Genomic DNA, 52,565 nt, shown 5'->3' with positions numbered 1-52,565 from the left:
CGCAAGAACCCGGCCTGGTGGGCGCTGGCGCAGGATGAGCGCCGCGCGATCCTGGAGGAGCAGTCGCACCACATCGCCATCGGACTGGAGTACCTGCCACCGATTGCGCGCCGTCTCTACCATGCGCGCGAACTGGGCCAGCCTTTTGATTTCCTGACCTGGTTCGAGTACGCGCCGGAACACGCTGAAGCATTCGAAGAGTTGGTCGCGCGATTGCGCCGGAGTGCCGAATGGCAGTTCGTTGATCGCGAGGTCGATATCCGCCTGGTCTACGATGAGCCTGCCCGACAAGGAGCTGCCGGATGAATCTGCTTTCCCTGTGGCAGCGCGCCACCCGCAACAAAGCTGCGCGCCAGGCGGCACATGACGAGCAACTGCTGATGAGCCTGTTCCTGCTGGCCTGGGCGGTGGAGGCGCGCGATCCCTATACCGGCGGGCATCTGTGGCGGGTGGCGCGCTTGTCGCGTCTGCTGGCGCATTCCGCCGGACTGCCCGCGGAGCAGGTGGCCCGCATCACCATCGGTGCCTTCCTGCATGACCTCGGCAAGATCGGCATCCCCGATGCCGTACTGGGCAAGAAATCGCGGCTGGATGAGGCGGAATATGCGGTCATCAGGACGCATCCCGAGATCGGCCACCGCATGCTGGCGGGCCACCCGCTGGCAGCCCTGGCCGAAGAGGCGGTGCTGCTGCATCACGAAACACCGGACGGGCGCGGCTATCCCTTCGGACGGCGCGGTGAGGACATCCCGCTGGCTGCGCGCATCGTCGGCATCTGCGACGCCTTCGACGCCATGACCAGCACGCGTCCCTATCGCAGCGGGATGCCGATTGCACGGGCCATGGAAATCATCGAGGGTGAGCTCGGCAAGCAGTTCGATGCCGAGTTGGGACGCCGCTTCATTGGCCTGCAGGCCGATGCGGAACTGGCCCACATCGTGGGCCACAGCGATGAGGGCATTCCTCTGCAGCGCTGCCTCTCATGCGGCCCGATCATCGTACGGCCCCGGGAAGCCGTGGCCGGCGATACGCTGTACTGCCCGGCCTGCCATAGCGAATACACCATTGCTCCCAATGAGCAGGGCCTGCTGGCCAGCGGCAAGCAGGATACGGCGCGCGCACTGGCGGTGGCGCCCGACTCCGGGCTGATCAGCCGGCTGGTGGGGGAAAGCCGCGCCGCCCTGGCCTGAATGGCGTCTCCATGAAAAAAGCCCGCATGAAGCGGGCTGGTGTTGCGCAAGGCAAGGGGGGCTCAGAAGGTTTCCCAATCCCCTTCATCGTCGCCCGCAGGCAGGCGCGACGGTTTGCCAGCGGGCTTGGCTGCGGGTGCCTCCGCCTTGGGCGCGGCGGCTGCAGCGGGTTTGGCCGGGGCGGCCTTGGGTGCTGGAATGGTCGCACGTGCCGCCGGAGCCGCCGCCGGCTTGCGCGGCGCAGCGCTCGCCGATGCGGCAGGTGCCGGGCGTGCGGCCGGCTTGACCGCCGCCGGTGCAGATGGAACGGCGCGCGCCTGGCTGCCATCAGTCTGGAAACGTCCGACCAGACCGGCCAGGGTGGCCGCCTGATCCTGCAGCGATTGCGCCGCAGCGGCGGCTTGCTCCACCAGCGCGGCGTTCTGCTGCGTCCCCTCATCCATCTGCGTGATCGCACGGCCGACTTCGGCGATGCCGGCGCTCTGCTCCTGGCTGGCCGAGCTGATTTCGCCGACGATGTCGGTCACGCGGCGCACGCTGGCCACCACTTCGGTCATGGTGGCACCGGCCTGTTCGACCAGCTTGCTGCCGGTGTCGACCTTGGCCACCGAGTCATCGATGAGCGACTTGATCTCCTTGGCGGCCGAGGCCGAACGCTGGGCCAGAGAGCGCACTTCCGAGGCCACCACCGCAAAGCCGCGCCCCTGCTCGCCGGCGCGCGCCGCTTCTACTGCCGCGTTCAGCGCCAGGATGTTGGTCTGGAAGGCGATGCCGTCGATCACGCCGATGATGTCGGCAATCTTGCGCGAGCTGTCGGTGATGCCTTCCATGGTCTGCACCACCTGGCCGACCACGCTGCCACCCTGGATCGCCACTTCCGATGCCGATTCGGCCAACTGGTTGGCCTGGCGCGCGTTGTCGGCATTCTGCTTGACCGTGGCGGTCAGTTCTTCCATGGCCGAGGCGGTTTCCTCGATGGAGCCGGCCTGTTGCTCGGTGCGGCTTGACAGGTCGAGGTTGCCGCTGGCGATTTCCTGGCTGGCAGTGGCGATGGTGTCGGCCGAGGTCTTGATGTTGGCGATGGTACTCAGCAGCGAATCGCGCATGCTGCGCACTGCGTAGAGCAGGCTGCTCCGATCGCCCGGTGCGGTGTCGATGTTGGGGGTGAGGTCGCCTTGGGCGATGCGGTTGGCGACCTCGGCCGCCTTGGCCGGATCGCCGCCAATGGTGCGCAGGATGCCGCGGTTGATCACGATCACCAGCGCTATCAGGGCCGCCGCCACCACGGCAAAGAGGATCGCCATCTGTGTCAGCGTACGCATGAAGGCGGCGTTGATGTCATCCATGTAGGCCCCGGTGGTCAGGTTCCAGTCCCAGGGCTGATAGGCGATCACGAAGGAGGTCTTGGGCACCGGTTCGGCCGCCCCGACTTTGGGCCACAGGTAATTGACGAAGCTGCCGCCGGGCTGGCTGCCGGCCTTGGTGATCTCGACGAACAGGTTCTTGCCGGCCGGATCCTTGAAGTTGGTCAGGTCCTTGCCGTCCAGTTCGGTCTTGATCGGATGCATGACGATGATCTGCGCCGAGGTGGAAATCGAGAAGTAACCGTCGGTGCCGTAGCGCAGACTCTTCATGGCGGCTTTGGCGCGTTTTTGCGCTTCTTCCTTGGTCAGCGCGCCGGATTCGGCCAGCGCGCCATAACCCTTGACCATGGACAGCGCGGTCTGGCCGATGTTGGTGAGGTCGTTCTTGCGCTCTTCCATGCGCACATCGCGCACCATGACAGCGCTGAAGATGGATATCGCCAGCAGTGCGATGAGGCTCAAACCGAGTGGCAGCCACAGTTTCTTACTGAAGGACAACTGGCCCATGATGATATCTCCCATTGTGTAGAGGCGCTCGCTGGCATCGTTGTGCCGGGACGGTGGCACCTGGCCTGGCGGGCCGGGTGCATCGGCTTGCGTGAGCGTGTTGTTGCTAGGTCAAGGTAGTGTGCACGGGCGTTTACTGACGAAATGCGCGCGACTTTGTCACTCTACCGCGCCGTCGCCGTGCTGAATGGCGGAACAGGAGGCGCAAGGGCATTCATTTTATGAGTTGGCTTGTGCTGCAACCCTTGTTTTCACTGCCCCACGGCGCGCCTGAGGCTGTACCACAGCTGACCGACCCACTCGCGCAGGGCGTAGCTGGCCAGCTCCAGGTTGCCGGCGCGCGGCAGGTAGTCGGTCAGGCGCGGGCGCGACCGGCCGGCGAACACGGTCGGCGCGGCCTGCACCTGCAAGCCGGTGTGCGCAAAGACGCGCATGGCGCGCGGCATGTGGATGCTGTCGGTCACCAGCAGGATGCGTTCGATGCCGTCAGCCTTGAGCATGGCGGCGGAATAGCTGGCGTTCTGGGCGGTGGTATCGGCGCGCGTTTCCTGCCAACGCACCGGCACCCCGAAGTCGCGCTGCAGGTTGCGCGCCATCAGCGCGGCTTCGCTTTCGGGCGAGCCGTCGGGGCTGCCGCCCGTGACCAGGAGCGGCAAGCCGGTGTGGCGCGCCAGATAGGCCGCGTATTGCAGGCGCTTCATGCCGATGGCGGTGGAGTCATCGCTGCCGCCGTATTCCGGTGCCTGGTCGATCCGGCCCGATCCCAGGACGACGATGGCTTGCGCATTGCCGGCGCTGGCCAGTGGAGCGTATTGCGCTTCCAGTGGCCGGATCACCCACAGGGCCCCGATGCGCGTGCTGAGTACCAGCAGGATCAGGGCGCCCAGCAGCATCAGGGCCAGGCCGGGGCGGGGCGCGCGACGGCGTAGCCAGAACCCGGCCAGGCACATCAGGAAGGGCGAGACGGGCGGCAGCAGCAGGCTGCTGGCAAGGGCGGAGATCAGGACCGGCAAGGACATGGACATGGACATGGGCGGCAGCAAGGGAAGACAGCCCGGCATTGTGCGCGATTGCGACCGCGTCGGCCAGCCTTGCCGGCAGGGCGATTTGCCTCGCCGCAGGGAATCCCCCAGAATGCGGGATCGCAAAGGGAAGGGCGCATGCCCCGGAGAATGCCGTGATACGACTTGTCTTGTTATTGCTGGGTGCCGATTTTATCCGCCGCAACTGGCATGCGCTGGCCGTGGCCGGCCTGGCCTGGGGCGCCGTTGGCGTCTCGCTGATGATCGATGCGCTTGATGGCGTGCTCAATTTCCCGCTGACCCTGTTCGGTTATCTGCTGCTGGTGGAAAGCCTGGTAACGCTGTGGATGGCCAATAGCGGCGTGGGAGCACAGAAGACGCTGCGCTATGCCAAGGGCGGACTGTTCCTGCTCATTGCGGTGCTGGTCATCACCCAGCACCAGGCCAGCAACATGGCGCTGGCCATGCTTTTTGGCATTGCCTTCACCATCGGCGGCTCGCTGCAGATCACTTCGGCGCTGGTGGTGCGCTTTCCGCGCTGGCGCACGGCCATGTTCGGGGGGATCGTGCAGATCCTGCTGGCGATCTTCTTCTTCCAGCCTTACCCGACGCATTACAAGGGCACGGTACCGTATTGCCTGGCGCTGGGCCTGATCTTCGGCGGCTGGAACATGATCTGGCTGGCGCTGCGCAGCCGCATGCTGCCGCAGCAGGCCTCGGCCGATGTGCTGGTTGCGCGCAACAGCGGCGATGACCGCCCGTTCGATGCCGGCTTGCATGACGGTGCGCCTGACCTGCAGGCGCAACTGGGTGCCGGGGCGCCGGCCCCGGCAAAGCCGCCTTCCGGGGCACAGCCCCCGCTGACCGTGCACGTGTGGACGCCCGCCGGCAGCGCCAAGGGCCCTGCCCGACGGCAGCCGCTGATCGACCGCTACATCGCCGCCGTCGACAACCAGGGGGTCATCTCGACCGGCCATGCGGCGCTGGAAATCCTGCCCGAGCTCTACATCAGCCTTTATCCGGCCGAAGAAATCGACCGCTCGCCGGACCAGTTTGCCCGCCTGCTGCGCGCCACGGCCGACAATGACGTCAAGGGCCGCTACCTGACCGACTACCGCAGCGAAGCCGCCGCCTGGTGTGAATCGACCGAGAAGATCGTTTTCCGTGATTACCGCCGCGCCTCGCTGGACCGCTTCTGGCAGCACTACCGCCAGACCGAGATTTACAACCTGACCTATCGCAACTGCTCCAGCACCGTGGCGCATGCGCTGGAGGCCGCGCTGGAAGGCGTCATCGGCGGACGCGACCGGCACTGGTTCAATGCGGTCAGGATGATGTTCACGCCGGAGATCTGGGTCGCCAGCCAGATCCGCAAACGCGCCGTGACCATGGCCTGGACCCCCGGCATGGTGCTGGACTATGCCCGCGCGCTGCGCGCCGTGGTGCATCCGCGTCCGCTGTCCTGGGCCGCATCGCTGCACCTCGCCCTGCGCCAGAGCCGCCGCCTGCGCAAGGCCTGGCGCACCGCGCGCCGCCAGGCCGACGTCAATTCCACTCTTCTCGACAAACCATGACGCTTCCCCTCCCGGTACAGGAACACTGGATCGACGCCGCCGACGGCACCCGGCTGTTTTGCCGCGACTGGCTGCTGCCCGGGGCCACTTCGGCCGTGCAGATGGTACATGGACTGGGCGAGCACGGCGGGCGCTATGGCGCGCTGGCGCAATTGTTCAATGCAGCGGGCTGTTCGGTGCGCATCTGCGACCATCGCGGCCATGGCAATTCAGGAGGGCGGCAGGGCAGCCTGATCCAGCCGGATGACCTGCTGCGGGACCTGAAGCAGACCTTCGATGACTTCAGCCGCCGCACCCAGTGTACGCCGCTGCTGTTCGGCCACAGCATGGGCGGGCTGGTCGCGGCGCGGTTTGCCACTGGCGGTTTCAGTCCGGTGCGGGCACTGGCGTTGTCCTCGCCGGCCCTGGCGCTGGATTTGTCGGGCTGGCAGCGGTTGCTGCTGAAGGTGTCGTCGGCCATCGCGCCGGGGCTGGCCCTGCCGACCGCCTTGCCGGCCGAGCGCATCTCGCACGATCCGCATGAGGTCCGGGCCTACCGGCAGGACCCGCTCAACCACGGCAAGATTGCGCCGCGCATGCTCAATTTCATGCTCGATGCCATGCACCATGTGGCGCGTGATGCCGCCCAATTCACGCGGCCGGTGCTGCTGCAGGTGGCGGGAGACGATGCCTTCGTCGCCCCGCGCGGCAGCCGGGCCTTCTTCGAGGCGTTGCCGGGCGAGCGCAAGACGCTGCACTGGTATGCCTCTGCCTATCACGAGATCTTCAACGAGGAAGCCGGGCTGCGCGAGCAGGCCATGCACGATTTGCGGGAGTGGCTGGGGCAACTGCCGCCTGCGGAGTAAAAACCGGACAAAGCAGGCGGGATGGAAAGATGAACGCTGAAATCAGCGTGAAGAAGGGTTCAGGATTTAACCTGAAATTACGCATGTAAAGCGCCGTGACGGGCTCCGCCAGGAGCCGATCCGGCGCTTTTGTTCATTCAGTGTTGCCCGCTGGGAACGTTGATGAACTGGCAGCGGCTGTCAAAGCCGACGAAGCCGGGCGCGCAGGCGCAGCCTTGCACGGCCAGCAGCAGGGCGGAGGCGGCGAGGAGAGAGGCAAGTCGCTTCATGCTTCACTTTCGTTGCGTTGGCAAAGCTTGCGAGTGTAATGCGCTGCAGCAGCTTTGCAAGTGAGGCCGCGACCTGACATTTACCTGCAGGCGGCTACCAACATTGCACCAAGGAACATCACTCAGATATCAATAATGATGATAATGGTGCAATTTTGCGCCAGAATGGTGCGGATCATGCCGCCGATCCGGGCCAAAAGAAAAAGCGGCTTGTCAGCGTTGCAACGCGACAATGACCGCTTTTCAGAACTGCTCCGGGATGCCAGCGGGTCTCCTTGCGGAGACCGGCGATCACCCGGCCAGGAGGCTGCTTACTTGACCGAAATCAGGTAGCGCGCGACCATGGCGCCGATGAGCAGGGTGTACGGGAGGATGTCGGCGACGATGTTCATGGTGAGCTCCGTGAGGAAGAAATTGATCTGTTGCATTGCAATATATTCGCTTCACGGGCGTGCTTCCACTTTTGAATCCCAATACCAGTTATCTGATTTGTGAATAATGTCGCCTTGCGTCGTCAGGGGCGTCCGGATTTAAAAAATATTTCCTTTTAAATCAATGGCTTGATAATTCCGTCTGGCCAGAAGCGACCAGCCCCTGTGATACGGTGTGTCGTCCGTACCACAGGGGCTGAAGTGTAAAACTGCGCAATCCGTCGCAATTTGTTGCGTCGGAGGATCAGGCTTACTTGGCCAGTTGCAGGTTCAGGCCGCGCAATTCGGTACTGATCTGTATCTGGTAGCTGCCGCCCTGGGCGACTTGCAGGGTCAGCTTGTCGGTGGTCGGCCCGGCATTGCTGCCCAGGCTGTTGACGCGTTTGACGCTGAAATCGTAGCTGCCGGGCTTGAGCCAGATCGACAAGCGCTCGCCACCGGCGATCTGGGCCAGCACGACATCGTTGATGGCCAGTTCCAGCATGTCATTGTTGAGCAGGCCGGCGGCGCGCGTGAAGCTGATCTGCGACAGGCCGGCGGCCTGTTCGGTCATGCTCTTGATGTAGACGCGGGCGGCGGGGATATCGCCGCTGGCGGTGCGCTCCACCGGTGTGGTGCAGGCGGTCAGCGCCATGAGGAGGGTGAGGCTGGCAGCGAGGGACTTGATCATGTTCTTCTTCCTTGTGGGCGTGTTCAATGCGGTGCTCAGGGGCGAGGGGCAGACGATAGCACGGCTGGCTGCCCGGTCAGTTGCAGCAGATGTTGTTCGATGGCGAACACGTGGCGGTCTTCGGCGCCCAGGTCACGCAGGGCCTGGGCCAGCTTGAGCAGGTATTCGCTGTTGCGGCCGCTGGGACCGACCGCACCGGCGATCTGGCGCGCGATCTCCAGTTCGCTGGCCGGGCCGGCGAAGGCTTCATTGTCTTCGGCGGCGATGTAGATCAGGCCTTCTGCTGCCTGGCCGTCCTCGAAGCGCATGGTGGTGGCCAGGCGCAGATAGCCGTTCTTTTCGCGATGATCCAGATGGGCAAAGACTTCTGGCGTGATCAGGTAAGCCATGCCGGCACAGTCGGCGCCTTCTTCTGGCACCAGGGTCACGACCCGGCCCGGTGCCTCGGCGGTGCCGCGGTGATCGTGCGAGCCTTGCCAGAAGCGCCGCGCCCAGCCGGTGATGTGGGCCGGACGGCGTTCCAGATAGGGGAAATCGGCCTTGAAAATGATGGAGCCGTAACCGAACAGCCAGACGCTGGCCTGGTCATCGAAACGGCGCATCTGGCGGTTGATGGCGATGGTGTTGACGGACATGGAGACTGAGCAGGGCGACGGCCGGGCGTCGGAAACTTGCCATTATAGAGGGGAACGGGCAGGCGTTTTTGAGCGAAAACTTTCAGGGATAGTCATCGAATCCTGAACTTTTGCGCATAAAATGCAGCCTGCCGGCCCCCTCTGCTGGCCGCAACGGTCCATGCGGCGGCGCTGTCCGCCTGCCCTTGGGAGGGGAGTGCGGCCATCCGGGGCCTCTTCCGAATCTTCAGGGGAATATCATGCGTGTCGTCGTCATGCTGCTGACGCTGGTCGTCGGTGTTGTGCTGGCCGGTTGCGAAAAGACCGACTTTGAAAAGAAATCCGAATCCGATGCCAATGCGCGCCGGATTTTCAATCTCAAGAAGGAGTCGTCCAAGGACTGAACGCGGCGATTTCCCAAAGAAGAACAGCAGGCACGCGGCCTGCTGTTTTCATTTGCGCGCGACGGATGGTTTCAGTGATGCGCGGCGACCGGGCCCTGCGGAGCGCGCAGCGCCTCGGCACATTCATGCACCAGCGCCGGTCCCTGGTAGATCAGGCCGGTGTACAGCTGCACCAGTGAAGCGCCGGCATCGATTTTGGCGCGCGCATCGGCACCGCTGAAGATACCGCCCACCCCGATGATGGGCAGGGCGTCGCCGATTTCCGCCTTCAGGCCACGGATCACCTGGTTGGACAGTTCCAGCACCGGCTTGCCCGACAGGCCGCCGGCTTCTTCCCCATGCGGCATGCCTTGCACGGCATCGCGGGTGATGGTGGTGTTGGTGGCGATGACGCCATCGATCTGGTGACGCAGCAGCGCGTCGGCAACATTCTTCACTTGCTCCAACTCCATGTCCGGTGCGATCTTGAGCACGACCGGTACGTAGCGGCCATGGTGATCGGCCAGGCGGCGCTGGGCCGACTTCAGCTGCGACAGCAGGGAATCCAGTTCAGAGGCCCCCTGCAGCTGGCGCAGGTTCTTGGTGTTCGGAGAAGAAATATTCACCGTCACATAGCTGGCGTAGGGGTAAACCTTTTCCAGGCAGGCCACGTAATCCTCGGCGGCGCGCTCGATGGGGGTATCGGCATTCTTGCCGATATTCAGGCCCAGCACGCCCTGACGCTCCTGGTAGAAGCGCGAGGATTGCACATTGGCCACGAAGGCATCCACCCCGCCATTGTTGAAGCCCATGCGGTTGATCACTGCGCTGGCGGCCGGCAGGCGGAACATGCGCGGCAGCGGATTGCCCGGCTGGGCGCGCGGCGTGACCGTGCCGACCTCGATGAATCCGAAGCCCAGTGCGGCCAGGCCGTCGATGTAGGCGCCGTCCTTGTCCAGCCCGGCGGCCATGCCGACCGGATTGGGGAAGGTGATGCCCATGACGGTACGCGGATCGGCGGCCGGCTTTTTGGTGACGAAGTCCGTCAGGCTGTAGCGCGCGGCACAGCGCAGGGCGGGCAGCACCAGATGGTGCGCGGTTTCAGGTTCCAGAGAAAACAGCAGCGGGCGCGCGAGTGCGTAGAGGAATTTGTCGGACACGATGGGACGATCAGGAAAGAAGAGGGCCAAAAAACTGCCGCTATTCTAACGCGTGCCACCGCCCATTCCCTGCCTCGGCGGAGTAGTTGCCCCCAATTTGATCCCGCTACCCCTGTTTTTGCAGACGTTGCGCCACAAAGGTGAAGCTTGCTTCAGCCTTCCAGCAGGCTCCATTCCCCTTCATGGAGGGCTTCCAGCGGCTGGTAGTTGGTTTTGTAGGCCATTTTCTGGCTTTCCTTGATCCAGTAGCCGAGGTAGACGTAGGGCATCTCCAGCTGGCGCGCCTGTTCGATCTGCCACAGGATGTTGTAGGTGCCGAAGGACGCTGCGGGCAGGTCGGGATCGAAGAAGGTGTAGACCGAGGACAGGCCGTCATTGAGTACGTCGATGATGCTGACCATGCGCAGGGTGCCGTCAGGCTCGCGGAATTCCACCAGGCGGGTATTGACCTTGCTCTGCAGCAGGAACTGCGCGTACTGATCGCGGCTGTCCTGATCCATGCCGCCGCCGGCGTGGCGGGCGCACTGGTAGCGCAGGTAGAGCTCGTAATGTTCGTGGGCGTAGGTCAGGTTGGTGACCAAGGTTTGCAGGCCGCGATTGCGTTCCCAGGCACGGCGCTGGCTGCGGTTGCGTTCGAAGTCGGCTACCCGGATGCGTACCGGGGTGCAGGCATTGCAGCCGTCGCAGTAGGGGCGGTACGTAAAGATGCCGCTGCGGCGGAAGCCGGTCTTGACCAGTTCCGAGTACACATCTGCATTGATGAGATGGGAGGGGGTGGCCACTTGCGAGCGGGCCTGCTGGTCATCGAGATAGCTGCACGGGTAGGGCGCGGTTGCATAGAACTGCAACGTGGAGAACGGCAAGTCTTTGAGATGCGTCATGTGCGTCCTGTCCTGTCTTGCGGGAGGCCGGCGGCGAGGTCTCTGCTGCCCCGTGCGGTCCCTGGAGTCAGGTTCCAATTTACACCATTTTGATGCCTGCAGTGAAGAACCGCGCCAGGCTCAGTCGCGTCGGGCCGACGGGATGCCGTGCTCGAGCAGGTTCAGCGGCTCCCAGCCCCGTATCTGCGGCCACTGGATGGCTGCGCGCAGGTGGCGCAGGAAGTCGCTGCGGGGGATCGGGCGAGCGCCCAGCGAGGCCAGGTGCGAGGTTTCCTGCTGGCAGTCGATCATCTCCACGCCGTGGCTGCGCAGGAAGAACACCAGATGCGCCAGCGCCACCTTGGAGGCGTCGCTCACGCGGGCGAACATGGATTCGCCGTAGAACATGCGTCCGATGGAGACGCCATAGGCCCCGCCGACCAGTTCGCCGTTGAGCCAGACTTCGGAGGAGTGGGCGTAGCCGGCGCGATGCAGGCCGGTGTAGCCGGCCATGATCTCGGGCGAGATCCAGGTGCCCTGTTCATGGCGGCGCGGTCCGGCGCAGCCTTGCATGACCTGTTCGAAGACGGTATCGAAGGTGACTTGCCAGAGGCCGTCGCCGTGGCGGCTGCGTTCGATGCGGCGCAGGGTCTTTTTGAGGCTGTCGGAGACGACGAAGTGATCGGTGCGCAGGACCATGCGCGGATCGGTACTCCACCAGAGGATGGGCTGGCCTTCGGAGAACCAGGGGAAGATGCCGTGGCGATAGGCTTCCAGCAGCCGCTGCGGCGACAGGTCAGCGCCCGCCGCCAGCAGCCCGGCCGGGTCGGCGAGGGCGCGGGAGACATCGGGGAAGGGCGTATCGAGGTCCAGCCAGGCGATCATCCGCGTGCTCCTGCGGATCAGATCATGCGGCGGCGGATGTCTTCGGTGTGCAGCGTGAAGCTGCCTTCACCGCTGCGCACGTTCTTGAGATCGGCAAAGAAGGCGCGCAGGGTGAATTCCACCGTGGGGAAGGCGATGTCCTGCCAGGGGATCTGGTCTTCTGTATAGAGGGCCACTTCCAGGCTTTCGACACCGGCCTGGTAGTCGAGATCTAGCAGGGTGGCGCGGTAGAAGAGGTGGACTTGGTGCACGTGGGGCACGTTGACCAGGGAGAACAGTTCGTGCAGATCGATGCGGGCGCCGGCTTCCTCTTCGGTTTCGCGGCGGGCGGCGTCTTCGGTGGTTTCGGCGTTTTCCATGAAACCGGCCGGCAGGGTCCAGTAACCGAGGCGCGGCTCGATGGCGCGCTTGCAGAGCAGGACCTTGGTTTGGCCATCCTGATCCCAGACGGGGATGGAGCCGACCACCATCTTTGGATTCTGATAATGGATTGCACCGCAGTTGCCGCACACATGGCGCAGCCGCGTGTCATCGGGAGGGATCTGCAGGGAGACTGTGTGGCCGCACTCGGAACAGAATTTCATAGAGGCTCGGAAGGTGTCTGTCTATATATATAGTAGGGAAAGGCCCTTGGTGCATTTTCTTGCCGCGGCGACGGGGCGTTGGGACGCTGTCCTGGACGGCTGCGGGAAGCTGCAATGCGGTTAGGAGTGTATCACTGTAAAAAGATTGCAGAAAATGTTTGCATTCCGATTTTACCTGCCCTATAATTGTTTTCTTCAGACGCGGGGTGGAGCAGTCTGGCAGCTCGTCGGGCTCATAACCCGAAGGTCGTAGGTTCAAATCCTGCCCCCGCAACCACCGATATAGACGGCCCGGCTACTTGCTTAAGTAGCTGGGCCGTTGCCATTCTGGCCCACACTTGGTTATCTTCCCTCACCTCCAGCTGGATCGAGCCGAAGATATCGCCCAGGATCTTCCTGGCCATCAATGGGTTCTCCCGCAGCGCATCCGTCAGGTTCATCAGGATCTCATTGAAGATGCTGCCGACGTTGGGCGTGCGTGCCGCCTCACTTGCTGCCTTGAGTGCAAGCCTGCGCTGCAGCGCGCTACGATCATTTTCCAAAGCTTTCAGCTTGGAGGCCAGCGCCTCCGAGGCGCCGACCATGGTGATGGCGTCAATCACTCGCCCGATCTCGGCTGTGAGCTGGGTGATCCGTTTGGTAGCTTGGGCCACATCTTCAGTCGAGCCAGTATTTTCGGTCAGCAACTCTTCAAAAGCCTTTTCGAACTCGGCGGCCGCCACCGGTGAAAGCAGCTCTGCACGGATAATCGAAATCAGGCGCTTCTCAACCAAGTCTCTTGGAATAGAGAAGCCTTTGCACACGGCCGGGCCACGATCCTTCGCGGCCGCACAGCCGTAGCGGTCCGCATTGATCGCCACCACGGCCCCGCCGCAGTGGGGGCAGAGCATCATCCCGCCAAAGAGGGTCGTCGCTGGCCGGACCTGGCGCTTGCGCCCATGTTCGTCCCGCCCGGCATCAATGCGCTCTCGCACGCGGCGCCAAAGTTCGTCATCAATGATGCGCAGCTCCGGCAGGCTGGCCATCTGCCATTCCTCTCGGGGGCGCTCTGTTCTTTGGCGCCGGCCGGTATCCGGGTCTTTGATCCATTGAGATCTGTTCCAGACGTACTGACCCACATACATCGAGTTATTCAAGATGCCCGAGCCCTTCACCGGGCTGCCATAGATGGCGGACACGGCCCACGTGCTATCGCGCGGCGATGATACACCCTGGTTATTCAGTTCATGGGCGATCCGCTGCACGCTGTTTCCAGCGGCATATTGCTCGAAAATCCAAACGACCCAGCGTGCCTGGCTTTCGTTGATCTTGTACGTGCTCCCGCCGCCCGCCTTCACGATGTCATACCCATACGACTTCCCGCCGGCGATATATCCCCGCTCCACCTGGCCGGCCTGGCCTCGATGCGTCTTACTGCGCAGGTCGTCCAAGTAGAGATCGTTGATCAGCCCTCGGACGCCACGCATTATCTTGCGACCGCTGTGCCGCGAGTCGTAGCCATCCGAAACGCCGATGATCCGGATACCACGATGCTCCAGGCGACGGACAATCTGCTCTTGCTCGACCTGGTCGCGTGCAAGGCGGTCCAGGCCTTCCACCAGTAGCAGATCAAAGCGGCCGGCGAGCGCGTCAGCCAGCATCGCGTTGCCGGCAGGGCGGGTGCCCACTGCGGTCGAGCCAGAGATGGCAGCATCGCAGCGCTCGAATTCGACCGTTGCGCCCTCCCGGTCAGCCCGGGCGCGGCACACACGTAACTGATCGTCGAGAGAGGTCTCGCTCTGTTTGTCGCTGCTATACCGTGCGTAGATCGTTGCCTTCATTGCCATCGTGTGTCGTTGATGTTGCTGTATTGGGTGGATTGCCGGCCAGCCAGCTTTTCACGGCTTGGGCGGCAAGCAAGCGGATCAAGGGCCGCATGCTTGATGTGTTTTGAAGCATATCAGCTGCCACAAACGGTGAGTCGGGCCGCCTTCCTTGTCCGCTTTTTCTCATGATGAGGTCTCCTGGGGCTCCTTCACCGCCATTGGCACCATGCGGCCCGCCTTCAAATTCACGAATACACCGTGCCAATTCACTTGGCCATGACGAAACATTTCCCAGAGAAGCTGGAGCGCCGGCGTCACCACGGATTGGTTGATGAACAGCTCTTGCTTTTCCAATGCTTCGGCCAGGCCGCAACTTGGGGTGTCATCTTCCGGGATCGCTACATTGATCAGCTCGGGAAGAGCGTCATATGGATAGGGCAGGCGAACGTGGCCCGCAGGAGTACGCTCGCCAGCGGTGATATGTGTTCTCGGCTGGCCAAGAATGACCTGGCCGTCAGATGCCCGGTTGCCGAGGTCCATCACATAGTGAGGCTCTCGGCTCCAGCTGTTGATCTGCTGATCAATCTCGTGGCGCGCCGCTATGCTGTCCACGCATACGATCACCATGGAGGCATTCCCATGTCCAGAATAGCGATCAGGATAGGCCTTCCAGTTCAATCCGAAAAACGCGTTGATGCGATGTGTCAGCACAATGGCCTTGGATTGTCCGACGTCGGCGCGCGTGAAAAGCTGGCGTGCCAGGTTGGCTTCGCTCACCGTGTCAGGGTCCCAGCTGCGGACCATCAAGCCGGGATGCCCAAGCGCCTGCAGTGCATGGTCCAGCCTGGCCAGGCCAGTGAGCATCTGCGAGCCGTTTCCCCCGCAGCCGATCAGATCAATCTCTACCACCTTCTCCAAAAGATGCGGATGAGTGAAATGTGGCATCTCACCCTCCAAACAGCTTTTCCACTGGCACGGTGATAGGGGCATAGAGTCCCAGCATGCACAGGCGGAAGGATACGGTAGGGGAATCGCTATCCAGGTTGCCGATGACCCCTGCAAACTTCACGCTGCCGGCGTCGTCCAGATTGTCCTGGTCGCTGAAGAACGCTGGCATCGAGCCGTGACTATGGATATCGATGGCCAACGACTGATGTGCCGGAAGCGAGTCAGTGCGGTATCGGACTGAACCTGGCGTGGCGTCTTCGATCTGCAACTTGACGGGCACCAGCTGGCCGGCCTCGCTGTCCCATGCAATGTGGCAGATGTCCTCGTTGGGGAGGTTGCTCATAGCCTGCCGGGCAAAGGCGCGCATCAGATCAATGGCGCAGCTGAGCCGACCAAAGGCCAGTTGGTTACGGGGCGAGATCTCGCCAAATGGCATGGCGACAGCGCGCTGCTCGCTCAAGCGGACGATGGAATGGAGCCATGGACGACGCACCTCCAAGTAGAGGCCGTCCCGCGCCAGCAGAAAGCGGTGCTTGTTTTCCTCGATAGGCACAAACATACCGTGTTGGGGTACCACTGCCACAGGGGCTGCCAGGAAACTGGCCTGATCGAGCGGCGCGGCCGGGTCATCACCAGCGCCGGCAATCGGGTAGAGCGAGTGCAGAGAGTGCGCCGCTTTTCGCAGCGTTGCGATCTCGTCGATGGCCGTGGTGATGGTGTTCTGCAGTTTGTCGAAGGCGATAGCGTTCATTTGGTCAGTTCCTTAATCTTTTGGGTAAGAGTGGATTTGCATGGCACGAGCCATTGGGCCCACTCCCATGCGGCATTGGGGTTGTCCAGCAAGTGTTTCCACATCGGGATCGCGCCACCCTGGCAACTGACCAGATTGGGATCGTTGGGGTGCGTGAACCGACTACCATAGAAGGCGCGCTCATAATCCTTCATCGCTCCGGCGTCCATGGACTTCGGCATGGCCACGTTCCCGGTACACACTTCGCCGCTCTTCCAGACATTGAAGTAGGGGGCCTTGTACAAAGGCGTTTCCGGCTGTGGGCGTTCCTCACCGACCGTCGAGAACACATACAGACGGCCGGAGCTCACAAGAAAGACCACGCCAGGTTGGGTGATGGTTGCGTTGGCCTCGCCGATTACATCGTCCTGAGTTGTGAACCAAAGATGACGCGGCTGTGGTGGGCACCACCAAGCAATTAAGCGAGGTGCCATATACAGCAGGTTTTCCGGAATGAAGCCTGCAAAGGCTGCGGCCGCAGATATTTTCTCTCCCAGTTGCGCAAGTACTTTTTTGCTAGGCGCACTGCCCGGGCCGAGCAATGGCACGTCCGGCGCGTCTTCGGCATAGATCACCTGGTGATTGCTGGCATATACCGATCGGCCGTCGCTGGATGAGTACAGCAGGAGGGCACCGATCAGATCCATTTCCTTTGACGCCTCGGCCTCGACGATACCGAAGCTGGCCGCCTGACTGCGCAGTTGAACTCTGCTCATGTGCGTGCTCCTATCAGGAGGATCAGCTCTTCTACCCGGCGAGCCAGGCCGAGCATTTCTTCCATGGCGGCGAGGCGTTTTTTAACGGAGCGCACATCGAGGGCCAGCTCGCTGACCGTGACCATTTCGGTCGACTCTCCTTGCATGAACATGCTGAATGCATCATCGATAACACGGGTCGTAGCATCGTTATCGCTCCAGGCGAGTGCCATGGTTGCGCAGATTGGGTCGACGGCCGAATCGATGTGGCAAGCGCTGATATCTGCGCGTCGAATGAACTCGGGGCGCTGTCCCCAAGCGCTGACACTGTCACAGGCGGCAATAACGTCCCGGGTCAGCGATGTCTCTGCTGCACGTAGCGCCTGCTTGCGGGAACACACTCGCTTGGGCCAGACCAGCCAATCGGGAATATTCCTGAAGAAATCGGCCTTCCTGAATACTTCGTACTCCGAAAGAAACTGCTCTACAGAAGATGCGCCACTTTCCTCGTACTCAATGGATACATTGGCAAATGCAACTTCATCAGCCTCACCTTGCCAGTAGTAATACTGCGCCAGGCCGAAGACCGTATCGGGGCTGAGCGTATAAGGGAGGTAGGCCAGCGCATCATAGAGGAGAGCAAGAACGGTTTGGCCTAGCCCGTACCGCTCTTCCTCCAGGTGGCTGATCGTACTCTCCATGGTCAGCAGAGGAAACCGGTCTTCTGTGTCCAGACAGAACGCAGCGTCGGCCAGGCTGCCATAGTGCCCGATGTTTCGAGTTGTTTGAATGGACGGCTGCAGCCTGAACAGACTCAGGCCACGTGCATGGCCACTCCACCACCGAGTAAGGGCCAGCTTGCAGAGTTCTGTCTCATCGCGTGCGGACTGGAGGTCCGCCTCGTCGACCAGATCAGTTTGCAGGAGGCATATGGCGAGATCACGTGCAATTGGCCGCTCACCCGCCCCGGCCGGCCAAATGCTGGTCGGAATGGTCGCGCTGAGCCTCGGCAAGATCCACGGAGTAATCCGAGCATCCAGTTTCATGGCAGCACCGAGATGTCGTGGCTGCCGGGCGCGAATGCGTCGCCGCGCAGCGGGGCCTGGAGCACCTCCTGCAGCGCCAGCGCGAAAGGGGTATTCGGGCGGGCGGAGGCGAGAGCGGCGTTGGAAGCCGCTCCGACCAGTGTTCCATTGTCCTGCAGGAGGCGTAAGGCTTCACGCTTATCGAGCCCCTTTGTGCCGACTGCGCGCCGGAATGTGTAGATCTGGCGGTTGCCCGTCATTTCCGGTCCTTCGATGTCTGCATTGAGCAGCTCGGGATAATGGTTCGCGTAGAACTCTCGGACCTGGGTGAGCGAAAAGGCGGAGCTGGGATCTGCCAGCTTGACGCTGCCGTACTTGAATTCGCGGATCAGTTCTTCGGATTGCATGGTGATGGCTTTCAGAATTCGATGTCGGAGAAAGCCCCGCCGGACTGCGCAGCGGGAGTTGGGGTAGGAGTGGTTTTGCTAGCCTCGCTGTCGGGCACTGGAGGCGGTTGATTGCTTGCCGGCGTGGTTTGCCAGTCCTTATCGAGCGCTGCTGCGGGAATGGTCTCGCTGGTGCCCGTTTGCTTTCCGCTCTCTTGATCCTTCGGGATCTCGTCCATCGCATTGCCAGCGCGCGTCAGCTCGGTCACCTTCGCGTCTACGCCCTCCACCTGGATCTTCAGCGTGCCGCCGACTTCGGTCTTCCCAGCGATGGCGGGCTGCTGTTCCACGCTTTCAGGCTTCGGGGAGGCCTCACCGCTCGGCGCAGCATCGGTCGGCTTAGCGGCCGGTGGGGGCTCGGCATTCTTGCTCTGCTTTTCGCCCTTGGGGCTTCCCTTCACCTGCTTAGCCGCCTTCCCGCCGGCCTTGCCGCTGGAGCCATTAGCTGCGCTGTCTTCGGCATCCTCTTGGTCAAGAGCGCCGGCAACCTGATCCAGCAGGGAGCGGCGGGGAGTGCTCCACATCTGCATGGCCTGGACGAAGTCGCGATCCAGTTCGTCGGCGCTGGCCAGCAGCGAGAGTGGCCGGAGAGCGGGTGCTGCATCCGGATCTTTGCTCACCGGGGTAATATTGACGCGCATGAGGTCACCCTCGGGAGCGATGGAGATGAGCAGCGTCGACTTACGGGCGAGCTCCTGCAGTGCTTTGAACATAGCTGTCCTTTCGATTGGGATGCGCCAGGATCAGGCGGCGCGGTAGGTGTAGCGGTGGCGCGTGCCGCGACGGTAGATCCGGTGCTCATCGGCCATTTTTTCGAGCACCGGAGAAATCGTTGAAATCTGCATGCGGAGAGCATGTGCGACGGATGCACTGTCCATTTCGCCGCCAGCGCCGAGCAGGGCAGCGATGCGCCCCTGCAGCACTACGTCGCCGAAGATCGGTGCTTCGGGCGCTGGGGCGTGTTGGGCGGTATCGCCTCGCCAGTTCGCTTGGCGGCGCTGGTGCATGCGGCAGTCTTCCTCGCTGGGGAAGCTGACTTGATGCCCGATGACAGCGCCTTCGTGCAGGATGTAGTAGTCGGTATACAGGGTGCCGCGCAGCGGGAGACGACGGATAACGAACTCGCCGATGACGAAGGGGCGAAAGTCCCGGGGCGCAGTCGGGTCGTAGCGTTCGATGTCGCTGTAAACGCTGAGGCTAGATGCTGATGTTGGGAGGTCAAAAAAGTATTCAGTCATGGTCATTGGCTTGGGCCAGTTTTCTATCGTTGGCGCGCAGCTGCTGCATGCGTGCGTCTTCGCGGCAGTTTTTGCGCGCGACTAGCCTGATCAGGGCCGCAAAGTGCGGCGTCTGCATGGCTTCTTCAAATGGTTGGGATAGGCGGCACTCTCGGTGCGCGCGGCGGAGTTGATCGTCCGATTGGTCGGACTCGCCTGGCATGGAGCTAGTCCTTTGCGCAGGCGCGCCGCCTCGCTTCGGCGTGCATTTCGTCATCTGGCCAGGTGGCAGCGCAGAGGGCGTCCAGTTGTTCCTGGATCGGTGGCGTGAGCAGGATCGCCGGCTCCTGCTCGTCACTGGCTGAGGGGTCCGCATCCGGTCCGGCGATCGCATAAGCAGCGAGCAACGTTGCGGTAGCCAGCACGCCAACCGATAAGTGTTTTGCGGCAGCCAGAACGGCGTGAACTAGCTTCCTCATGCTGGCCTCGCTTCGATTTTCCTGTATGGCCAGAAGTCGAGGATGTGCTGTTCAATAGCGCCGGCGGTGCTATCAGAGATGGTGTGCATCCTGATTGGATCTCCCGACAGCGGAGTGACGATCAGAAGAAATGCTTTCATGGCAGAATTGACTCTCTCTAGAGCTAAGGGGCTAAAAATGAAAATTGACAACGAATTTGATCGGCGCTTGGAGCTGCTTCGGGGGAAAATGCCGGACTCCTGGAGGAATGCATTGATCGATGCGGTTGATACCCTCGACCTTTGCGTCTCGGCGGCAGAAGCGCTGTTTCCTCAAGGCTTCACTCCGGATCACGTGATTGCGATTTATGACCGGGCTGCAGCGTTACGGGCGGCTGATATCGCCAGCCGGAAACGAGATTTCGAAGAGATGTGACGTCGACGCACGTCGCAGAAAATGGAACGCGGTAGGTTTTCGCGTCTCGAAATTCTTCTTCCTGAGTGAAGTGCAGACCGTTGGCGATGATGTCCTGGCCGCTCCTCCATCCCATCACCCGGTGGACATGAGGCAGGTCTGCCGGGATCATCGACCGCCATCCTTCTTTGCGGTATTCGTCATCGAGAAAGACAATCAGGGAGCCGTCTACATGGCTACCTTTAGTAAGTCCGTCATCGCTCTGGTGATTCTTGAATTTGGATGGAGCGGACTGGGCCTTGGACGCGAAGAGTCGAGCTCGTGCCACGTCTTGGCCCTGGAAGTGGTAAAGGGCTGGCGGAGTGGCGGTCACGAAACGACGAATGATTTCGCGGCCGATCTTTTCGGTAGTTTCGCAGGCTTCCTTGTCACCAAACGGCTTGTTCTGTGCCTGCGCAGCCTGCCACAGGGCGGCCAGATACTCGTCCGTATAGCCGCTCAGGCCATCGACGTCGAATTCGAGCGTGATCGTGGCCATCATGCTTGGCCTCGTGCGGTGAGCTTTGCTTTGATTTCGGCGTAGGGAATTGCACCCTTCACGCGAAAATTCGTGAGCGCGATGGCGTTGGCAGGGATGCGCTGGCCGGGCCGCCAGTCATCAATGATTCGATCCTTCTTGAAATAGGCCAACATTTCCTTGGCACGGCGGGTCTTGCCGCAGCCTTGGGGGCCATAGATGACAATGGCGCCAGCAGGTGCGCTGGCCTTCATGTCAAACTGCTTTTCCTCCACGACGCGACGCGATTCGCCAGTACCGCGGTTCGCCAAGAAATTGAAACCTGTGAATGCCTTGCTGGTCATGTTGGCCTCTCCGTTCATTAGCATTGCTGATGAACGGATTATTAGCTGTGCTCTTTTGTGTGTCAAGAGCATTGCTAATAAAAAGGCGAAAAAAAACACCGCAAGATGCGGTGTCCTTGTTGCGAGATGACTACCTTAGCTGGGTTCTATAGGACCGAGCTCTGCCTGAAGACGACTCTGCCTATGATTAGACAGAGAGTTCCTCGGCAGATCTTGCGAGGATATCGACTCTGATCTGGATTGTCCGAGACCATCCACCATTCACCGTTATCGCGTACGAGCCTTTTAATCACGGCCTCGCCTTCATAGTTGAAGGAGAAGATTTTGTTGTCGGCCGGCTTCGTATCGGCCAGATTGGTAACGGCAACATCGCCATCGAAAAGGGTTCTTTCCATGCTGGCCCCTTTGACTCTTGTTGCCACCAGAAAACGTGGATCGAGACCCTCTGCGCGTATAACCTCCGACGGCATGAATATGGGTGGGCCGTCTTCTGTGCATTCCTCAAGTGGTACACCATTGATGCCAGCGCGCAGGCTTAGCTTCAGTGTGCGTACCCGTACCAGGCGATCATCCGCCTCGGCTTCTTCGGCGCTTAGTACCTTCCCGAGCTGGGGGGCATCTTCGTTCTGATCCATTTGCACCACTCCTTCAAGGGCGGCAGTCAGGCGCGGGCTGATCTTTTTGGGATCTGCCCCTATGACTTTGCAGAGCGCAAGCAGGGCCGGCAGGTTTAGCGGGATGATTCCGCGCATGTACTGACTTACCACTCCCTGGGTCCCGAGGCCGGACTCAGCAGCGAACCAAGTCTGCGTCGCCCCTGGATGGATAGCTTTGTACAGGGTCCAAGCCGTGCGCAAGCGTCCAGCTTCCAAGGTTTCTTCGGGGGTTAGTGATCTGCGTTGTGTCATATCTAGATTTTATTAGTAAGACTAATCCCCATCCAATCAGCTTGAAAAGCAATGCTTATAATGTAAAATAAGAGCTGTGCTTATAAATGGTGCTGAAAATGAGACTGGATTCTTTCCTTAAGGAAAATAAACTGTCACAACGAGAGTTCGGCCAGCGGCTTGTGCCCGCTGTGACTCAAGGGCTTATGAGTCAGTGGATCAAAGGGAAAACGCGCATCACTTTGGACTATGCCCTTCAGATCAGTGACCTTAGCGGCGGCAGGGTCAGCCCCCGAGATTGCGCGCTGATGTACGCGGCCTCGGAGGCTTCCCTGTTGTCAAAGCCAGCAGAGCATCCCTCGTCAGAATCTGGCGCTCCGCATCTACGCTTGGCCGCCCCGTCGGTATCTGAAGGCTCTGCAGTGTCTTCGTGACGATGGGGGCGAGAGTCTCGTCATGCCCAATGAAAGCTGCAGTGATTGCAGCAATCACTTCTGCGGTGGCTATCCGCTGCGTATTCGTCACGTCAGCGAAGTGCCGCGATCGCTTCAGCAATTTCTCGAACAGCTTTTGCGCTTCATCGTGCTGGGCTTCTTCCCTCGATTGCATTTTTATTCCCCGCGTCATTGGTATGGCCCGAAGGTTAACAGCGGCCCCGGCCTGTGGCGACGGTAAAAAAAGGAGATGTTTACCGTGACCCATCGTCATCTTGAAATGAATCAGCACGATGCTCTTTATCGGATCGCTCGCGCCTACCCGGGAGGGATCGAGGCCTTGGCTGCCCGCATGGGCAAATCGCCGAACACCCTGCGAAACAAGCTGCGGCCCGAGATCGCCACCCATGCGATGAGCTTCGAGGAGGTCAGCGAGGTCCTGGAGTTCTGCGAGGGAGCAAAGGTCAAGGACGCGCTGCAGCCGTTGCGGGCCTTCAATGCGCGGCATGGCATGGCGGCCTTTCGTATGCCGGAGGTTGACGACCAGGATGACGAGCAGCTTCTCGGTACCGTCTATCGAGTGATGAAGGAAATCGGCCAGGTCGCGGAGACAGTCTCCGTCGCATTGGAAGACGGGCGCATCACTGCGCAAGAGCTGGATCTCATTGAGAAGAATTTCGCCCAGGGCATGTCCGCCTTGGGAGAGTGGCGCGAGCGCGTCCGCCAGCGCGCTGAGCGCGATGGCGCCCTGCAGGCGCAGAAGAAGGCCGCCAAGGGGCGTTGATGGCCACGGATACCAGGTCGCTGGATTGGCAGCTGGACTGCCTGGCCCGGCACATCCTCGATATGCCCTCCAAGGCTGCTCGTATTGAGTTTCTTGAGCTCATGCGATCGAAGCGGGCAAAGGCGGCAGGGCCGGATGCAGTTGCCGATGCAGATAGGTTCGTCGCCGATCTGCGCCAGCGGATTTTGAGACAACACGAGCTGCGTAAGGCGGCGCGCAACAAGTAGGAGGAATTGTGATTCCAATGAAAAACGTCGAGGATGCTTTTACCCAGTGCGAGACCGTTGCTGCTAGAGCCTTCCTGATTCTTAGCGAAGTGCAGCGCCCAGTGACACAAAAATGCGCGTCATCGTCTCTTCGGCAACAGGATTTAACCCACCGGTCTCCTGATGGGTCGCACGGTATTCCTCCAAATCAGAAATAAGTTGCAAAGGGTTGATGCCTTGACGGGAAAGGCAGCAGATCAACGCATTGAAAACCTGCGTGGTGCTCTCTGCAACGGTCCTGGCCTCCTGGTCTTTCAGCATTTGGAAGGTGGGCATGAGGTTCTCCTTTTGTTGTGGTTGAGAGCCACATTATCCTTCATTACTTCAGGGGTGAGAGTTTGACAACACTGGATCAAGCGGTGCAGCAGATGCGTGCCGCAGGCCTTCCCGCCCTGCCGGATGGGCACCCTCGCACCGATGGCCGAATTTGGCGGTTCGGGCCAGGGAAGAAGAGCTGGTACGTTTTGCACGAGATAAGACGCGCCAATGGCTCCTGGTCGGTCCATGGGGCCTATGGCACATGGCAGGGCACCAATAATTACTCGACCAGAATCGAGGCAGATTGGACTGAGATTTCGGACCATGAGCGTGCCGAGTTGGAGCGCCGCCAGCGCGAGCAGGATGCGCGTGAGCGGGAGCGTCAGCAGGAGCGAGCCAAGTATGCAGCCAACCGCGCACGTCAGCAGTGGATGGAGGCATCGTCCGTGGGCGAGTCGCTCTATGCGCTCCGTAAGCAAATTACCACGCCTGGGCTTAGGTTCCTGGCTGATGGCACTCTGCTTGTTCCCATGCTCAAACATGTGGGTGACGGCCTGGACCTGGTAGGTCTGCAGAAGATCGCCGAAGATGGTTCGAAGACATTCAACAAGGGGATGGCCAAAGCCGGGGCCTTTTGCCCGATTGGCAAGGCCAGCCCGGATGAGAAGGTTCTCTTCATCGCGGAAGGCTACGCCACGGCACGCAGCGTGCGAATGGCACTGAAGGATACCGTAGCCGGCTTCGTTGCCTTCGATGCGGGGAACCTCTTGCCCGTTCTTCAGGGCGTCCGCGCCCGCCATCCTGACGCGCATATCCTCATTTGCGCTGATGATGACTTCGCATTCGAGCCACGCGTCTCCAGGGATCTATCGCAGCAGTACGGTATCGATGGCGTGATCATCGACGGACAGCAGCGTATGCATCCTGGTAAGGATGGTGAATACCAGGTCACCGCAAGCTGGTGCCAGGGCATAGGCGAACTTGGGTTCATCGAGGTTCGAGTTGCCGGCGACGGATTTACGCGCACCTTACGGTACGAGAATACCGGGCTGGTCAAAGCCCATGAAGCCGCCCAGGCGATTGGTAACGCCTCCGTCGTGGTGCCCGAGTTTGCGGATCGTGATGATAACAAGTGGACCGATTGGAACGACCTCCATTGTGTAGAGGGTCTGGAGGTGTGCGCCCAGCAGCTGGAGGCCGCTGTCCTGCGTGCGCTGATACCACCGCTGGTCAAGGCCGCGCAGGCCGAGAAGGAGCTTGCGCGCTCGGCGGCGGTACCGGCCGCGAATACCGCGGTCGCAGAGAAGGTGACCCGCTCTGAAACAGGGCCTATGGAGGCGGAGCATGAGAATTCCGAGCTGACCTGGGAGGCTCGCCTCGTCCGCAATGACAAAGGGCAGATTCTTCCTGTTCTGAGCAACGTGGTGGACGTCCTGCTCAATTCTCCCGATTGGGAGGGCGTGATTGTGTACGACGAATTCAGCGGCCAGGTGGTCAAGGCTAAGGCACCACCGTTTCCGCGCGGTGAAATTGGCGAGTGGACCGATAAGGACGACCTGCGTGCGACTCTGTGGATACAGAGGAAGTATTCCTTTCATCCACGAGAAGACGTGGTGATGAAGGGAGTGCTGCTGGCCGCCGATGCACAATCCCGGCACGTGGTGCGCGACTACCTCGACCCGCTGGTGTGGGACGGAAAAGAGCGGTTGTCGATGTGGATGATCGACTACCTTGGGGCCGAGGATATTGAGTATGTGCGCCGGGTATCACGCAAGTTCATGATCGGCGCAGTGGCCCGCATTTACAAGCCAGGCTGCAAGATGGACAACGTGCTGATTCTGGAGGGGACGCAAGGGCTGAAAAAATCAACGGCCCTGAAGACTTTGGCCGGAGAGTGGTTTACCGATGCGCCCCTCCGATTTGAGAACAAGGATACCTATTCGATCATGCGGGGTAAGTGGATCATCGAGCTGGCCGAGCTGGACTCGTTCAACAAGGCCGACTCTGAAGCCGCCAAGCAGTTCTTTGGGCAGTACGTTGATCGGTATCGAGACTTTTATGGGAAGCGCGCGAGCGATGTGCCGCGCCAGCAGGTTTTCGCGGGCAGCACGAACAAATATGTTTATCTCAAGGACGAGACCGGCAACCGCCGTTATTGGCCAGTGCGAGCCATCGAAATTTATCTTGAGGCGCTCGCGGCCGCCCGGGATCAACTTTGGGCTGAAGCCGTGGTAGCATTCCGCGCTGGCGAGCCTTACTGGGAAACGCCTGACGATGTTCCTCTCTTCCGTGAACAGCAGGAAGCTCGTTTCGTAAGCGATGCTTACACCGAAGTTATCGCTGTCGGATTGATCGGTAAGACCCAAACCAGCGTGACGGATGTTTTGCAAAATATCCTCAAGTTGGACACTTCCAAGTGGACGATGCCGGAGCAACAGCGTGTTGGCCGCAGCTTGGGGCAACTTGGGTGGATACGCAAAAAGGGGCCGAGTAAGGGCGGTGATCGCCCCTGGATCTACGTGCGAGGTGATGGCGAGGCGGTTTCTTCGTCCGGTCAGGAAGAGGAGGCCGACGATGCTCCGATCTGATTCTTATCGGCAAAAATATTTTGATCTGTCCCAGTCTTTTGATTCACTGGGACAGTACTGGGACAGGTCGGTAAAACTGGGTGTGGGCCAGTCTTTTTATTTACTGGCCCAGCACTGGGACAGGCCCGTAAATGCTGGGTTGTCCCAGTCTTTTGATTCACTGGGACAGTACTGGGACAAGTCGGTAAATCTGGATGTGGGCCAGTCTTTCGATTTACTGGCCCAGCACTGGGACAGTGCGGCAAAATCTGTCCCAGTGTCCCAGTCTGACGAAAAGACTGGGACAGCGGAAACCCGCATGCCGCTGCGGGTTGTCCCAGCTGTCCCAGTTGTCCCAGTGGTTTGCCTCGTGTGTGTGTGCGTGCGTGTGTGTGCGTGCATGTGTGCGAGGGCGCGTGCCTGCGCGTATACGCGTGCGCGCGTCCCCTCCCTTTTCACTGGGACAACTGGGACAACTGGGACAGTAGCCAAGATGGGAGGTCGTCATGGCTGATGATCTCCACAATTTTCACCAACCAGTTGAAACCCTGGCTGACGACTTGGACGGTAGCGATCCGGCGCTTTTCTCCCGGCTGCAAAACTGGCGCGAGTATCTTCGGCCTGGTGGACGATCTGCTGGTGGTGATGGGCCGGGCTGGGTGGGCCAGTACATCGCACTTCGGAATACCGACCAGAATATCGGTGCTACGTCTCTTGCGCGTCACTCCGGTCGGCGTGCAGATACGAAAGATGGCTGGCTTGTCGAGCGGGCAGTAGCCTCGCTGGGCAGCGAGTACGAGCGCGAGCTCTTGCGGGCATGGTACGTGTGGTGCTTGCCGCCATCAGTTATCCGCCGCCGGGCCCGTGTTCGTGGGCCGCATCTTCGTGAGGTCAGGTTGAGAGCCGAAAAAAATTTGCAGCAGGCTCTTGTCAAACTGGAGGCGCGGGACTAAAGTTACATCCAACAATTTTACGTCGCCGCCGTTTTGCGTGCCTTGAAGTGTCTGCCTTATGGCAGGCATTTTGGCGACCAGGTTAAGAAGAGCCCCGCCCAGCAATGGTTCGGGGCTTTTTCTTTCTCTGACAGGAGGCGCAAGCAGTTGCTATTATGGGGCCTCACTTCACCCGGGGGACGCATGAGTAATAGCACTAATGAACTGGATAGAAAGACTTACGTTCTCGATCAACTCGAGAAATTCTCGCGGCTCCACATTATTCGCAACAATTTAATTACGGCATTGTCTGTTGGTCAGTCGAGCGGAGACGCGATCGCGCAGGCTCGGTTTAGTGGCGAGGACGGCAGCTATCGTGTGATGCCCACTGTCCTCGGACAGATCCTTTTCGGGTTTATATCCTTTGTCGAGGATGGCACGGACGAGCCATCGTTTAAGCTAGTGTGCTATCACGATGATCATGTAGAAGGGAAGGTGCCCGTTTTCGAAATGATGTTCCAAGTTAGTGGTTCGCTGACAGCGACCTCGGACGTCGGCCAATTTTGCCAAATCCCTTCTTCTATTCATCCGGACTACAACGAATTCGTCTATGAACTGAAGGCTGCGGTATTCGCTTCTGTTTTGTTCGCAATGCGCAGGTAATCGAGAACTTCAATTGCTTTGAAAGCCCCGCCTCGTGCGGGGCTTTTGCTTTTGACCGAAATACATGCCCGTAACTGTCAGCCATCTAAGGCAAATCAACAATGAGGTTTTCGTGATCATTGCGTCCGTGAAACATGATCTGCTCGCCAATGCGTTGAAGTTCAAGAAGGCGGGTAAGCAGCTCCCCTTCGGAATTGCGAAGGGGCTGACTGCAACAGCGAAGGATGCCCAGGCTGCACTCGGGAAGGCGCTGCCCGAGAACCTCGACCGCCCGACCCCATTCACCATGAAGGCGTTTGGCGTTGAGCCCGCCACCAAGCAGAAGCAGTACGCGAAGGTCTTTATCAAGGATGATCAAGAGAAGTATTTGCAGTACCAGGTGGGGGGTGGAACGCGCACCCCAGCTCGTCGTGCAGTCGTCGTACCGAAAGGCGTCCGGCTGAACCAGTACGGCAACATGACGCGAGGTGCCATCAAGAAGCTGCTGGCTCGGAAGGACGTCTTCAGTGGCAAGGTCAAAGGTGTCGCGGGAATCTATCAGCGCAAGGGTACGCATGTGCAGCTGATCGTCAGCTATGCGGACCGCGTGCAATACAAGAAGCGATTCCCGTTCGGAGACATCGGGCAGGCCGCCGTCAGGGCGAGCTCTGCGAAGAATCTGATCGCGGCCATCGACGCGGCCCTGGCCTCGGCCCGGTAGGGCGGTGTTGCTCGGGTGACATTTTTTTCAAGGTACTTCCGGGACCTCGGCCGGCGAGGGTAATTCGCGCCTCGATTTCGCACTACTTACAAATTTTTCCCTAGGGGGTTATGTGATGGATCTGGAGGCCAAGACGACTCAGGCCGCGTTCGGCGCGCTGGTCGGAATCAGCCAACCAGCCGTCAGCGAACTCCTCACGCGCGGCATTCTTCAGCCCGGTGAGCCGGCTGGCGTCTGGCTGAAAGCGTATTGCACGAACCTGCGCGAGCAGGCTGCCGGACGGTTCGCCGCCGGTGAGCTGGATCTTGCGACGGAGCGCGCCGCGCTCGCGCGCGCCCAGCGCGAAAAGGTGGAGATGCAGAACGCGGTCACGCGACGCGAGCTGGCGCCGGTCGCGCTCCTGGAGCAGGTGCTCTCGAAGGTCGGCCGGCAGATCGCCGGCATCCTGGAAGCGGTGCCGGTGCAACTGAAGCGGCGCTCCCAGCTCTCGGCGGATGATCTGGACTTCATCACGCGCGAGCTGGTCAAGGCGCGCAACCATGCGGCCGCCATCAAATTAGCGGACCTCGACGACGAAGATGACAGCGAGGCCGCAGAAAGCGACCTCGAAGATGGATCTGAAGGAGATTGAACGCGCGATCGCAGCAGGCCTGGAATCGCTGGCGGCCATTGAGCCAATGAGGCTGTCGGAATGGGCCGCCAAGAATTTTTACCTGTCGGCTGAGTCATCCTATGTCGAGCAGGCGTGGGAAGCGTACCCCTACCAGGTGGCCATCATGGACGCGATGTCCAATGATGAGATCGAGGAGGTGACCTTCATGAAGTCGGCCCGGGTCGGCTACACGAAGATGATCCTGGCGGCGGTCGGCTACTTCGCCGAGCACAAGCGGCGCAACCAGGCGCTGTGGCAACCGACAGACGACGACAGCGACGAGTTCTGCAAGACCGAGTTGGAGCCGATGCTGCGGGACGTGCCCGCGATGATGAAGGTATTCCCGAGCTTCCAGGCCAAGAGCAAGGCAAACACCCTGCGGCAGAAGAAGTTCCTGACTTCGGTCCTGCACCTGCGGGGAGGCAAGGCCGCAAAGAATTACCGCCGGCTTTCGGTTGACGTGTCGATCTTGGATGAGGTGGATGGTTTCGACCAGAACGTGGAGAAGGAAGGCAGCCCGATCACTCTGGCGCGTAAGCGCATCGAGGGCGCCACCTTCCCGAAGCTGATTGGCGGATCGACGCCAAAGCTGAAAGGCCTCTCGCTGATCGAGGCCCGGCATGACCAGGCTGATCTGCAATTCAAGCGGCACGTGCCGTGCAAGCACTGCGGGGAGATGATCACCTTGCGGTGGGGGGGCAAGGATAAGTCCTTCGGGATGAAGTGGATCAATGACGATCCGTCGACCGTGATGCACATGTGTGATCTGTGCGACGGGCAGATGACCCAGGCGGACTATCTGGAGGTGTGGGGGCAGGGCCGCTGGATCGCGCAGGACGGCTCCTACATCGATGACGGTGATGGCAGCTTCCACGCGCCGGATGGCGCCCGGATCCCGGTACCGAAGAAAGTAGCCTTCCATGTTTGGACGGCCTACAGCCCGCAAACCAGCTGGGCGCAGATCGTGGATGAATTCCTTTCTGCGCAGCGCAAGGCCAAGGCCGGCGACAAGTCGGAGCTGCAGACCTTCGTCAACACCACCCTGGGCGAAACTTGGGAGGAGGATGTCGAGAAGGCTGACATCCATGCGCTGATGCAGCGCGCCGAGCCGTACCCGCTTCGTGTGGTGCAGATGGGTGGCCTGGTGCTGGTGGCCGGGATCGACGTCCAGGACAACCGCTTCGAAGTGGTCGTATGGGCGGTCGGACGCGGCGAGGAGATGTGGGTCGTTGACTACATGGTCCTGGCAGCGAACCCCGCTGTACCGGCTGACTGGGAGAAGCTTTCCTTCTATATGGAGACGCGGTTTCAGCACATGGCGGGCGGGACGCTGGGCATCGAGGGATACACCATCGATACCGGTGGCCACTTCACGCACCAGGCCTATGCCTGGGCGCGGATGCAACAGGCCAAGGGCCGGCGCTGCTTTGCCAGCAAGGGTGACTCTCGCCTCGGCGGGCCGGTCAAGGGCCGCTCGTCGCTGCAGGACGTCAACTACGCGGGCAAGGTAATCAAGAGCGGCATCAAGCTCTGGCTCGTCGGTACCGACACGGCGAAGGATCTGATCTTCGGGCGGTTGAATGTGACGCAGGCGGGTCCGGGATGCCTGCACTTCTCGCAGGATCTGCCGGCGGAGTTTTACCACCAGCTGACAGCGGAGGCGCGCGTCAAGGTGCGCACGGTCTCCGGCGAGCAATATCGCTGGGCAAAGATGCGCCTGCGCAATGAGGTGCTGGACTGCACGGTGCTGGCTCTCTTCTCCTCGCACATGCTTGACCTGCATCGCTATACCGAGCGCATGTGGGAGCGGCTGGAGTCCGCTGTCCAGCCGGCGGTCGCTGACATGTTTGCGTCACCGCCACCGGCACCTATGGCATCGTCCGGCCCTGCCGAGTCGATAGAAATCAACAATCCACCCTCGCGGGTGCAGACGTCTGCACCGTTGCCGCCGCCATCTGGCGGGCGGCGCGTGCGCTCGCGCGGCATTGAACGATAGGAAACGATATGTCTGGTATCACTCTGGATCAGGCCCAGGCGCAGCTGGCCGCATGGCTGGCCGCCAGCCTCGCTGTCTCGCAGAACCAGGAGTACACCATCGGCACGCGCAAACTGCGCCGCGCCGATGCGGCCGTGATCAAGGAGCAGATCACCTACTGGCAGGGCATGGTGGCGCAGCTCTCGGCCGCTGCTTCCGGCCGCCGCCGTAGTCTGAACATCAGCTATGGTGTGCCGCGATGAGCGCCCGAGGCAAGTTGCCGCTGGCGCCCAACATGATCGATAAGGTCGTTTCGTACTTCGATCCCGTAGCCGGCACGAGGCGGATGCAGGCACGCGCACACATGGCGATCGCCGGATCCTATGTGGGCGCGGATCGCAGCCGGCGGAGCTTTCGCAACTGGTTCACCTCGGGCAAGAGTGCCGACGAAGACCTGCTGCCGGATCTGGCAACGCTTCGGGAGAACTCGCGAGATCTGATCCGCAATGCCCCTCTGGCCGGTGGCGCGATCAATACCGTCGTGACCAACGTCGTTGGGACCGGCCTGGCTATGCGGCCGGCCATTGATGGCGAGGCCCTCGGGATGAGTGAAGAGCAAGTGCAGGCGTGGCAGCGCTCGGTCACCCGCGAGTATCTGCTTTGGGCTGAGAACCCGCTGGAGTGCGACTCGACTGCCACACAGAACTTCTACGATCTGCAGGATCTTGCCTTCCGCTCGGCGTTGATCAACGGCGATGCATTCGGGGTACTGCCCTCGAATCAGGTGGCACACTGCCTCTATGCGACGAAGGTGCAGGTCATCGAGGGCGATCGTGTGCTGACGCCACCTGACTTGGCCGGCAAGGGCAACGTCTTCGGTGGAATCGAGCTGGACGACTTCGGCGCCATGGCTGCTGTGCATGTCTGTGATCAGCATCCGGGCAGTGTGCGAATCGGGAAGAAGCCGTCCTTCACACGGATCGCCGCGCGTGGCTCGCAGACCGGGCGCCGGAATGTGGTGCATCTGTTCAAGCGCTTGCGGCCGGACCAGCACCGTGGCGAGCCGTATTTGGCGGCGGTGATCGAGCCGCTCAAGCAGCTGGATCGCTACACCGAGGCCGAGATTATGGCGGCCGTCATCTCGGGGATGTTCACGGTCTTCATCGAACATGAGGCGGACCAGGATCAGCCAGCCCCGATCTATGGTGACGAAAAGGAGAAGCCAGCACCGGAGCTGGCGCTCTCGTCTGGTGCGATTATTGACCTGGCCAAGGGCGAGAAGGTGAACACGGCCAATCCTGGGCGGCCGAATGCACAGTTCGATCCGTTCGTGATGGCCATCCTGCGCCAGATCGGTGTCAACCTGGAGCTGCCGTTCGAAGTGCTGATCAAGCACTACACCGCCAGCTACAGCGCGGCGCGGGCAGCGATGTTGGACGCCTGGAAGTTCTTCCGGGTACGGCGCGCCTGGTTGGCTGCGAACTTCTGCCAGCCGATCTATGAGACCTGGCTCGCAGAAGCGGTGGCCATCGGGCGCATCAGCGCGCCTGGCTTCTTTGCGGATGCCGGATTGCGCCGTGCCTGGTGCCAGGCGGTGTGGCTGGGCGACGGTCCCAGCAGCCTGGACCCGTTGAAGGAGGCCAGCGCCATCGAGAAGCGTGTCGACATCGGCGTGACCACGCTGGAGGAAGAAGTGGCGGCCTACGACGGCGGCGACTGGGAGACCAAGCACAAGCAGCGCGTGAAGGAACAGCGGATGCGCCGCGAAGGCGGCCTGTTGGACGCGGCGCCGACCGCGCCTTCGCCCGACTTCCCGCCGGATCCTGATTGATTCTTGAACCCTGACGGGCCTCGCATTGCGAGGCCCTTTTTACTTCCAAGCCATGAAACTGATCGAAATCCTCACCAGTCCCTGGGCGATTCAGCCGGAAAAGCTGAGCGAGATCCAGGGCATCTATGCCACGCATCTGCGCGGCGAGAAGATCGACATCGAGGCCATCGAAGCGCGCCTGAATCGGCCGCTGTCGAGCGAGCAGCAGGACTACGAGCTCCGGGATAACGGAGTCGCGGTCCTGTCGGTGGACGGCGTGATCGCGCCCAAGGCCAATCTCTTCACCCGCGTGAGCGGCGGCGCCTCGGCCCAGCTGCTCATCAAACAGGTCGAGTCGGCCATCGCTGACCCGCGTGTGAGCGGCCTGGTGTTGGCGGTGGACTCCCCTGGCGGCAGCGTGCTGGGCACGCCCGAATTGGCGGCCACCATCCGCGAGCTGTCGGCTGAGAAACCGATCGTCACCGTCTCCGAGGGCACGCTGGCCAGCGCTGCGTATTGGTTCGGCTCTGCGGCCAACGCCGTCTACATCAGCGGGCCGACCGTCAACGTCGGCAGCATCGGCGTGGTGATGACCCATGACTACAGCCCGCGTGCGAATGCTGGCCAGGCCACAGAGATCACGGCCGGCCGTTATAAGCGGATCGCTTCCAGCGTGGCCCCGCTGACGGCCGAAGGCAAGCAATACCTGCAGGACCAGGTGGATCACATCTACTCGGTCTTTGTGGATGCGGTTGCCGACCATCGGGGAGCCACCGCCGAGGATGTGGTGCAGCACATGGCCGATGGCCGCGTGTTCATCGGGCAGCAGGCGGTTGACGCCGGCCTGGTCGATGGCATGGCCACAGTGGACGCCATCGTGCAGCAGATGGCGGCCGATCCAAACCAGTTTTCAGCGCGTCGCGTCGCTCAAATCGCGGCGAAATCCAATACTGCAGCCGGTGCCGGTGGTGCGCTGGGCGGCGGTACTTCTCCAACTGTGGCCAGCGCCGGTGCTGCGACGAGCCACGCCCCTATCCATGAGGAAAATGAAATGCCCGATCCCGTTGCAACCGTTCTGACCCGTGAAGCGCTCGAGCGCGATCACGCCCCCTTGTATGCGCAGCTGCGTACCGATTTCATGGCCGAGGGTGCCACCAGCGAGCGCCAGCGCATCCTCGGCATCGAGGCGCACTCGATGCCGGGCCATGAAGCCCTGATCACGACCCTGAAGGCTGACGGCAAGACCACTCCTGACCAGGCCGCCGCCCAGGTGCTGGGCGCTGAGAAGACGAAGCTGGCCGCGATGGCGACCAATCTGAAAAGCGATGCACCTGCTCCTGTGAAACCGACCGACGATCCGCAGGCGACTTCGGCCAAGAAGCCGACCGACGTCGCGATCGCAGCGCGCGCGCAGGAGATCGTGACAGCGGAGCACGCCGCCGGCCGCCGTATCTCCTACGCCCAGGCCGCAGCCCGCGCCAGCAACGAGCTGACTTCTGCCTAAGCGGCTGGCGGTCTCTCCATCAACCCAATCGAAAAGGAAAAGACATGCGCGTCCCGAATGCCATTCTCAACTACACAGCCGAAACCGCACTGGCCAAGTTCCGCATCGTTTGCTTCGGCGCCACCGATGGCTCCGTGAAGCAGGCAGCGGCCGCCACCGATCTGATCATCGGCGTGACTGAAGGCTTTACCTACGCTGTGGGCGACCGCGTTGACATCGTGCGCAGCGGCCCGGCCGAGATCGAATACGGCGGCGCTGTTACCCGTGGCCAGCCGTTGACCTCGGATGCGGTCGGCCGCGCCATTGCCGCCGCGCCAGCCGCCGGTAACAACGTCCGCATCATCGGCTATGCCGAGGTTTCGGGCGTCCTGGGCGACATCGGCAGCGTGTACGTCGGCGCTGAGATGATCCAGGGCTGATAGGCCAGGGTTCATCTCAACTTTCATTCCCATTCCAATCTAGGAGCAAAGCATGAGTGCAGCAGCACCGTTTCCCATCAATCCGGCGCTCATTCGCGCCATCGTCATTGCCTACAGCAACACCAAGCTGATCGCCGACTCGGTCATGCCGCGCGTGCCGGTAGGTGCCCAGGACTTCAAGTACATGCGCCAGAACATGGCGGACCAGTTCACCGTCCCCGAGACCCGCGTGGGCCGCAAGAGCGCTCCGAACCAGGTGGAGTCGATCGGTGACCTGATCCCGGCCAGCGTGTTCGAATACGGCCTGGATGAAGTCGTCCCGGTGGTGGACATCAAGAATGCCCCCGATGGCGTGGATCCCATCGCCAACGCCGCCGAGTTCGTCATGAAGCTGATCCTGCTGGATCGCGAGGTCCGCGTGGCAAATACCGTGTTCGCGCCCGCCAACCACGTCAACAAGCTGACTCTGTCGGGCACCTCGCAATGGTCGGACTATGCCAACTCGGATCCGATTACCGCACTGCTGACCGCCCTGGATGGTCCGGTGATGCGTCCGAACGTGATGACCATCGGCCGCGCGGCCTGGACCAAGCTGATCCTGCACCCGAAGACCATTGACTACGTCAACGGCAAGGGGGGCATGTCCGGTGGCGTCTCGCGCCAGCAGTTGGCCGATGCGCTGGAGCTGGAAGAAATCCAGGTGGGCGAGGCCTTCGTCAACACCGCGAAGAAGGGCCAGACCGCAAGCTACCAGCGTGCTTGGGGCAAGCACTGCGCGCTGACCTACCGCGAGACGCCGACCGAGGCGAGCCGCTCCACCACCTGGGGCTTCACTCCGCAGTTCGGGGAGCGCATCTCGGACACGATCTACAGCAAGGATTTCGGTGGCCTGGAAGGCGGCTACAAGACCCGTGCTGGCGAGCGCGTCACCGAGGTGGTGAGTGCTCCCGACCTGTCCTTCTTCTTCCAGAACGTCGTCGCGTAAGCGGCGCACCTGGATCCACACTGTGGCTCGCCTTGGCGGGCCAATTTTTTATCCCTGAACAGGAGTCAACATGAAACTGCAAGTGAACTGGCAGCTGGAGCATAACGGCACCATCTACCCGGCCGGTGCCACCATCGAACTGGACGAGAAGAAGGACAAGGCCACCATCGAGCAACTGGCCGGCCTGGGTGTGGTCACCGCCCCGTCCGTCAAGCCTGCCGAAGCGCAGTAAGCAGCCGTGTTTGTCGAAGACCTGGACGTCTTCTTCGCCGATATGGGTAAGCCCGTGGTTTGGGTACCCAGCGGCGGGGCGGAGCAGACCACCATGGGCCTTGTTGATGCGCCGGATGTCTTTGCGCTGGCCGAGCACCTCATCGTCGCCAACGTCGCGGAACTGACGTACCCCGCCGGCAAGCTGGTAGGCTTGGATGAGGATGATTTCATCCAGGTCGGTAGCGTGCGCTACCGCGTGCGACAGATCCCCCGGCGGGTCGACGACGGTGAGCTGATGAAAGTGCTGATCTCGGAGGCCTGACATGCATACCCGCAAGAAAATCCGGCTGGCTGTGCAGGAGAAGCTGGCAGGGCATCCGCTGCTGGAGAAGCTCTTCTTGGCTCGTACCCGTGCTGCCAGATCGGAGGATCTGCCCTTCGCCAACATCATCACCGGTGCCGAGGTCACCGAAGATCTGTCGGACCAGTACCAGGAGCAGCGCACGGTGCAGGTCTACGTGCAGCTGTATGCCTTGAACGGTAAGGCTGTAGTCGATGAGTTGGACGACCTGGCCGATGTGGTCGAGCAGCGATTGATCACGGATCCTTACCTCGGCGGCATCTGCCAGTCGCTCCGGTACAAGGGCAGTCAGCCGGACTACGAGAGCGCGGCCGATCTGGAAGCGGCGCTCCTCACGATGACCTATGAATGCGTCTACATCTGGCAGCCGAGTATCGAAGGTGACGACCTCCAGAATGTGACTGTCCAGATCGACATGGCCTCGCCGCGCAATGATCCACCATTGCCGGTCGGGCCGGACGGTCAGGTTGACGCCTCCGCAACAATCAATTTCCCACAATAGGAGCAACGCAATGAAGATCTATCCCGTACCAGGGAGGACCGTTCGCGACCCCGTGACGCACCGCGAGATCGCGGACGAGACGGAGGTCAATGAGAACGATGCTTTCTGGATCCGCCGACTCGCCGATGGCGATGTCAGCACCGAGCCGCAGGCAGCAGGTGAAGCTGGTGGTGTTGCAGCTGATGGAGGTGAGCAATGAGCGACGGTTCCATTTCCTTCAATCAGATCCCGGTTGATCTGCTCACGCCAGGTCAATACGTCGAATTCGACAACAGCAAGGCGATCAACGCGCCGGTGAACATGCCGCAGCGTATCCTGCTGATCGGCCAGTCGCTGGCGACCGGCACTGGCGCCGCCAACGTCCCCCTGCAAGTGAGCGGCAAGACAGCGGGGATCGCTGCCTTCGGTCGTGGTTCGATTGGCGCTGCGATGATCGCCTCGCTTTTCGACGTGACCGACACGATCGAGACCTGGATCGTCCCGGTCCCGGACAACGGCGCGGGCACGGCGGCCACCGGCACCATCACGATCACCGGTGCCGCGACGCAGGCCGGGACGCTGAATCTGTATATCGGTGAAGATGTCGTGCAGGTCGCGGTGGCCACGACCGATACCGTTGCTGTCATCGCCGCTGCCCTGGCTGCAGCCATCAACGCCAAGCCGGATCTTGTCGTGACCGCTGCCAGCGCTGGCGGCGTGGTGACCGTCACCGCTCGCCACAAGGGCGCGCTGACGAACGATCTGATGATGCAGTTGAACTACTACCCGATGTCCGAGGCGACGCCGGCAGGCCTGGGCGTGGCCATCGTTCAGATGAACGGTGGTACGGCTGATCCGAGTATTGCAACCGCTCTGGCCAACATCGGCGCGGTGCAATACAACACCATCATCATGCCGTTCAATGATGCGGCGAACCTGGGGCTGATGGAAACCGAGGCGAACAACCGCTGGGGGCCGCTGTACCAGAACGATGGGCATTGCCATTCGGCTGTGCGTGGCACCGTGGGATCGCTCAACACGCTCTTGGCGGCGCGCAACAATCCGCACATTACGCTGTGGACCTGCGAAACCGGTGGTGAGCCTGGTCCGGTGTGGGAGAAGGCGGTGCTGGCCGGTGCCGTCTCGGCGTACTACTTGGCGATTGACCCGGCCCGTCCGCTGCAGACGCTGGTCCTGCCCACACGTCTGCCGGCACCGGCCGCGAAGCGGTGGCTGCGCTCCGAACGCAACAACATCTTGTCCTATGGCGGTGCGACGACGGTGGTGGACAACGGCGGCAACGTGGTGATCGAGCGTGCGGTGACGAACTACAAGACCAATGCATCCGGTACGGTGGATCCGAGCTATCGCGACATCGAGACCATGTACACCCTGTCGCTGATGCGGTATCAGGTGCGCGCGCGTATCGCCCAACGCTTCCCGCGTCACAAGCTGGTGGACGACACCACGCCGGTGGCACCGGGTCAGGCGGTTGCCGCGCCGAAGGACATCAAGGCAGAGTTGATCGCCCTGGGTCTGGACTGGGTTGACGCCGGCCTGATGGAGAACATTGAACAGTTCAAGGCGGATCTGCTGGTGCTCCGCAACAAGAACGATCGCAACAGAGTGGACGTGCGTCTGCCGCCTGACCTGGTCAACCAGTTCCGGGTGTTCGCAGCACAGGTCCAGTTCCGTCTTTAACAGGAGGCTTATATGCCATCTCAATTTTTTGGGCGCGCTTTCATTCGCGTCAACGGAGCGAGCATCGCCAGCCTGCCTGGCACGGCGAAGCTCAATCCGGGCGGCGTCAGCCGCAAACCGGTCGTGGGCGACCACGGCTTCCTCGGCTGGACGGAGACGCCGGTGCATTCCGAAATCGAGTGCGATATCGCGGTGAACGCTGATACGGATATCGTGGGCCTGAACGCCATGACCAATGGCTCGATCGTCTTCGAATGCGATTCCGGGCAGCAGTTCATCCAGCGCGGTGCTGGTCTGGAATCGCCGATCAGTCCCCAGGCGGGCGATGGTAAGGCATCGCTCAAATTCATCGGCGCACCGGTGGAGCAAGCATGAGCTACGATCAATTCTACGAGAGCCAACCGAACGGACCGACCGCCGGCCCTGTGCAGACGTCTGCACCATCGCCCACACTGCGGCCTTCCATGGGCACGCCGGCATCGGCGCCGGTGGGCGATGGGACCGCGCCGATCCCGGTCGCCGGTATCCTGGCCGTACTGGAAGATCGCTACGAACTGGCGTTCCCGATCAAGGCGGCGGACGGTTCCGATATCACCTTCCTGAAACTGCGCCGCCTGAAGGCGAAAGAGATGAAGGGCGTTGATCCGAAGACCTCGGACGGGAAGTTCGGTGGCGCGCTGAAGTTCATCGCGGAGATGAACGGCTTGCCGGCCGATACGCTGGACGAGCTGGACGCGGTCGATGTGATCGAGCTGGTGGGGAAGGTGGCGCCTTTTTTGGTACGTGGCACTGGCGTGACGCCATCGGCCTGATCGCGCACTTTTACCACTTTCCGCCGAGTGAGATGTGGGAGATGGATAGCTGGGAGTTGGACTTCTGGGCCAATGAGGCCAGTGAGGTCATCAAGGCGCAACAGCGGCTGCAGGGTTCGTCTTGACGGTCAGGGCATTCTGTTAGAATGGGCCGATGGAAAAACCCGCCCAATCTAAGAAGGAAGTGCCCGGTCGCATGACAGGTATGGTCGGCCTGCTGGCATTCGGTGCCGGTGCTATCGGGCTGATTCCTGCAGTGCTAGGGCTGATCTTGGTAGCCAGTATCGCCTGGATCGGTCTGCGCTTTGTGATTGGCCTCTTCGGTATCCTCTTCTCCTGACGTAACGCAACACTGACAAGCCCCGCCTGGGAAACCCGGCGGGGCTTTTCTTTTGCCCGAGAGAATCGAATGGGAACACAACAGACAAAAACGGAGCTGGTGATCTCGGCCATCGACAAGGCCTCGACCACCCTCAATGAGATCGGCGCCAAGCTGGAGGGCATGATCAAGCCAGCTGGTGATCTGCATTCGGCCTTTGGCAAGCTGTACGACGCTACCGGCCTGGGCAAGGTGAAATCGGCGGTCGGTGCGCTTTCAAAGTCCCTCGTCGGCCTGGGTGTGGCGACGGTAGGGATTGGCGGAGTGTATGCCGGCACCGTGGGGGAAATCCTTCACTTCGGGGTCGCAGCGGCCGAAGCCGCTGACAGCGTCGGCGACCTGGCCGAGAAATATCAGATCAACGCCCAGCGCCTGCAGGTGTTCGGCGAGCTGGTGAAGGAAGACGGCGGCACGATGGAAGACGCTGCCTCCGCGATGGGTAAGCTGAAGAAGGCGATGGGCCTGGCGCTGGCCGGCGGGAAGGAACAGCAGCAAGCCTTTGCTGGTGTCGGGATCTCGATGGCGCAGCTGAAGGGAATGAAGCCCGAAGAGGTGATCGAGCGCATGGCCGATGCCTTCAAGGGCTCTAACAAGGACATTGCCAAGCAGGCGGTCCTGCTGGAGCTGATGGGTAAGTCCGGCGAGATCATGATGGGCACCATGAACCGTGGTGCTGACGGGATCCGCGAGAAGTATGAGCAGATGACTGCAGACGGCCGGATCTTCACCGACGACCAGCTGCAGCAAGCCGATTCCTTCGACAAGATGTGGAAGCGCCTGCAGGGTACTTTCGAGGGCATCAAGAATTTCCTCGGTCTGAAGCTGGCCGAGAAGATCCAGCCCATGTTTGAGAACATCCAGAAATGGACGGTGGCCAACCGTGGCCTGATTGAGAGCAAATTCGACGCCTTCCTGGAAAAGCTGCCGGCGATCATCGATATCGGCGTGCAGCTCTTCCAGGGTCTCTGGCAAGTCGCGCAGAAGGTCGGGTCTGTCTTCAAGGCTATGAATAGCGCCTTCGGGCCGACAGTATCCACGCTGATGCTGCTGAGTGGGCTGATGTCGCCTGTCCTCCTGGCGTTCGGGCAGTTGGGCTGGGCGCTCGGAGTGGCTGCGGTGAAGCTGAGCGTCTTTGCTTGGACGATGTTGCCGGCGGCGTTGAGCGGGTTGCAGGCGCTGTGGGGCGTGATGCTCGCCAACCCAATCGGCCTGATGATCGCGGGTGTGGTTGCCTTCGGCGTGATCATCTACAAGAACTGGGACAACATCGTTTCCTACGTCAGCGGCGCATGGGACCGGATCAAGAGCGTCTTCGATGTCAACTTCTTCAGCGGAATCATCCAAGTGTGGCTGGAGGGATGGCAAGCGCTGGCCAACGGCATCCTGGGGATTCTGAAGACGATCTTGCCTGACCGATTGATGCCGGACGCCATGAAGGACTTCAAGTTCACCTTTGCCACCGACCGGGCCAGCAACATCACGGCCGCCCAAGCCGCCAGCGCCGGCAAGACGGAGGTGGGCGGCACGCTCAAGATCCAGCTGGAAGGCGCGCCGGCGAAGGTGACCGAGCTCAAGCGTGCCGGCAACGCGATGGATATCGATGTCACGGCCGGCCTGGCCATGATGATGTAAGGGAGAAATCACATGGCATGGCGAGATAACTTGCGCCAGGCGAGTTTCCGAGGCGCGAAGTTCAACGTCGACGGATCCAGCCTGAGCGCCGGCCGCCGCATTGCGCGGCACGAATATCCCCAGCGCGACATTCCCTATGCGGAAGACATGGGGCGGCGGGCACGTGAGTATAAGGTCGATGCCTTCGTGCTGGGCGACCCGGCGGGCGACAACGACTACATGGTCCCGCGCGATGCCCTGATTGCTGCGATCGAGAAGGCTGGCCCAGGCCAGCTGGTGCATCCGTACTACGGCACGGTCTCGGTGACCGTGTTCGGTGAGGTGCAGATTACGGAGTCGTCGCGCGAAGGCGGGATGGCGAAGTTCTCGATCACATTCCTGGAGGCCGGTAAGCAGGAAGAGCCGAAGACTTCGGTTGATACCGAGGCCAAGCTCTCCGAGCAGGTCGGCGTGTGCAATGCGTCCTTCGAGAAGGACTTCGCCGATAACTTTTCGGTGGACGGGCTGCCGGATTTCGCTGTCGACGATGCCCAGGGTCAGGTCGACGGCCTCATGGCGCTGCCGGATGTCGATCTCGGTGCATTGGACTGGATCCGGGCGGATCCCACATCGGTGCTCACCTCTCTGTTGCCGGAGAACTTGCGCAGCAGTCTAGATGCACCGCTGTCGTTGGCGAAGGGGGTGCTAGGGCTCATTGGCGGCGCGCAGCGCTGGCTCTCCTTCTTCAACTTCTCCGAAGGGCTGGCGTCATCCGCCTCTGCAGTCAACGCGACAACGGCATCTCGGATCGCGGTGGTGGACAATCAGATGGCCTTCAGTGAGCTGGTGCGCGGTGGTGCGACGTCCAACCGCATCTACGAGCTGGCGACAACGCAGCCAGCCACGACGGTGGAGGCGCAGGCGCTGCGCTCGGAGATTGTCCAGCGGGCAGACGCCATCCTCTTCTCGGACAAGGTCAGCCAGTCCACCAGCCAGGCGGTGGTGCAGCTACGCACAGTGGCACTGCAGCACCTGGCCAGCAACACGGTCGCGCTGCCGAGCCTGGTGTCGGTGACGCAGCAGCAGGTCCGTCCGGCCGTGGTGCTGGCGCATGACTTCTACGGGTATGGCTGGTATGCGCAGGGAAGAGCGGATGACCTGGTCAGCCGCAACTCCGTCGCGCATCCGGGCTTCGTGCCGGCCGGGCGTCCCCTTCAATTTGTATCGGAGTGACGATGGTGGATTCCAATTTGCTGACCTTGCGGGTCGGCGGCCAGATCTATGGCGGCTGGAAGGGCATCAACGTGCGGACCAGCATCGAGCAACTGGCCGGCAACTTCGAGCTGGCGCTTACTGAGCGCTGGCCCGAGCATCCTGTGGACTGGGTGATCGCTCCCGGCGAGCTCTGCGAGATCCTGATCGGAGACGACGTGGTGATCACGGGTTACGTCGATGTCGTGTCGGTGACGTATGACCAGGGCAGCCATGAAATCAAGGTGACCGGCAGGGACAAGGCCGGCGACCTGGTGGATTGCTCTGCGCCGACAACGGCCTTCGCTGGGCAGACGCTGGAGCAGATCGCCGAGGCGCTCTGCAAGCCCTTCGGTATCACGATCTTCGACGAGACGGTGAGCGGTAAGCGCCTGAGTACCAAGCAGAAGAAGGCCGGCAAGAATGGCACGCCGCCCAAGAAGACCAGGGTGAGCGGCAAGGTGCCGCGCCAAGCTTGCCAGGCCGGAGAGACGGTCTTCCGGACACTGGATAAGCTGGCTCGGACCGAGGGCGTGCTGTTCGTATCTGACCGCGAAGGCGGCCTGGTCATCACGCGCGCCGGGCTGGGCGGCGAATGCGAAACCGTCCTGCAGCACGGCAAGAACATCCTGCAGGCCTCGTTCGAGAACAGCCACGCGGCGCTCTTCAGTGAGATCACAGTGCAGGGCCAGGTAGGGGCGCCAGGCGCTGATCGCTTCGACGTGGTGCACGCTGCGCCCAAGGGTGCCGTGAAGCGGGCGCCGTCCAGCAAGACTGGAAACAGCCAGATTGGTCGCTATCGGCCGCTGATCGTGGTGGCCGAGACGCAGGCCGATGCAGCGCGGTGCCAGAAGCGGGCCGAGTGGGAGGCGTCCAATCGGGAAGCGAAGGCCAGGAAGGTCACGGTGACAGTGCAGGGCTGGCGTGAGGAGGTCACAGGCGAGCTATGGGAGATCAACAAGATGGTTCGGATCCAGTGCCCGTGGATGCGTCTGGATGATTGGTGGCTGATCTCCTCGGCGAACTTCAAGCTCGATGAGGGCGGCTCGACAACGGTGCTGCAGCTGCTCTCGCGCAACGCCTTCGACCAGTTGCCGGAGATCCCGGATCCTGCCGGTGGTGTGGCGAAAAACCGGTTCAACGTGTTGGAGAAATGATGGACATCTTTGCAGCAATTAGAGAGGCAACCGCTGACATGAGGGGAAAGATCAATCTCATGCTGGGCCGAGGCATTGTCAGCAAGGTCAACGATGCCGGCGCGATTCAGGTGATTCGCGGCAAGCTGATGGATGGCGAGGATTACGACCAGATGGAGCGCGTGCAGCAGTATGGCTTCACCTCGGTGCCGAAGGCCGGCGCCGAGTTTCTATCCACCTTCATCGGGGGAAATCGCGACCACTCGGTGATCGTCGCGGTGGATGATCGTCGGTTCCGTCTGCGCGGCCTGCAGGACGGGGAGATGGCGATCTATGACGATCAGGGCCAGAAGGTCCATCTCACTCGCAACGGGATCGTGATTGATGGCGGTGGCAAGCCCATCACCATCCAGAACACGCCCGAGGTGGATATGACCACGCCGCTGGTCAAGATGTCCGGAGACCTCCAGGTGGCAGGCAACATCTCTGCAGACGGCGATATCAGCGACCACGGCAACAAGAAAATGGCTGCGATGCGTGCCATCTATAACGCCCATGACCACAGTAATCCGGAAGGTGGTCGGGTCGGGAAGGATCAAGGCCAAATGTAATGGACATCGAGATCTTTTGGGACGCCGCCAATCACCGCGGCGACATTGCTGTACTGAACGGCGACCTGGCCACGGATCACGACATCAAGACGGCAATCCTGATCTCGCTCTTCAGCGACCGGCGTGCGGAGGACGACGACCCTTTGCCTGACGCCAGCTCCTCGAAGCGCGGCTGGTGGGGCGATGCCCTCGGCGGTGCTGGTGAGGGTCGGCGCATTGGCTCCCGCCTATGGCTGCTGGCGCGGGAAAAGCAGCTGGCCGAGGTGGTGGCGAAGGCGAGGGAATACGGGCAGGAGGCACTGCTCTGGCTCGTCCAGGATGGTGTCGTTGATTCTGTCCAGGTCGATGTGCAGATCGTTCGGCAGGGCTGGCTTGGACTCGGCGTCACGGTCACGCGGCCGAAGACGGCGCCCGCCAGATACCGCTTCGACTTCGCCTGGTCGAATATCAATCAAGGGAGGATGTAATGGCATTTGAGAGGCCAACTCTGAAGGAGCTGGTGGCCCGAGCGCTCGCCGATATCAATGGTCGGCTCACCGGCGCCGAGGCGCGGCTCTCGGTGGCCACGCTCAATGTGCTGGCCGTGGTGCAATCCGGTGCGGTCGATGGGCTGCATGGCCACCTCGACTGGCTCGCGGATCAGCTGATGATCGACCGGTGCGATGAAGATCACCTGGCGCGTTACGCCAGTATTTGGAAGGTGCCGAGGAAAGGTTCTACCCCGTCCGCCGGCTTCGCCTCGGTGAATGCCTTCGCGGCCTTGACGGTGGATGCTGGGACGCTGATTCAGCGCCAGGACGGTGTGCAGTACAAGACCTCCGCTTCGACGAATCTGGCGATCGGTGCCGGGGCGCTCCCGCTAGTTGCCGTGGTAGCTGGGACGGCCGGCAATGCGGCTGCCGGTATGGCGCTCAACCTGGTAACGCCCATCGATGGCCTGGATAGCAGCATGACAGTGGGACCTGCCGGCATCACGGATGGCACCGAACAGGAGACTGTCGATGCTTGGCGAGTTCGCTTGCTGGAGCGCATCCAAGAGCCGCCGAACGGCGGGACGAAATCGGACTATGAGGCCTGGGCGCTGGAGGTCGCGGGTGTGACCAGGGCATGGGTCTACCCGAACGAGATGGGCGCGGGAACGGTGACCGTGCGCTTCATGCGGGACAACGATGCGGTGCCGATCCCTGACGCTGCAGCGGTGGCGTTAGTGAAGGCCTATCTGGAGGCGAAGAAGCCGGTCACGGCGGAGCTGTATGTGGTACCGCCAACAGCTGCACCGATCAATTTCCAGTTCACTCAGTTGAGTCCGAACACGCCGGCAACGCGGGAGGCGGTCCGGGCCGAACTGGCTGACCTCCTGCGTCGGAAGGCGATCCCCGGCGGCACCATCAAGCTGTCGCACATGCGGGCCGCAATTAGCTCGGCTGCAGCCGAAGAGGACTATGTGATGGCTTCGCCGGCGGCCGATGTTGTCAACCCGGTCGGCAGCATCAGCACCATGGGGGCGATCACATGGCCCTAACCGCTGAACAGTATCAGGCGCAGCTCTTGGAGCTGCTGCCACCTGGTGCAATCTGGCCGCGTGACCTTGATACCGACCTGGCCAAGCTGCTCTTGGCCAAGGCGGATGAATTAGCCAGGGTTGACGGGCGGGCCGACCAGCTGATCGAGGAGGCAGATCCTCGGACAACCTCCGAGATGCTATCCGATTGGGAGCGTGTGGCAGGCCTGCCGGATGAATGCATGGATCTCGCGCCTACCCCTGACGAGAGACGGCAACGGCTACATCAGAAGTTGGCCTGGCAGGGCGGTCAGTCGGTGAGCTTCTTCATCAACCTGCTGGACGTGCTGGGCTATGCAGGTTGCACGATCAGTGAATTTCGACCGTTCCGGGCAAATTCGAAGTGCAATGCTGCGCTCAATCAGGGCGGGTGGCGGTACGCCTGGCGTATCAACGTTCCCAGTAGCGTCACCGTTCGCAACATGACTGCGACCAGTCCCTGCAACGTGCCGATTCGTCGGTGGGGCGATTCGTCGCTGGCCTGCATTCTTGCGCGCTACCGGCCCGCGCATACCGTTTTGTACATCTCATATGGAGCTGCAGCATGAAGAGAATTTCCACGGCTACGAAGGTGGTCGACAAGTTTGGGGCCGGTAAGCCTGGCTTCACAAATGGTAATGCGGTTACCGGTCTGGCCTCCACCGATCTGGAGGCGGACTGGTTTGACCATCTGCAGGAGGAGGTGGCCAATGTCGTCGAGTCGTCTGGTGGCGTGCCGGACGGGAGCGCCTATACGCAGCTCATGACGGCGCTGAAGGCCATGTTTAGCGGTGTCGTGGGTTCTGCCAGAAACCTGAATGCAAATATTGCAGTAGGAACGACGGCGAACTTTACTGCAGATGAAGTGGTGGTCGAGTCGGCATTGAGTGGTCTGCGTTTCTGCCTGGGCGCTCTTAACGCTTCGATCAACCTGGCGACGGTGGGTGCCGGCGGGATGGATACAGGCGCGGCCCCTCTGAATGGCTACGTGGCCATTTACGCAATTTTCAATCCGGCGACCAATACTCGCGCGCTGCTGGGCAGAAATGCTACCGGTGCAAAGGCCTCCGAGGTGTATGGCGGGGTGAACATGCCGGCCGGCTTCATCGCATCTTCGCTGTTGGCGGTGGTGCCGACGAACGCTTCTGGCCAGTTCGTGCTGTGCAATGTCGTAGACCGCAATTTGACGCGCGTCGCCGTTGCCCCGCTGATTGCCAGCGGGACTCTCAGCGCAAGCTTCATTTCGTTGATTATTGCGTCGGCGGTGCCGCTTAACGCTCGCCGCGTTGGCGGCTATTGCGAGTATACGAACTCTGTTGCAGCCAATATCTCGATGTCCGTCGCTGCGTCGGCAGCTGGGGTCGGCGGTATGAAGACAGCCGGAGTGATCACGACGAATGGCCAGCCGATCAACATTCCATTCTTCCTGGATCTGCAGACTGCCCAGACATTGTTCTATGCAACGTCGGTTTCCTCTGGGAGCCCGTCCTTCACCCTGGCGATCTCTTCTTACGAAATTTGAAAGGAATGAAATGGAAACTGTGTTTGTAAGCTTCTCCGATGAAACGGAGACTGTCATCAATGGAGGTATCGGCGGGCCGCAGCCAGTGGAGTCGGTCCCCTATCAAGGTGAGGTCGCGGTCAATGACCCGCGCTATGTCGCGTGGTTCGATTCGCTGCCGGAATGGTCGCAGATCTATCTGCCCGAGCCGGTTCGGACTTCCTAATAGAATCCTCCAATTCACGCAAATGCTAAGCCCCGCCTAGAGCGGGTTTTCTTTTTTTCGGGGACATAAATGCCAGAACCAACAACAGGGGCAGTGATCGGTGCCGGCTCGGGGGCCTTTGCCGTCGGCACCATCACCATTACAGGGTCATTCCTGGGACTGCAGTACGAGATGCTGCTGGCAGGGCTGGCCGGTGGTCTGGCCATGCTCTCCAGCCTGCCGCCGGTCTCCCGCCCACGTGCAGTAATGATCCTGATCACCAGCGCGCTCATGGGCGGTTACGTCGGGCCGATGCTGCACGCCTGGGCCATCCAGTCCGACGTGTTTGCCTGGTCCGGGAAGTACTCGGAGGCCACCAGACTGTGTAGTGGCTTTGTGATCGGCGCGAGTTCGCAGACCGTGATTCCGTTGGCACTGGGGTGGATACGTACGAAATTCGGAGGGGGCAACATCAACCAGGAGCCATCCAAATGATCAAGATCCTGCTCGCAACCGACTATCTGCTGGTCGTCAACTTGTTGGCCAGCCTCGCGCTCTTCCTCCATTGCGTCTTCGCGCTGAACCGTATGAACCACCGCAGCAATCATCTGGTGCGTGCGTGGTACGTCATTTCGGCGTTGGGGGCGTTTGGAGTGATCACAGGGCCCCTGTATGGCTATATCAGCCCGCAGCCGGCCGAGGTGATCTCGAACGTCGGGGTGGCCGGTCTGCTGGCCGGTGGGTGGATCTACCGCAACCGTCGTGCAACCGATACAGGAGAACCAAAATGATTCTCACGCTTGCCCAGCTCCAACGCATCATGCCCGCTTCCACGCGGGCATCGTTGTTTTTAGAGCCCCTCAACGCGGCCATGCGGGAGTTCGGCATCGACAGCGTTCAGCGCCAGAGCATGTTCCTGGCCAACGTCGGTGCCGAGTCTGGCCAGCTGTCCGCCTTGGTCGAGAACCTTAATTACAGTGCAGAGCGCATTCGCCAGATTGGGAATGCCTCGCCGGCAGGTTCGCGCTGGCGCTCACTGGTGTCGCGCGCGGCCGAGCTGGCTCGCAATCCCGAGCACATGGGGAACGCAGTGTACTGCAACCGCATGGGCAACGGGGATGAGGCGAGCGGAGAGGGGTTCTTGTATCGCGGCCGTGGCCTGCTGCAGACCACCGGCAAGACGAATTATATAGCCCTGATGATGGCTCTCGGTATTGATTGCGCCGTGCACCCTGAGCTGTTGGAGCAGCCAGATGGATCCGCCCGCGCCGCAGCCTTTTTCTGGCACGCCAATGACCTGAGTGAATATGCCGATGCCGGCGACTTCGACGGGGTCTGCGACATCATCAACATTGGCCGGAAGAGCGCCGCCGTGGGCGATTCGGTGGACTACGCCACGCGGCTTGTCCTGTACAAAAACGCGAAGCAGGTGCTGTCATGATGGCCGCCCTTGGAATGCTGCGCATCGTCCCGTCCTGGTGCTGCTGGATCTTGGCCCTGGTGGCGCTGTGCCTTGGCTGCGAGATCCACGGGGCCGGGCGCGTGCAGGCGAAGTGGGATGCTCAGGTGAAGCAACAGGCGGCCGCCGCCGAAGCAGCGCTAGAAGTTCGGCGCGAACAAAACCGGGCCACCGGTGCCGAGCAGGCGCTCAAGGCGGCCCAGATCCAGAAAGGTCACGATGATGAAATGGCTAAAGTACGCTCTGATCTGCGCAATTCTGAACGGCTGCGCCTCGGTGCAGCCTGGTGCGATGGGTTCACTCCCGGACCCGCCCAGGCCGGTGGCACCGGCGGCAGCAATGCAGCAAATGCCCCCGGCCGGATACTTTCGTCAGAGTTGGACAGAGCTGTTAAATCGCTGATTGAGCAGGCGGAGGAGGCCGCCGCCGCTGCACGCGCGGCGCAGGCGTTTATCCGAGAAAACGGCATGCCCCCGCCATGACGCATAGCCCGAGCATTCCATATAGATGCCCGGGAGACGTTGTTGCATCCGGGCAAAAAAACCTGATCTTTGCTATAGTGCCGGCGCCGACGGTGGTATTCCCGTCGGCTTTCCCCATCCAGTAGTCACTGGAATTCAGCCCGCATTGCCTCCCCTTCTCATGGCAATGCGGGCTTTTTTTGCTCGGATTTGCTGACGTCGGGCTCTGTTCGGCGGATTCCTGCCGGTTGGGTGATTCACGACTCCGGTTGGCTTAAGTTCTTTATATTTCTGCGCTCGATGTTTTTCGTGAGACGCCGACCAGACTGGAACCGGCTGCGCCATTTTGCTGCACGTGTTGAACTGCAGCAATGATCTCTTCTAGTAGTGTTGGCTTCCACAGAAAAGCATCGAAAATGCCGAGTGACCTCCAAGTCTCGTTCATCGGTGTGGCGCTCAACAGAATGATGGGTATGTGTCTCAGTTGCTCATCCGCTCTTACTGCCCGTGCAAACCTCACCCCATCCATGAGGGGCATCCGTAAATCCGTGAGGATGACGTTCACGCTTTGATGCTCTAATGTTCTCAGCGCTTCTCGACCATTGCCGGCGATCAGCACTCGATATCCTTCTCCCGCGAACACGTCGGCCAGTAGCAGTCGGACATCCACCCTGTCCTCGACCACCAAAATGGTGTTTGAGGCAACTTCATTACTCATATCCTAACCTTCCAAAAATCACACGGTCACGACAGGTGTCGGCACTCGTGTGAGGATTTGAGTGTATGTGGCAGGAAGCGCTGTCGGTATCAGGAAAGTCCTTAATCCTCACAGGCGGGGGGCCGTCGGACGCGTAGGATCCAGGAACGCACTGTCGCTGCGGTTGAGCTTGGAAAGCACCCGGTATCGCGCTTAAAATACTGTATATAAATACAGTATCGGAAAGATCCTCATGAGCTTCACTCAAGATCAGATGGAGCCGCATCCCCAGGCAGAAGATTTAAATTTGCTGCCAACAGTGGCAGGGCACGGAACGGGCTTTTGCCGGCCGCCGCGTAGGGGAGTTCTGGTGACTGTGCGTTGCCTGAAGAAACTTGGAGTAAATCTCTCGCCGGCGGAAAGGCGCGGCGTGGCACCCGTTGTGGGCGAGCTGAAAATTTCGCGCGTGCATGATCGGCTTGCCGAATTTCACTCGCTTGCCGAAATTGTGAGGTTCAACGACGAACTGGATGCACACCTGCGCTACTTCCCAGGCAGGCTATTGTGCCTCCTAAATCCGGAAATACTCTGGTTTGATGAGCGGGGTATGGTCATCTATGGAGTTGAGCGCATAGGCGGTACCAATGGTCCGCCTATTGCGTATTGGCAAACATGGCAGGTGGCGTTCGGCAAAGTCGAGCCTGGGCCACCGTTTTGATGCCCTGCCGGATGAGCTTGAAAATGGCCCCTAACATATGTCATAACGTGAGAATAATTAACTTGGTCTGAAAAATGGATCTCAATTACGACGGCCTGTCCGAGGTTCTGGCGGCGAGGGCACTATCAAAATTTACACGCAGTGGGTTGTGGCCTCAGTTCGTCCCCGATGAGCGGGACCCTTCCTCCCTTGATGCTTACGCGGACCTTCGAGACATCGTCCGCGACGCCTACGAACTGGGGTGGCGACGCCGCGCAGGCGAGATGACCGAAATTGACACAGAGCTTGACGAGTCCGATGAGCTGCGGGCGGCAGCTAGCAGAGCAGGAGATTGACGATGTGCGTCAATTACCGGGCGACTGATGGCGAGGTGCTTGAATCCATGACTGGCTTCTCGACCGCTGGTGATAGGTTGCAGACATCTTTCACCCAGCTCACGGTTAGGGCCGACGGTCATCCATTGATGAGTCGATTTCACCGGCCGACGCATGAGAAGCGCAGTCTAGTTGTCATTCCAGGTGAGCAGGCGGCTGACTGGCTCCAAGTGGGAAATCCTGAGATTGCTCGGAGCTACATGCAACTCTATCCAGCGGAGCTAATTTTGGCGCTGCCTGCACATAAGGGTTATGGACGACGTTAGCAGGGCCGAGAGAAAAAGGGCGCATTCGCGCCCTTTTTCATTCCACTTAAATGTAGAGCAGCCAGTTGGTAATGATCCACTGCTCAAGGTGCTCGCGGCTACGCAGATTGCCCGGCGCTAACGCCAGCATCCTGCGGACTTTTGCGCTGTCATATCCGTGTTTGATCAGCATATAGTTTGAAAAATGGTCAACTTCCCATTTTTCGTGACGATTTACTAGCGAGGGGTCGGGTTGGCCGCGAAGGTTCAGGTTGTCCATAATGGATTCCATATAAATGAACGGCAGAATTGGAAGCCTGAAATCCCGCTTTTTCGCGTTGACACGGCGACCGTACGGCCGCACACTTCGGTTTCCAGCCAAAAGGTGTCTTGCGTTGCAGGATTTCCTTGCCTCCGACGAGCGGGTCTCCCCGTTCGTCGGAGACCTCTCGATCCACTACATCTAGGTGCAAGTATGAGAAACGCACTAGGTCTAGTTAATTGCTGTAGTAGATAGCTGCAGGATACGAGACCTCAGCCATGATATGCAAGACAAGAGATCGAAAGATTTCCTGTTGTATATCCATTTTTCGCTTGACTTTTTTGAAGTCAAGCGCCCTCAAGCTATTCCGTCGCACTAATTTTTGACGTATTCGTTTGTAATGTCGTTTTTTTGCAACCAAAAGTGCGTGCTTATTGCAGTATGAAGATGTACTTTTAAAGAGCCTGCGCCGATTTTGTTCGCGTAATTATCGGTGCTAGCTTATAAACTCCGAAAATCGGCGATTTCCTATAATGCTCGCTAGGGGATTACTTGATTCGGAACGGTAGATAACGGACAAATCCCGCCCCCGCAACCAAATTGTTGAATTGCATTGAAATCTGACCCACTTTCTCAGGAAATTTGCATCCTAAGTTGACCCATGTTTAGACCACAATCCTGCTCATGACAGCGA

General features: G+C 60.8%; 66 protein-coding genes, 1 tRNA gene and 1 pseudogene (1 of these 68 running past the window's edge). 44 read left to right on the top strand and 24 right to left on the bottom strand.

All coding sequences use genetic code 11. From position 1 onward, the window contains the following. Together J2X56_RS08215 and J2X56_RS08210 are read left to right on the top strand one after the other, a co-directional pair. Positions 1-306: the 3' portion of a chlorite dismutase family protein gene (locus J2X56_RS08215; RefSeq protein ID WP_199725122.1), read on the top strand. 279 nt of this gene lie to the left of the window's left edge; 306 of the gene's 585 nt are visible here — the last part of the coding sequence; the start codon falls outside the window, past its left edge; the stop codon is at positions 304-306. Then, a complete protein-coding gene (locus J2X56_RS08210) occupies positions 303-1,190 on the top strand; it encodes an HD-GYP domain-containing protein (protein WP_199725121.1) in 888 nt (295 codons plus the stop codon). Before J2X56_RS08215 ends, J2X56_RS08210 begins: the two co-directional genes overlap by 4 nt. A gap of 62 nt (positions 1,191-1,252) precedes the next feature. Here J2X56_RS08210 and J2X56_RS08205 read toward each other — a convergent pair whose 3' ends face one another. Both J2X56_RS08205 and J2X56_RS08200 read right to left on the bottom strand, forming a co-directional pair. Then, positions 1,253-3,061, bottom strand: coding sequence for a methyl-accepting chemotaxis protein (locus J2X56_RS08205; RefSeq protein ID WP_134134567.1), 1,809 nt, complete (start codon positions 3,059-3,061; stop codon positions 1,253-1,255). Between the two features lie 251 nt (positions 3,062-3,312). Beyond that, a complete protein-coding gene (locus J2X56_RS08200) occupies positions 3,313-4,092 on the bottom strand; it encodes a YdcF family protein (RefSeq protein ID WP_375713566.1) in 780 nt (259 codons plus the stop codon). 146 nt (positions 4,093-4,238) lie between these two features. Between J2X56_RS08200 and J2X56_RS08195 the strand changes: the two genes are divergently transcribed. Together J2X56_RS08195 and J2X56_RS08190 are read left to right on the top strand one after the other, a co-directional pair. Further along, a complete protein-coding gene (locus J2X56_RS08195) occupies positions 4,239-5,657 on the top strand; it encodes an HdeD family acid-resistance protein (protein WP_252695293.1) in 1,419 nt (472 codons plus the stop codon). Then, positions 5,654-6,502, top strand: coding sequence for an alpha/beta hydrolase (locus tag J2X56_RS08190; RefSeq protein WP_209567160.1), 849 nt, complete (start codon positions 5,654-5,656; stop codon positions 6,500-6,502). The genes J2X56_RS08195 and J2X56_RS08190 overlap by 4 nt, the downstream gene beginning before the upstream one ends. Positions 6,503-6,639: 137 nt before the next feature. On the opposite strand, the gene J2X56_RS08185 is transcribed toward J2X56_RS08190, so the two are convergent. The 3 genes from J2X56_RS08185 to J2X56_RS08175 form a co-directional block, all read right to left on the bottom strand. Continuing rightward, a complete protein-coding gene (locus J2X56_RS08185) occupies positions 6,640-6,771 on the bottom strand; it encodes a hypothetical protein (RefSeq protein ID WP_310159517.1) in 132 nt (43 codons plus the stop codon). Positions 6,772-7,452: 681 nt separating this feature from the next. After that, entirely contained in the window at positions 7,453-7,872 is a 420-nt protein-coding gene (locus J2X56_RS08180; protein WP_039784805.1) for a hypothetical protein, read from the bottom strand. 35 nt (positions 7,873-7,907) lie between these two features. Continuing rightward, the gene (locus J2X56_RS08175) at positions 7,908-8,507 is read right to left on the bottom strand and encodes a gamma-glutamylcyclotransferase (RefSeq protein WP_034341210.1); all 600 of its coding nucleotides are present in this window, start codon (positions 8,505-8,507) and stop codon (positions 7,908-7,910) included. Between the two features lie 239 nt (positions 8,508-8,746). Here J2X56_RS08175 and J2X56_RS08170 point away from each other — a divergent pair, with 239 nt between their 5' ends. Continuing rightward, complete coding sequence (locus tag J2X56_RS08170) at positions 8,747-8,890, top strand: hypothetical protein (protein ID WP_157845704.1); 144 nt, start codon at positions 8,747-8,749, stop codon at positions 8,888-8,890. 71 nt (positions 8,891-8,961) lie between these two features. On the opposite strand, the gene J2X56_RS08165 is transcribed toward J2X56_RS08170, so the two are convergent. From J2X56_RS08165 to J2X56_RS08150, 4 genes are all read right to left on the bottom strand, one after another. Further along, positions 8,962-10,029 (bottom strand): quinone-dependent dihydroorotate dehydrogenase, encoded by a 1,068-nt coding sequence (locus J2X56_RS08165; protein ID WP_121045336.1) that lies wholly within the window; start codon positions 10,027-10,029, stop codon positions 8,962-8,964. A 152-nt stretch (positions 10,030-10,181) separates the two neighbouring features. Further along, complete coding sequence (locus J2X56_RS08160; protein WP_034341208.1) at positions 10,182-10,910, bottom strand: arginyltransferase; 729 nt, start codon at positions 10,908-10,910, stop codon at positions 10,182-10,184. A 120-nt stretch (positions 10,911-11,030) separates the two neighbouring features. After that, positions 11,031-11,774: a leucyl/phenylalanyl-tRNA--protein transferase gene (gene aat / locus J2X56_RS08155; protein ID WP_121044821.1), complete on the bottom strand. Its 744-nt coding sequence runs from the start codon at positions 11,772-11,774 to the stop codon at positions 11,031-11,033. 17 nt (positions 11,775-11,791) lie between these two features. After that, complete coding sequence (locus J2X56_RS08150) at positions 11,792-12,358, bottom strand: NUDIX hydrolase (RefSeq protein WP_034341204.1); 567 nt, start codon at positions 12,356-12,358, stop codon at positions 11,792-11,794. 200 nt (positions 12,359-12,558) lie between these two features. Between J2X56_RS08150 and J2X56_RS08145 the strand changes: the two genes are divergently transcribed. Both J2X56_RS08145 and J2X56_RS08140 read left to right on the top strand, forming a co-directional pair. Beyond that, positions 12,559-12,635, top strand: a tRNA-Met gene (locus J2X56_RS08145). Between the two features lie 61 nt (positions 12,636-12,696). Next, positions 12,697-13,086, top strand: a complete 390-nt coding sequence (locus tag J2X56_RS08140) for a hypothetical protein (protein WP_310159500.1) — start codon at positions 12,697-12,699, stop codon at positions 13,084-13,086. Between the two features lie 288 nt (positions 13,087-13,374). Here the strand turns inward: J2X56_RS08140 and J2X56_RS08135 are convergent. The 11 genes and pseudogenes from J2X56_RS08135 to J2X56_RS08085 all read right to left on the bottom strand — a co-directional run. Continuing rightward, a pseudogene (locus tag J2X56_RS08135) lies at positions 13,375-14,178 on the bottom strand (recombinase family protein); the annotation flags it as partial. A gap of 168 nt (positions 14,179-14,346) precedes the next feature. Beyond that, positions 14,347-15,108, bottom strand: a complete 762-nt coding sequence (locus J2X56_RS08130) for a PRTRC system ThiF family protein (RefSeq protein ID WP_310159497.1) — start codon at positions 15,106-15,108, stop codon at positions 14,347-14,349. Position 15,109: 1 nt separating this feature from the next. Further along, positions 15,110-15,862, bottom strand: coding sequence for a PRTRC system protein A (locus J2X56_RS08125; RefSeq protein WP_310159494.1), 753 nt, complete (start codon positions 15,860-15,862; stop codon positions 15,110-15,112). Then, positions 15,859-16,617 carry a PRTRC system protein B gene (locus J2X56_RS08120; protein WP_310159491.1) on the bottom strand — a complete coding sequence of 253 codons (759 nt, stop codon included), beginning with the start codon at positions 16,615-16,617 and terminating at the stop codon, positions 15,859-15,861. Before J2X56_RS08120 ends, J2X56_RS08125 begins: the two co-directional genes overlap by 4 nt. Next, positions 16,614-17,642: a PRTRC system protein F gene (locus tag J2X56_RS08115; RefSeq protein WP_310159488.1), complete on the bottom strand. Its 1,029-nt coding sequence runs from the start codon at positions 17,640-17,642 to the stop codon at positions 16,614-16,616. Before J2X56_RS08115 ends, J2X56_RS08120 begins: the two co-directional genes overlap by 4 nt. Next, positions 17,639-18,028, bottom strand: a complete 390-nt coding sequence (locus J2X56_RS08110; protein ID WP_310159485.1) for a PRTRC system protein C — start codon at positions 18,026-18,028, stop codon at positions 17,639-17,641. Before J2X56_RS08110 ends, J2X56_RS08115 begins: the two co-directional genes overlap by 4 nt. Before the next feature lie 11 nt (positions 18,029-18,039). Then, positions 18,040-18,780 carry a PRTRC system protein E gene (locus J2X56_RS08105; protein ID WP_310159482.1) on the bottom strand — a complete coding sequence of 247 codons (741 nt, stop codon included), beginning with the start codon at positions 18,778-18,780 and terminating at the stop codon, positions 18,040-18,042. Positions 18,781-18,810: 30 nt separating this feature from the next. Then, a complete protein-coding gene (locus J2X56_RS08100) occupies positions 18,811-19,305 on the bottom strand; it encodes a hypothetical protein (protein WP_310159478.1) in 495 nt (164 codons plus the stop codon). Positions 19,306-19,511: 206 nt separating this feature from the next. Beyond that, positions 19,512-19,763, bottom strand: a complete 252-nt coding sequence (locus J2X56_RS08095; RefSeq protein WP_310159475.1) for a hypothetical protein — start codon at positions 19,761-19,763, stop codon at positions 19,512-19,514. A 319-nt stretch (positions 19,764-20,082) separates the two neighbouring features. Beyond that, the gene (locus tag J2X56_RS08090) at positions 20,083-20,697 is read right to left on the bottom strand and encodes a hypothetical protein (RefSeq protein WP_310159472.1); all 615 of its coding nucleotides are present in this window, start codon (positions 20,695-20,697) and stop codon (positions 20,083-20,085) included. Next, on the bottom strand, positions 20,694-21,017 hold the full coding sequence (locus J2X56_RS08085) for a hypothetical protein (RefSeq protein WP_310159469.1): 324 nt from the start codon (positions 21,015-21,017) through the stop codon (positions 20,694-20,696). Before J2X56_RS08085 ends, J2X56_RS08090 begins: the two co-directional genes overlap by 4 nt. Between J2X56_RS08085 and J2X56_RS27030 the strand changes: the two genes are divergently transcribed. Beyond that, on the top strand, positions 21,002-21,169 hold the full coding sequence (locus tag J2X56_RS27030) for a sortase B protein-sorting domain-containing protein (protein ID WP_409025213.1): 168 nt from the start codon (positions 21,002-21,004) through the stop codon (positions 21,167-21,169). The genes J2X56_RS08085 and J2X56_RS27030 overlap by 16 nt on opposite strands. On the opposite strand, the gene J2X56_RS08080 is transcribed toward J2X56_RS27030, so the two are convergent. Continuing rightward, positions 21,164-21,769, bottom strand: coding sequence for a S24 family peptidase (locus J2X56_RS08080; RefSeq protein WP_310159466.1), 606 nt, complete (start codon positions 21,767-21,769; stop codon positions 21,164-21,166). The genes J2X56_RS27030 and J2X56_RS08080 overlap by 6 nt on opposite strands. Positions 21,770-22,360: 591 nt before the next feature. Between J2X56_RS08080 and J2X56_RS08075 the strand changes: the two genes are divergently transcribed. Genes J2X56_RS08075 through J2X56_RS08065 form a run of 3 tightly spaced genes read left to right on the top strand, consistent with a single transcriptional unit; the run spans position 22,361 to position 23,349 of the window. Then, a complete protein-coding gene (locus J2X56_RS08075) occupies positions 22,361-22,579 on the top strand; it encodes a hypothetical protein (RefSeq protein WP_310159464.1) in 219 nt (72 codons plus the stop codon). 18 nt (positions 22,580-22,597) lie between these two features. Then, on the top strand, positions 22,598-23,122 hold the full coding sequence (locus J2X56_RS08070) for a phage regulatory CII family protein (protein WP_258398701.1): 525 nt from the start codon (positions 22,598-22,600) through the stop codon (positions 23,120-23,122). Next, on the top strand, positions 23,122-23,349 hold the full coding sequence (locus J2X56_RS08065; protein WP_039784704.1) for a hypothetical protein: 228 nt from the start codon (positions 23,122-23,124) through the stop codon (positions 23,347-23,349). The genes J2X56_RS08070 and J2X56_RS08065 overlap by 1 nt, the downstream gene beginning before the upstream one ends. A gap of 81 nt (positions 23,350-23,430) precedes the next feature. Here the strand turns inward: J2X56_RS08065 and J2X56_RS08060 are convergent, their stop codons facing one another. Beyond that, positions 23,431-23,664 carry a hypothetical protein gene (locus J2X56_RS08060; protein ID WP_310159458.1) on the bottom strand — a complete coding sequence of 78 codons (234 nt, stop codon included), beginning with the start codon at positions 23,662-23,664 and terminating at the stop codon, positions 23,431-23,433. Between the two features lie 62 nt (positions 23,665-23,726). On the opposite strand from J2X56_RS08060, the gene J2X56_RS08055 reads away from it, so the two are divergent. The 32 genes from J2X56_RS08055 (at position 23,727) to J2X56_RS07900 (ending at position 49,596) form a co-directional block, all read left to right on the top strand. After that, positions 23,727-26,234, top strand: a complete 2,508-nt coding sequence (locus tag J2X56_RS08055) for a VapE domain-containing protein (protein WP_310159455.1) — start codon at positions 23,727-23,729, stop codon at positions 26,232-26,234. Positions 26,235-26,719: 485 nt separating this feature from the next. Continuing rightward, positions 26,720-27,166: a hypothetical protein gene (locus tag J2X56_RS08050; RefSeq protein WP_146744875.1), complete on the top strand. Its 447-nt coding sequence runs from the start codon at positions 26,720-26,722 to the stop codon at positions 27,164-27,166. Positions 27,167-27,349: 183 nt separating this feature from the next. Next, positions 27,350-27,808, top strand: coding sequence for a hypothetical protein (locus J2X56_RS08045; protein WP_310159453.1), 459 nt, complete (start codon positions 27,350-27,352; stop codon positions 27,806-27,808). Between the two features lie 112 nt (positions 27,809-27,920). Further along, entirely contained in the window at positions 27,921-28,508 is a 588-nt protein-coding gene (locus J2X56_RS08040) for a hypothetical protein (protein WP_310159450.1), read from the top strand. Positions 28,509-28,623: 115 nt separating this feature from the next. Further along, the gene (locus tag J2X56_RS08035) at positions 28,624-29,139 is read left to right on the top strand and encodes a terminase small subunit (RefSeq protein ID WP_082803227.1); all 516 of its coding nucleotides are present in this window, start codon (positions 28,624-28,626) and stop codon (positions 29,137-29,139) included. Further along, the gene (locus J2X56_RS08030) at positions 29,120-31,156 is read left to right on the top strand and encodes a terminase gpA endonuclease subunit (RefSeq protein ID WP_310159444.1); all 2,037 of its coding nucleotides are present in this window, start codon (positions 29,120-29,122) and stop codon (positions 31,154-31,156) included. The genes J2X56_RS08035 and J2X56_RS08030 overlap by 20 nt, the downstream gene beginning before the upstream one ends. An 8-nt stretch (positions 31,157-31,164) precedes the next feature. Next, entirely contained in the window at positions 31,165-31,398 is a 234-nt protein-coding gene (locus J2X56_RS08025) for a DUF6148 family protein (protein WP_088757394.1), read from the top strand. 32 nt (positions 31,399-31,430) lie between these two features. Then, positions 31,431-32,966 (top strand): phage portal protein, encoded by a 1,536-nt coding sequence (locus J2X56_RS08020; protein WP_310159441.1) that lies wholly within the window; start codon positions 31,431-31,433, stop codon positions 32,964-32,966. A 52-nt stretch (positions 32,967-33,018) separates the two neighbouring features. Then, positions 33,019-34,449: a S49 family peptidase gene (locus tag J2X56_RS08015; protein WP_310159438.1), complete on the top strand. Its 1,431-nt coding sequence runs from the start codon at positions 33,019-33,021 to the stop codon at positions 34,447-34,449. A 44-nt stretch (positions 34,450-34,493) separates the two neighbouring features. Beyond that, positions 34,494-34,868, top strand: coding sequence for a capsid cement protein (locus J2X56_RS08010; protein WP_310159436.1), 375 nt, complete (start codon positions 34,494-34,496; stop codon positions 34,866-34,868). A 52-nt stretch (positions 34,869-34,920) separates the two neighbouring features. Continuing rightward, on the top strand, positions 34,921-35,853 hold the full coding sequence (locus J2X56_RS08005; RefSeq protein WP_209534408.1) for a phage capsid protein: 933 nt from the start codon (positions 34,921-34,923) through the stop codon (positions 35,851-35,853). Between the two features lie 70 nt (positions 35,854-35,923). Further along, a complete protein-coding gene (locus J2X56_RS08000; protein WP_310159432.1) occupies positions 35,924-36,085 on the top strand; it encodes a hypothetical protein in 162 nt (53 codons plus the stop codon). A gap of 6 nt (positions 36,086-36,091) precedes the next feature. Next, positions 36,092-36,388: a hypothetical protein gene (locus J2X56_RS07995; protein ID WP_310159430.1), complete on the top strand. Its 297-nt coding sequence runs from the start codon at positions 36,092-36,094 to the stop codon at positions 36,386-36,388. A 1-nt stretch (position 36,389) separates the two neighbouring features. Further along, a complete protein-coding gene (locus J2X56_RS07990; RefSeq protein WP_310159427.1) occupies positions 36,390-36,929 on the top strand; it encodes a hypothetical protein in 540 nt (179 codons plus the stop codon). A gap of 10 nt (positions 36,930-36,939) precedes the next feature. Next, complete coding sequence (locus J2X56_RS07985) at positions 36,940-37,128, top strand: DUF2635 domain-containing protein (protein ID WP_310159424.1); 189 nt, start codon at positions 36,940-36,942, stop codon at positions 37,126-37,128. Then, positions 37,125-38,609, top strand: a complete 1,485-nt coding sequence (locus J2X56_RS07980; RefSeq protein WP_310159422.1) for a phage tail sheath C-terminal domain-containing protein — start codon at positions 37,125-37,127, stop codon at positions 38,607-38,609. The genes J2X56_RS07985 and J2X56_RS07980 overlap by 4 nt, the downstream gene beginning before the upstream one ends. 12 nt (positions 38,610-38,621) lie before the next feature. Beyond that, positions 38,622-38,984: a phage tail tube protein gene (locus tag J2X56_RS07975; RefSeq protein ID WP_209534402.1), complete on the top strand. Its 363-nt coding sequence runs from the start codon at positions 38,622-38,624 to the stop codon at positions 38,982-38,984. After that, positions 38,981-39,421 (top strand): phage tail assembly protein, encoded by a 441-nt coding sequence (locus J2X56_RS07970; protein ID WP_310159415.1) that lies wholly within the window; start codon positions 38,981-38,983, stop codon positions 39,419-39,421. The genes J2X56_RS07975 and J2X56_RS07970 overlap by 4 nt, the downstream gene beginning before the upstream one ends. 154 nt (positions 39,422-39,575) lie before the next feature. Next, a complete protein-coding gene (locus J2X56_RS07965; protein WP_310159413.1) occupies positions 39,576-39,761 on the top strand; it encodes a hypothetical protein in 186 nt (61 codons plus the stop codon). A 69-nt stretch (positions 39,762-39,830) separates the two neighbouring features. Next, positions 39,831-41,432 (top strand): hypothetical protein, encoded by a 1,602-nt coding sequence (locus tag J2X56_RS07960; RefSeq protein ID WP_310159411.1) that lies wholly within the window; start codon positions 39,831-39,833, stop codon positions 41,430-41,432. A 12-nt stretch (positions 41,433-41,444) separates the two neighbouring features. After that, on the top strand, positions 41,445-42,644 hold the full coding sequence (locus J2X56_RS07955; protein WP_310159409.1) for a DNA circularization N-terminal domain-containing protein: 1,200 nt from the start codon (positions 41,445-41,447) through the stop codon (positions 42,642-42,644). A 2-nt stretch (positions 42,645-42,646) separates the two neighbouring features. Then, positions 42,647-43,819, top strand: coding sequence for a phage baseplate assembly protein (locus J2X56_RS07950; protein ID WP_310159408.1), 1,173 nt, complete (start codon positions 42,647-42,649; stop codon positions 43,817-43,819). Further along, a complete protein-coding gene (locus J2X56_RS07945; RefSeq protein ID WP_310159406.1) occupies positions 43,819-44,409 on the top strand; it encodes a phage baseplate assembly protein V in 591 nt (196 codons plus the stop codon). Before J2X56_RS07950 ends, J2X56_RS07945 begins: the two co-directional genes overlap by 1 nt. Then, the gene (locus J2X56_RS07940; protein ID WP_310159404.1) at positions 44,409-44,876 is read left to right on the top strand and encodes a phage GP46 family protein; all 468 of its coding nucleotides are present in this window, start codon (positions 44,409-44,411) and stop codon (positions 44,874-44,876) included. The genes J2X56_RS07945 and J2X56_RS07940 overlap by 1 nt, the downstream gene beginning before the upstream one ends. Then, positions 44,876-45,931, top strand: coding sequence for a baseplate J/gp47 family protein (locus tag J2X56_RS07935; RefSeq protein ID WP_310159403.1), 1,056 nt, complete (start codon positions 44,876-44,878; stop codon positions 45,929-45,931). The genes J2X56_RS07940 and J2X56_RS07935 overlap by 1 nt, the downstream gene beginning before the upstream one ends. After that, complete coding sequence (locus tag J2X56_RS07930) at positions 45,922-46,518, top strand: YmfQ family protein (RefSeq protein WP_209534393.1); 597 nt, start codon at positions 45,922-45,924, stop codon at positions 46,516-46,518. Before J2X56_RS07935 ends, J2X56_RS07930 begins: the two co-directional genes overlap by 10 nt. Then, positions 46,515-47,471 carry a phage tail protein gene (locus J2X56_RS07925; RefSeq protein WP_310159402.1) on the top strand — a complete coding sequence of 319 codons (957 nt, stop codon included), beginning with the start codon at positions 46,515-46,517 and terminating at the stop codon, positions 47,469-47,471. The genes J2X56_RS07930 and J2X56_RS07925 overlap by 4 nt, the downstream gene beginning before the upstream one ends. Before the next feature lie 10 nt (positions 47,472-47,481). After that, positions 47,482-47,676, top strand: a complete 195-nt coding sequence (locus J2X56_RS07920) for a hypothetical protein (protein WP_310159400.1) — start codon at positions 47,482-47,484, stop codon at positions 47,674-47,676. 69 nt (positions 47,677-47,745) lie between these two features. After that, entirely contained in the window at positions 47,746-48,150 is a 405-nt protein-coding gene (locus J2X56_RS07915) for a restriction endonuclease (RefSeq protein WP_310159398.1), read from the top strand. After that, positions 48,147-48,446: a hypothetical protein gene (locus J2X56_RS07910; protein WP_310159396.1), complete on the top strand. Its 300-nt coding sequence runs from the start codon at positions 48,147-48,149 to the stop codon at positions 48,444-48,446. Before J2X56_RS07915 ends, J2X56_RS07910 begins: the two co-directional genes overlap by 4 nt. Continuing rightward, positions 48,443-49,096 (top strand): glycoside hydrolase family 19 protein, encoded by a 654-nt coding sequence (locus J2X56_RS07905; RefSeq protein WP_310159394.1) that lies wholly within the window; start codon positions 48,443-48,445, stop codon positions 49,094-49,096. The genes J2X56_RS07910 and J2X56_RS07905 overlap by 4 nt, the downstream gene beginning before the upstream one ends. Next, complete coding sequence (locus tag J2X56_RS07900) at positions 49,093-49,596, top strand: hypothetical protein (RefSeq protein ID WP_310159391.1); 504 nt, start codon at positions 49,093-49,095, stop codon at positions 49,594-49,596. Before J2X56_RS07905 ends, J2X56_RS07900 begins: the two co-directional genes overlap by 4 nt. Before the next feature lie 262 nt (positions 49,597-49,858). On the opposite strand, the gene J2X56_RS07895 is transcribed toward J2X56_RS07900, so the two are convergent. Next, complete coding sequence (locus J2X56_RS07895) at positions 49,859-50,293, bottom strand: response regulator (protein WP_310159390.1); 435 nt, start codon at positions 50,291-50,293, stop codon at positions 49,859-49,861. A gap of 232 nt (positions 50,294-50,525) precedes the next feature. Here J2X56_RS07895 and J2X56_RS07890 point away from each other — a divergent pair, with 232 nt between their 5' ends. Then, a complete protein-coding gene (locus J2X56_RS07890) occupies positions 50,526-50,990 on the top strand; it encodes a hypothetical protein (RefSeq protein ID WP_310159388.1) in 465 nt (154 codons plus the stop codon). Between the two features lie 686 nt (positions 50,991-51,676). Here the strand turns inward: J2X56_RS07890 and J2X56_RS07885 are convergent. Continuing rightward, entirely contained in the window at positions 51,677-51,889 is a 213-nt protein-coding gene (locus J2X56_RS07885; RefSeq protein ID WP_310159386.1) for a hypothetical protein, read from the bottom strand. Positions 51,890-52,565: the final 676 nt, after the last annotated feature.

The organism is Herbaspirillum sp. 1173, from assembly GCF_031455335.1.
GTDB lineage: Bacteria > Pseudomonadota > Gammaproteobacteria > Burkholderiales > Burkholderiaceae_D > Herbaspirillum > Herbaspirillum huttiense.
The sequence above is the reverse complement of the archived record's forward strand: the minus strand, read 5'-3'. Positions and strand labels throughout refer to the sequence as shown.

Excerpts from the sequence above, each read along its gene's own strand:
- J2X56_RS08210 (WP_199725121.1), top strand. The coding sequence starts at position 303 with ATGAATCTGCTTTCCCTGTGGCAGCGCGCCACCCGCAACAAAGCTGCG.
- J2X56_RS08205 (WP_134134567.1), bottom strand. The coding sequence starts at position 3,061 with ATGGGCCAGTTGTCCTTCAGTAAGAAACTGTGGCTGCCACTCGGTTTG.
- J2X56_RS08200 (WP_375713566.1), bottom strand. The coding sequence starts at position 4,092 with ATGTCCATGTCCATGTCCTTGCCGGTCCTGATCTCCGCCCTTGCCAGC.
- J2X56_RS08190 (WP_209567160.1), top strand. The coding sequence starts at position 5,654 with ATGACGCTTCCCCTCCCGGTACAGGAACACTGGATCGACGCCGCCGAC.
- J2X56_RS08185 (WP_310159517.1), bottom strand. The coding sequence starts at position 6,771 with ATGAAGCGACTTGCCTCTCTCCTCGCCGCCTCCGCCCTGCTGCTGGCC.
- J2X56_RS08180 (WP_039784805.1), bottom strand. The coding sequence starts at position 7,872 with ATGATCAAGTCCCTCGCTGCCAGCCTCACCCTCCTCATGGCGCTGACC.
- J2X56_RS08175 (WP_034341210.1), bottom strand. The coding sequence starts at position 8,507 with ATGTCCGTCAACACCATCGCCATCAACCGCCAGATGCGCCGTTTCGAT.
- J2X56_RS08170 (WP_157845704.1), top strand. The coding sequence starts at position 8,747 with ATGCGTGTCGTCGTCATGCTGCTGACGCTGGTCGTCGGTGTTGTGCTG.
- J2X56_RS08160 (WP_034341208.1), bottom strand. The coding sequence starts at position 10,910 with ATGACGCATCTCAAAGACTTGCCGTTCTCCACGTTGCAGTTCTATGCA.
- aat (WP_121044821.1), bottom strand. The coding sequence starts at position 11,774 with ATGATCGCCTGGCTGGACCTCGATACGCCCTTCCCCGATGTCTCCCGC.
- J2X56_RS08150 (WP_034341204.1), bottom strand. The coding sequence starts at position 12,358 with ATGAAATTCTGTTCCGAGTGCGGCCACACAGTCTCCCTGCAGATCCCT.
- J2X56_RS08130 (WP_310159497.1), bottom strand. The coding sequence starts at position 15,108 with ATGCCACATTTCACTCATCCGCATCTTTTGGAGAAGGTGGTAGAGATT.
- J2X56_RS08125 (WP_310159494.1), bottom strand. The coding sequence starts at position 15,862 with ATGAACGCTATCGCCTTCGACAAACTGCAGAACACCATCACCACGGCC.
- J2X56_RS08120 (WP_310159491.1), bottom strand. The coding sequence starts at position 16,617 with ATGAGCAGAGTTCAACTGCGCAGTCAGGCGGCCAGCTTCGGTATCGTC.
- J2X56_RS08115 (WP_310159488.1), bottom strand. The coding sequence starts at position 17,642 with ATGAAACTGGATGCTCGGATTACTCCGTGGATCTTGCCGAGGCTCAGC.
- J2X56_RS08110 (WP_310159485.1), bottom strand. The coding sequence starts at position 18,028 with ATGCAATCCGAAGAACTGATCCGCGAATTCAAGTACGGCAGCGTCAAG.
- J2X56_RS08105 (WP_310159482.1), bottom strand. The coding sequence starts at position 18,780 with ATGTTCAAAGCACTGCAGGAGCTCGCCCGTAAGTCGACGCTGCTCATC.
- J2X56_RS08100 (WP_310159478.1), bottom strand. The coding sequence starts at position 19,305 with ATGACTGAATACTTTTTTGACCTCCCAACATCAGCATCTAGCCTCAGC.
- J2X56_RS08095 (WP_310159475.1), bottom strand. The coding sequence starts at position 19,763 with ATGAGGAAGCTAGTTCACGCCGTTCTGGCTGCCGCAAAACACTTATCG.
- J2X56_RS08090 (WP_310159472.1), bottom strand. The coding sequence starts at position 20,697 with ATGATGGCCACGATCACGCTCGAATTCGACGTCGATGGCCTGAGCGGC.
- J2X56_RS27030 (WP_409025213.1), top strand. The coding sequence starts at position 21,002 with ATGCCTTGCTGGTCATGTTGGCCTCTCCGTTCATTAGCATTGCTGATG.
- J2X56_RS08085 (WP_310159469.1), bottom strand. The coding sequence starts at position 21,017 with ATGACCAGCAAGGCATTCACAGGTTTCAATTTCTTGGCGAACCGCGGT.
- J2X56_RS08080 (WP_310159466.1), bottom strand. The coding sequence starts at position 21,769 with ATGCGCGGAATCATCCCGCTAAACCTGCCGGCCCTGCTTGCGCTCTGC.
- J2X56_RS08075 (WP_310159464.1), top strand. The coding sequence starts at position 22,361 with ATGCCCAATGAAAGCTGCAGTGATTGCAGCAATCACTTCTGCGGTGGC.
- J2X56_RS08065 (WP_039784704.1), top strand. The coding sequence starts at position 23,122 with ATGGCCACGGATACCAGGTCGCTGGATTGGCAGCTGGACTGCCTGGCC.
- J2X56_RS08060 (WP_310159458.1), bottom strand. The coding sequence starts at position 23,664 with ATGCCCACCTTCCAAATGCTGAAAGACCAGGAGGCCAGGACCGTTGCA.
- J2X56_RS08050 (WP_146744875.1), top strand. The coding sequence starts at position 26,720 with ATGGCTGATGATCTCCACAATTTTCACCAACCAGTTGAAACCCTGGCT.
- J2X56_RS08045 (WP_310159453.1), top strand. The coding sequence starts at position 27,350 with ATGAGTAATAGCACTAATGAACTGGATAGAAAGACTTACGTTCTCGAT.
- J2X56_RS08035 (WP_082803227.1), top strand. The coding sequence starts at position 28,624 with ATGGATCTGGAGGCCAAGACGACTCAGGCCGCGTTCGGCGCGCTGGTC.
- J2X56_RS08030 (WP_310159444.1), top strand. The coding sequence starts at position 29,120 with ATGGATCTGAAGGAGATTGAACGCGCGATCGCAGCAGGCCTGGAATCG.
- J2X56_RS08025 (WP_088757394.1), top strand. The coding sequence starts at position 31,165 with ATGTCTGGTATCACTCTGGATCAGGCCCAGGCGCAGCTGGCCGCATGG.
- J2X56_RS08020 (WP_310159441.1), top strand. The coding sequence starts at position 31,431 with ATGATCGATAAGGTCGTTTCGTACTTCGATCCCGTAGCCGGCACGAGG.
- J2X56_RS08015 (WP_310159438.1), top strand. The coding sequence starts at position 33,019 with ATGAAACTGATCGAAATCCTCACCAGTCCCTGGGCGATTCAGCCGGAA.
- J2X56_RS08010 (WP_310159436.1), top strand. The coding sequence starts at position 34,494 with ATGCGCGTCCCGAATGCCATTCTCAACTACACAGCCGAAACCGCACTG.
- J2X56_RS08005 (WP_209534408.1), top strand. The coding sequence starts at position 34,921 with ATGAGTGCAGCAGCACCGTTTCCCATCAATCCGGCGCTCATTCGCGCC.
- J2X56_RS08000 (WP_310159432.1), top strand. The coding sequence starts at position 35,924 with ATGAAACTGCAAGTGAACTGGCAGCTGGAGCATAACGGCACCATCTAC.
- J2X56_RS07990 (WP_310159427.1), top strand. The coding sequence starts at position 36,390 with ATGCATACCCGCAAGAAAATCCGGCTGGCTGTGCAGGAGAAGCTGGCA.
- J2X56_RS07985 (WP_310159424.1), top strand. The coding sequence starts at position 36,940 with ATGAAGATCTATCCCGTACCAGGGAGGACCGTTCGCGACCCCGTGACG.
- J2X56_RS07980 (WP_310159422.1), top strand. The coding sequence starts at position 37,125 with ATGAGCGACGGTTCCATTTCCTTCAATCAGATCCCGGTTGATCTGCTC.
- J2X56_RS07975 (WP_209534402.1), top strand. The coding sequence starts at position 38,622 with ATGCCATCTCAATTTTTTGGGCGCGCTTTCATTCGCGTCAACGGAGCG.
- J2X56_RS07970 (WP_310159415.1), top strand. The coding sequence starts at position 38,981 with ATGAGCTACGATCAATTCTACGAGAGCCAACCGAACGGACCGACCGCC.
- J2X56_RS07965 (WP_310159413.1), top strand. The coding sequence starts at position 39,576 with ATGGAAAAACCCGCCCAATCTAAGAAGGAAGTGCCCGGTCGCATGACA.
- J2X56_RS07960 (WP_310159411.1), top strand. The coding sequence starts at position 39,831 with ATGGGAACACAACAGACAAAAACGGAGCTGGTGATCTCGGCCATCGAC.
- J2X56_RS07955 (WP_310159409.1), top strand. The coding sequence starts at position 41,445 with ATGGCATGGCGAGATAACTTGCGCCAGGCGAGTTTCCGAGGCGCGAAG.
- J2X56_RS07950 (WP_310159408.1), top strand. The coding sequence starts at position 42,647 with ATGGTGGATTCCAATTTGCTGACCTTGCGGGTCGGCGGCCAGATCTAT.
- J2X56_RS07945 (WP_310159406.1), top strand. The coding sequence starts at position 43,819 with ATGGACATCTTTGCAGCAATTAGAGAGGCAACCGCTGACATGAGGGGA.
- J2X56_RS07940 (WP_310159404.1), top strand. The coding sequence starts at position 44,409 with ATGGACATCGAGATCTTTTGGGACGCCGCCAATCACCGCGGCGACATT.
- J2X56_RS07935 (WP_310159403.1), top strand. The coding sequence starts at position 44,876 with ATGGCATTTGAGAGGCCAACTCTGAAGGAGCTGGTGGCCCGAGCGCTC.
- J2X56_RS07930 (WP_209534393.1), top strand. The coding sequence starts at position 45,922 with ATGGCCCTAACCGCTGAACAGTATCAGGCGCAGCTCTTGGAGCTGCTG.
- J2X56_RS07925 (WP_310159402.1), top strand. The coding sequence starts at position 46,515 with ATGAAGAGAATTTCCACGGCTACGAAGGTGGTCGACAAGTTTGGGGCC.
- J2X56_RS07920 (WP_310159400.1), top strand. The coding sequence starts at position 47,482 with ATGGAAACTGTGTTTGTAAGCTTCTCCGATGAAACGGAGACTGTCATC.
- J2X56_RS07915 (WP_310159398.1), top strand. The coding sequence starts at position 47,746 with ATGCCAGAACCAACAACAGGGGCAGTGATCGGTGCCGGCTCGGGGGCC.
- J2X56_RS07910 (WP_310159396.1), top strand. The coding sequence starts at position 48,147 with ATGATCAAGATCCTGCTCGCAACCGACTATCTGCTGGTCGTCAACTTG.
- J2X56_RS07905 (WP_310159394.1), top strand. The coding sequence starts at position 48,443 with ATGATTCTCACGCTTGCCCAGCTCCAACGCATCATGCCCGCTTCCACG.
- J2X56_RS07900 (WP_310159391.1), top strand. The coding sequence starts at position 49,093 with ATGATGGCCGCCCTTGGAATGCTGCGCATCGTCCCGTCCTGGTGCTGC.
- J2X56_RS07895 (WP_310159390.1), bottom strand. The coding sequence starts at position 50,293 with ATGAGTAATGAAGTTGCCTCAAACACCATTTTGGTGGTCGAGGACAGG.
- J2X56_RS07890 (WP_310159388.1), top strand. The coding sequence starts at position 50,526 with ATGAGCTTCACTCAAGATCAGATGGAGCCGCATCCCCAGGCAGAAGAT.
- J2X56_RS07885 (WP_310159386.1), bottom strand. The coding sequence starts at position 51,889 with ATGGACAACCTGAACCTTCGCGGCCAACCCGACCCCTCGCTAGTAAAT.